The sequence below is a fragment of the Microtetraspora glauca genome, from assembly GCF_040656155.1.
GTDB classification, from domain to species: domain Bacteria; phylum Actinomycetota; class Actinomycetes; order Streptosporangiales; family Streptosporangiaceae; genus Microtetraspora; species Microtetraspora glauca.
In genome coordinates this window covers 1-56105 of record NZ_JBFALK010000027.1, presented here as the reverse complement: position 1 = coordinate 56105, position 56105 = coordinate 1, and the positions used below count along the sequence as shown (strand labels likewise).

53 protein-coding genes (1 of these 53 running past the window's edge) are annotated in these 56105 nt (G+C 71.2%); 20 read left to right on the top strand and 33 right to left on the bottom strand.

The genetic code is table 11. The features are described from left to right. The 4 genes from AB0I59_RS36550 to AB0I59_RS36535 all read right to left on the bottom strand — a co-directional run. Positions 1-1552 carry the 5' portion of an NAD+ synthase gene (locus tag AB0I59_RS36550; RefSeq protein ID WP_358140412.1) on the bottom strand. It extends 227 nt beyond the left edge of the window, so 1552 of the gene's 1779 nt are visible here — the first part of the coding sequence; it begins with the start codon at positions 1550-1552; the stop codon falls past the left edge of the window. Positions 1553-1600: 48 nt separating this feature from the next. Further along, entirely contained in the window at positions 1601-3154 is a 1554-nt protein-coding gene (locus AB0I59_RS36545) for a BTAD domain-containing putative transcriptional regulator (RefSeq protein ID WP_061256392.1), read from the bottom strand. 68 nt (positions 3155-3222) lie between these two features. Next, positions 3223-5280, bottom strand: a complete 2058-nt coding sequence (locus AB0I59_RS36540) for a sensor histidine kinase (protein WP_061256395.1) — start codon at positions 5278-5280, stop codon at positions 3223-3225. Between the two features lie 12 nt (positions 5281-5292). Continuing rightward, positions 5293-6513, bottom strand: coding sequence for an MDR family MFS transporter (locus AB0I59_RS36535; RefSeq protein WP_358140409.1), 1221 nt, complete (start codon positions 6511-6513; stop codon positions 5293-5295). 67 nt (positions 6514-6580) lie between these two features. Here AB0I59_RS36535 and AB0I59_RS36530 point away from each other — a divergent pair, with 67 nt between their 5' ends. Next, complete coding sequence (locus AB0I59_RS36530) at positions 6581-7597, top strand: ArsR/SmtB family transcription factor (RefSeq protein ID WP_358140406.1); 1017 nt, start codon at positions 6581-6583, stop codon at positions 7595-7597. Here the strand turns inward: AB0I59_RS36530 and AB0I59_RS36525 are convergent. Beyond that, positions 7552-9564, bottom strand: coding sequence for a sensor histidine kinase (locus tag AB0I59_RS36525; protein ID WP_358140403.1), 2013 nt, complete (start codon positions 9562-9564; stop codon positions 7552-7554). The genes AB0I59_RS36530 and AB0I59_RS36525 overlap by 46 nt on opposite strands. A 232-nt stretch (positions 9565-9796) precedes the next feature. On the opposite strand from AB0I59_RS36525, the gene AB0I59_RS36520 reads away from it, so the two are divergent. Next, positions 9797-11158: a glutamine synthetase family protein gene (locus AB0I59_RS36520; RefSeq protein ID WP_082776950.1), complete on the top strand. Its 1362-nt coding sequence runs from the start codon at positions 9797-9799 to the stop codon at positions 11156-11158. Positions 11159-11383: 225 nt separating this feature from the next. After that, a complete protein-coding gene (locus tag AB0I59_RS36515; RefSeq protein ID WP_061256403.1) occupies positions 11384-12145 on the top strand; it encodes a hypothetical protein in 762 nt (253 codons plus the stop codon). A 123-nt stretch (positions 12146-12268) separates the two neighbouring features. Here AB0I59_RS36515 and AB0I59_RS36510 read toward each other — a convergent pair whose 3' ends face one another. Then, positions 12269-13129 (bottom strand): alpha/beta hydrolase, encoded by an 861-nt coding sequence (locus AB0I59_RS36510; RefSeq protein WP_358140399.1) that lies wholly within the window; start codon positions 13127-13129, stop codon positions 12269-12271. Positions 13130-13248: 119 nt separating this feature from the next. Between AB0I59_RS36510 and AB0I59_RS36505 the strand changes: the two genes are divergently transcribed. The 3 genes from AB0I59_RS36505 to AB0I59_RS36495 all read left to right on the top strand — a co-directional run bounded on the left by AB0I59_RS36505 (position 13249) and on the right by AB0I59_RS36495 (position 18828). Further along, positions 13249-13971: a type 1 glutamine amidotransferase gene (locus AB0I59_RS36505; RefSeq protein WP_358140396.1), complete on the top strand. Its 723-nt coding sequence runs from the start codon at positions 13249-13251 to the stop codon at positions 13969-13971. A 196-nt stretch (positions 13972-14167) separates the two neighbouring features. Beyond that, on the top strand, positions 14168-17164 hold the full coding sequence (locus AB0I59_RS36500; protein ID WP_358140498.1) for a bifunctional [glutamine synthetase] adenylyltransferase/[glutamine synthetase]-adenylyl-L-tyrosine phosphorylase: 2997 nt from the start codon (positions 14168-14170) through the stop codon (positions 17162-17164). Between the two features lie 194 nt (positions 17165-17358). Continuing rightward, positions 17359-18828, top strand: coding sequence for a hypothetical protein (locus AB0I59_RS36495; RefSeq protein ID WP_358140393.1), 1470 nt, complete (start codon positions 17359-17361; stop codon positions 18826-18828). Positions 18829-19018: 190 nt separating this feature from the next. Here the strand turns inward: AB0I59_RS36495 and AB0I59_RS36490 are convergent, their stop codons facing one another. The 5 genes from AB0I59_RS36490 to AB0I59_RS36470 all read right to left on the bottom strand — a co-directional run bounded on the left by AB0I59_RS36490 (position 19019) and on the right by AB0I59_RS36470 (position 22311). Beyond that, positions 19019-19522 carry a DinB family protein gene (locus AB0I59_RS36490; RefSeq protein ID WP_061256406.1) on the bottom strand — a complete coding sequence of 168 codons (504 nt, stop codon included), beginning with the start codon at positions 19520-19522 and terminating at the stop codon, positions 19019-19021. Positions 19523-19627: 105 nt separating this feature from the next. After that, on the bottom strand, positions 19628-20290 hold the full coding sequence (locus AB0I59_RS36485) for a pyridoxamine 5'-phosphate oxidase family protein (protein WP_358140390.1): 663 nt from the start codon (positions 20288-20290) through the stop codon (positions 19628-19630). A 174-nt stretch (positions 20291-20464) separates the two neighbouring features. Next, a complete protein-coding gene (locus AB0I59_RS36480) occupies positions 20465-21034 on the bottom strand; it encodes an MFS transporter (RefSeq protein ID WP_358140387.1) in 570 nt (189 codons plus the stop codon). A gap of 128 nt (positions 21035-21162) precedes the next feature. Continuing rightward, entirely contained in the window at positions 21163-21645 is a 483-nt protein-coding gene (locus tag AB0I59_RS36475) for a DnaJ family domain-containing protein (RefSeq protein ID WP_061256411.1), read from the bottom strand. A 69-nt stretch (positions 21646-21714) separates the two neighbouring features. Continuing rightward, positions 21715-22311, bottom strand: a complete 597-nt coding sequence (locus tag AB0I59_RS36470) for a hypothetical protein (protein ID WP_358140384.1) — start codon at positions 22309-22311, stop codon at positions 21715-21717. 461 nt (positions 22312-22772) lie between these two features. Between AB0I59_RS36470 and AB0I59_RS36465 the strand changes: the two genes are divergently transcribed. From AB0I59_RS36465 to AB0I59_RS36450, 4 genes are all read left to right on the top strand, one after another. Next, positions 22773-23498 carry a LuxR C-terminal-related transcriptional regulator gene (locus tag AB0I59_RS36465; protein ID WP_358140381.1) on the top strand — a complete coding sequence of 242 codons (726 nt, stop codon included), beginning with the start codon at positions 22773-22775 and terminating at the stop codon, positions 23496-23498. 70 nt (positions 23499-23568) lie between these two features. Continuing rightward, the gene (locus AB0I59_RS36460; RefSeq protein ID WP_358140379.1) at positions 23569-24105 is read left to right on the top strand and encodes a hypothetical protein; all 537 of its coding nucleotides are present in this window, start codon (positions 23569-23571) and stop codon (positions 24103-24105) included. 352 nt (positions 24106-24457) lie between these two features. Further along, a complete protein-coding gene (locus AB0I59_RS36455; protein WP_061256416.1) occupies positions 24458-25006 on the top strand; it encodes a GNAT family N-acetyltransferase in 549 nt (182 codons plus the stop codon). Between the two features lie 187 nt (positions 25007-25193). Next, positions 25194-25523 (top strand): putative signal transducing protein, encoded by a 330-nt coding sequence (locus AB0I59_RS36450; protein WP_358140377.1) that lies wholly within the window; start codon positions 25194-25196, stop codon positions 25521-25523. A gap of 276 nt (positions 25524-25799) precedes the next feature. On the opposite strand, the gene glnA is transcribed toward AB0I59_RS36450, so the two are convergent. Beyond that, positions 25800-27224, bottom strand: a complete 1425-nt coding sequence (gene glnA / locus AB0I59_RS36445; RefSeq protein WP_061256420.1) for a type I glutamate--ammonia ligase — start codon at positions 27222-27224, stop codon at positions 25800-25802. 497 nt (positions 27225-27721) lie between these two features. Continuing rightward, on the bottom strand, positions 27722-28129 hold the full coding sequence (locus AB0I59_RS36440; RefSeq protein WP_061256423.1) for a hypothetical protein: 408 nt from the start codon (positions 28127-28129) through the stop codon (positions 27722-27724). 101 nt (positions 28130-28230) lie between these two features. Here AB0I59_RS36440 and AB0I59_RS36435 point away from each other — a divergent pair, with 101 nt between their 5' ends. From AB0I59_RS36435 to AB0I59_RS36425, 3 genes are all read left to right on the top strand, one after another. After that, complete coding sequence (locus AB0I59_RS36435; protein ID WP_061256425.1) at positions 28231-28692, top strand: RDD family protein; 462 nt, start codon at positions 28231-28233, stop codon at positions 28690-28692. 70 nt (positions 28693-28762) lie between these two features. Then, the gene (locus AB0I59_RS36430; protein ID WP_358140374.1) at positions 28763-29515 is read left to right on the top strand and encodes a TetR family transcriptional regulator; all 753 of its coding nucleotides are present in this window, start codon (positions 28763-28765) and stop codon (positions 29513-29515) included. Positions 29516-29636: 121 nt separating this feature from the next. Further along, a complete protein-coding gene (locus tag AB0I59_RS36425; RefSeq protein ID WP_358140372.1) occupies positions 29637-30581 on the top strand; it encodes a glycoside hydrolase family 113 protein in 945 nt (314 codons plus the stop codon). Here the strand turns inward: AB0I59_RS36425 and AB0I59_RS36420 are convergent. From AB0I59_RS36420 to AB0I59_RS36380, 9 genes are all read right to left on the bottom strand, one after another. Continuing rightward, the gene (locus AB0I59_RS36420; protein ID WP_358140369.1) at positions 30562-31350 is read right to left on the bottom strand and encodes a class I SAM-dependent methyltransferase; all 789 of its coding nucleotides are present in this window, start codon (positions 31348-31350) and stop codon (positions 30562-30564) included. The two genes, AB0I59_RS36425 and AB0I59_RS36420, sit on opposite strands and share 20 nt — an antisense overlap. Before the next feature lie 14 nt (positions 31351-31364). Further along, complete coding sequence (locus AB0I59_RS36415) at positions 31365-32036, bottom strand: DUF4191 domain-containing protein (RefSeq protein ID WP_061256431.1); 672 nt, start codon at positions 32034-32036, stop codon at positions 31365-31367. Between the two features lie 116 nt (positions 32037-32152). After that, positions 32153-33082: a lipoyl synthase gene (gene lipA / locus AB0I59_RS36410; protein WP_358140365.1), complete on the bottom strand. Its 930-nt coding sequence runs from the start codon at positions 33080-33082 to the stop codon at positions 32153-32155. Between the two features lie 35 nt (positions 33083-33117). Continuing rightward, the gene (lipB, locus tag AB0I59_RS36405) at positions 33118-33771 is read right to left on the bottom strand and encodes a lipoyl(octanoyl) transferase LipB (RefSeq protein ID WP_061256435.1); all 654 of its coding nucleotides are present in this window, start codon (positions 33769-33771) and stop codon (positions 33118-33120) included. 117 nt (positions 33772-33888) lie between these two features. After that, the gene (locus tag AB0I59_RS36400; RefSeq protein ID WP_061256437.1) at positions 33889-34638 is read right to left on the bottom strand and encodes a Type 1 glutamine amidotransferase-like domain-containing protein; all 750 of its coding nucleotides are present in this window, start codon (positions 34636-34638) and stop codon (positions 33889-33891) included. Between the two features lie 32 nt (positions 34639-34670). Then, a complete protein-coding gene (locus AB0I59_RS36395; RefSeq protein WP_358140361.1) occupies positions 34671-35564 on the bottom strand; it encodes a TIGR01777 family oxidoreductase in 894 nt (297 codons plus the stop codon). A gap of 171 nt (positions 35565-35735) precedes the next feature. Further along, positions 35736-37190, bottom strand: a complete 1455-nt coding sequence (gene sucB / locus AB0I59_RS36390) for a 2-oxoglutarate dehydrogenase, E2 component, dihydrolipoamide succinyltransferase (RefSeq protein WP_358140359.1) — start codon at positions 37188-37190, stop codon at positions 35736-35738. 32 nt (positions 37191-37222) lie between these two features. Beyond that, the gene (lpdA, locus tag AB0I59_RS36385) at positions 37223-38602 is read right to left on the bottom strand and encodes a dihydrolipoyl dehydrogenase (RefSeq protein ID WP_228645187.1); all 1380 of its coding nucleotides are present in this window, start codon (positions 38600-38602) and stop codon (positions 37223-37225) included. 78 nt (positions 38603-38680) lie between these two features. Then, positions 38681-40219, bottom strand: coding sequence for a leucyl aminopeptidase (locus AB0I59_RS36380; protein ID WP_061256444.1), 1539 nt, complete (start codon positions 40217-40219; stop codon positions 38681-38683). An 89-nt stretch (positions 40220-40308) separates the two neighbouring features. Between AB0I59_RS36380 and AB0I59_RS36375 the strand changes: the two genes are divergently transcribed. The 3 genes from AB0I59_RS36375 to AB0I59_RS36365 are packed head-to-tail and all read left to right on the top strand — an operon-like array spanning position 40309 to position 42591. Then, a complete protein-coding gene (locus AB0I59_RS36375; protein ID WP_228645185.1) occupies positions 40309-40656 on the top strand; it encodes a GntR family transcriptional regulator in 348 nt (115 codons plus the stop codon). After that, complete coding sequence (locus AB0I59_RS36370; protein ID WP_358140352.1) at positions 40653-41654, top strand: DUF1648 domain-containing protein; 1002 nt, start codon at positions 40653-40655, stop codon at positions 41652-41654. The genes AB0I59_RS36375 and AB0I59_RS36370 overlap by 4 nt, the downstream gene beginning before the upstream one ends. A 16-nt stretch (positions 41655-41670) precedes the next feature. Continuing rightward, the gene (locus AB0I59_RS36365; RefSeq protein ID WP_358140349.1) at positions 41671-42591 is read left to right on the top strand and encodes a CPBP family intramembrane glutamic endopeptidase; all 921 of its coding nucleotides are present in this window, start codon (positions 41671-41673) and stop codon (positions 42589-42591) included. Positions 42592-42597: 6 nt separating this feature from the next. Here the strand turns inward: AB0I59_RS36365 and AB0I59_RS36360 are convergent, their stop codons facing one another. Both AB0I59_RS36360 and AB0I59_RS36355 read right to left on the bottom strand, forming a co-directional pair. Then, complete coding sequence (locus AB0I59_RS36360; RefSeq protein WP_358140346.1) at positions 42598-43416, bottom strand: adenosylcobinamide-GDP ribazoletransferase; 819 nt, start codon at positions 43414-43416, stop codon at positions 42598-42600. A gap of 172 nt (positions 43417-43588) precedes the next feature. Beyond that, positions 43589-44818, bottom strand: a complete 1230-nt coding sequence (locus AB0I59_RS36355) for a bifunctional adenosylcobinamide kinase/adenosylcobinamide-phosphate guanylyltransferase (protein ID WP_358140343.1) — start codon at positions 44816-44818, stop codon at positions 43589-43591. A gap of 277 nt (positions 44819-45095) precedes the next feature. Between AB0I59_RS36355 and AB0I59_RS36350 the strand changes: the two genes are divergently transcribed. Next, positions 45096-45302, top strand: coding sequence for a hypothetical protein (locus AB0I59_RS36350; RefSeq protein ID WP_228645180.1), 207 nt, complete (start codon positions 45096-45098; stop codon positions 45300-45302). Positions 45303-45360: 58 nt separating this feature from the next. On the opposite strand, the gene AB0I59_RS36345 is transcribed toward AB0I59_RS36350, so the two are convergent. Further along, complete coding sequence (locus tag AB0I59_RS36345; protein WP_358140339.1) at positions 45361-45957, bottom strand: TetR/AcrR family transcriptional regulator; 597 nt, start codon at positions 45955-45957, stop codon at positions 45361-45363. A 76-nt stretch (positions 45958-46033) separates the two neighbouring features. On the opposite strand from AB0I59_RS36345, the gene AB0I59_RS36340 reads away from it, so the two are divergent. The 3 genes from AB0I59_RS36340 (at position 46034) to AB0I59_RS36330 (ending at position 48368) form a co-directional block, all read left to right on the top strand. Next, complete coding sequence (locus AB0I59_RS36340) at positions 46034-46867, top strand: NAD(P)H-binding protein (RefSeq protein WP_061256459.1); 834 nt, start codon at positions 46034-46036, stop codon at positions 46865-46867. Positions 46868-47005: 138 nt separating this feature from the next. After that, positions 47006-47134 (top strand): hypothetical protein, encoded by a 129-nt coding sequence (locus AB0I59_RS36335; protein WP_358140335.1) that lies wholly within the window; start codon positions 47006-47008, stop codon positions 47132-47134. 157 nt (positions 47135-47291) lie between these two features. Next, positions 47292-48368: a TauD/TfdA family dioxygenase gene (locus tag AB0I59_RS36330; RefSeq protein WP_061256461.1), complete on the top strand. Its 1077-nt coding sequence runs from the start codon at positions 47292-47294 to the stop codon at positions 48366-48368. Between the two features lie 148 nt (positions 48369-48516). On the opposite strand, the gene AB0I59_RS36325 is transcribed toward AB0I59_RS36330, so the two are convergent. The 8 genes from AB0I59_RS36325 to AB0I59_RS36290 all read right to left on the bottom strand — a co-directional run. Then, positions 48517-48945, bottom strand: coding sequence for a nuclear transport factor 2 family protein (locus AB0I59_RS36325; protein ID WP_358140330.1), 429 nt, complete (start codon positions 48943-48945; stop codon positions 48517-48519). Then, complete coding sequence (locus AB0I59_RS36320) at positions 48927-49379, bottom strand: VOC family protein (RefSeq protein ID WP_061256464.1); 453 nt, start codon at positions 49377-49379, stop codon at positions 48927-48929. Before AB0I59_RS36320 ends, AB0I59_RS36325 begins: the two co-directional genes overlap by 19 nt. 52 nt (positions 49380-49431) lie before the next feature. Then, the gene (locus AB0I59_RS36315; RefSeq protein WP_061256466.1) at positions 49432-50346 is read right to left on the bottom strand and encodes an ABC transporter permease; all 915 of its coding nucleotides are present in this window, start codon (positions 50344-50346) and stop codon (positions 49432-49434) included. Next, a complete protein-coding gene (locus AB0I59_RS36310; RefSeq protein ID WP_228645175.1) occupies positions 50343-51521 on the bottom strand; it encodes an ABC transporter permease in 1179 nt (392 codons plus the stop codon). Before AB0I59_RS36310 ends, AB0I59_RS36315 begins: the two co-directional genes overlap by 4 nt. Then, the gene (locus AB0I59_RS36305; RefSeq protein ID WP_358140326.1) at positions 51518-53113 is read right to left on the bottom strand and encodes an ABC transporter ATP-binding protein; all 1596 of its coding nucleotides are present in this window, start codon (positions 53111-53113) and stop codon (positions 51518-51520) included. The genes AB0I59_RS36310 and AB0I59_RS36305 overlap by 4 nt, the downstream gene beginning before the upstream one ends. Position 53114: 1 nt before the next feature. Continuing rightward, complete coding sequence (locus tag AB0I59_RS36300) at positions 53115-54212, bottom strand: BMP family ABC transporter substrate-binding protein (protein ID WP_358140323.1); 1098 nt, start codon at positions 54210-54212, stop codon at positions 53115-53117. A 97-nt stretch (positions 54213-54309) separates the two neighbouring features. Next, entirely contained in the window at positions 54310-55767 is a 1458-nt protein-coding gene (locus AB0I59_RS36295; protein WP_358140320.1) for an amidohydrolase family protein, read from the bottom strand. After that, positions 55764-56105, bottom strand: a 342-nt coding sequence (locus tag AB0I59_RS36290) for a zinc-binding dehydrogenase (protein WP_358140317.1), incomplete at its 5' end; no start/stop codon positions are given. The genes AB0I59_RS36295 and AB0I59_RS36290, both read right to left, overlap by 4 nt.

Below are 56105 nucleotides of genomic sequence, written 5' to 3'. Positions count from 1 at the left end.
CGTACGGCGGGAGCGAGTCGGTGTCGCGCTGGTCGGGCCGCAGCTCGGCGCTCGGCTCCTTGGTGATGGAGTTCTCCGGGATGGGCGGCTCGCCCGTGCGGAGCCGGAAGAACTCGTCGTGGCCGTGGGCGTTGCGCCACTCCGACAACTTCCAGACCAGGGTCTTCGGCACGTCCTTGATGGGCGCGTAGCCGCCCGCCGAGTCACCGTAGAGCGTGGAGTATCCGGTGGCCAGCTCGCTCTTGTTGCCGGTGGTCAGCACCAGGTGGCCGTGCTCGTTCGACAGGCTCATCAGCAGCATGCCGCGCACCCGGGCCTGGAGGTTCTCGGCCGCGAGACCGTGCAGGTCGATCTCCTTCTCGAACGCGGCGACGATGTCGGCGATCGGGACGGTCCGCGCGGTGACGCCCTGCCGCCGCACCAGCTCCTCCGCGTCGCCGACCGAGTGCTCCGAGGAGTAGCGCGACGGCATCAGCACCACGTTCACCCGCTCCGGCCCGATGGCGTCGGACGCGATCGTCGCGGCGAGGGCCGAGTCGATGCCCCCGGACAGGCCGAGGATGACGGAGCGGAAGCCGTTCTTGGTGACGTAGTCGCGCACGCCGAGGACGAGCGCGTGGTAGATCTCGGCGAGGTCGTCCAGCCGGGGCGCCACGGCGGGTTTCTCGGGCGCGTACGTCGCGACAGGCTCACCCGAGAGCTCCACCCGCTCGACCGTGATCGTCGTCCCGTCATGGGCGTCGACCGGGAACTCGCCGGGCTCGCCGGTGCCGAGCGGCAGTTCCAGGTCGGCGACGAGCAGCTCCTCCTTGAACTGCGGGGCGCGGGCGACCAGCTCGCCGGAGGAGTCCACGATGACCGAGTCGCCGTCGAAGACGAGCTCGTCCTGGCCGCCGACCTGGTTGACGTAGGCGAGGGCGCAGCCCGCCTCGCGGGCCCGCCTCCCGACGAGCTCCAACCGCACGTCGTCCTTCTCCACCTCGTACGGCGAGGCGTTGGGCACGACGAGCAGCCCCGCGCCGGCCCGCGCGACGACGGAGACGGGGCCGCCGTCCTGCCAGAGGTCCTCGCAGACGGCGACGGCGACGTCGACCCCGCGTACCCGCACGACGGGCAGCCGGTCACCGCGCACGAAATAGCGGTATTCATCGAAGACGCCGTAGTTGGGCAGGTGGTGCTTGGCACTCCGGGTCACGACGCGGCCGCCGTGCAACACGGCCGCCGCGTCGAGCGGGGCGCCCTTCGGCTGACCGACGCGGGGTTCGAGATTCGCCCGGTCGACGTAGCCGGTCACGACGGGGATGTCGCCGAGACCCTCGTCGGCGAGGCGCCGCGCCACCGTCTCCAGCGTCGCGATCGAGGCGTCCACGAACGAGGTCCGCAGCACCAGGTCCTCCACGGGATATCCGGTCAGGAACATCTCCGTGAAGACCACCAGGTGCGCGCCTCGCTCGGCGGCGCGGCGCGTCCATTCGACGAGCCGGTCGGAGTTGCCGCTGAGGTCGCCGACGATGGGGTTGGTCTGGGCCAGGGCGATACGCAGTTGTGCCACAGGCCCAGCGTAGAACCCTCCGTCATTTGTCGTCAAAGCGACGATAAGTCAGCTCTCGGGAGACCCGGGGCTGACCAGGCCGCTCTCGTAGGCGAGGACGACGAGCTGTGCCCGGTCCAGCAGCTCCAGCCGCCTGAGCAGCGCGGCCACCTCGTCGGCGATCTCGTGTTCCGGGACCGCCAGCGTGACGGCGATCTGCCGGTTGGTGAAGCCGCGTGCCACCAGCTTGATCAGGTCGAGATCGGAGTCCGAGAGGCCCGCCGGAGCCGCGGGGTCGCGCCGCCCGGCGAAGGCCGCGATCAGATGCGTCGTGACCGCGGGGTCGAGCAGGGCGTCCCCGGCGACCGCGGCCCTGATCGCCGCGACGAGCTGTTCGGGAGGCGAGGTCTTGAGTACGAAGCCGCTGACCCCCGCGCGCAGCGCGGCGTACAGGTTGTCGTCGGTCCCGAAGGTCGTCATCATGATCACCTTCGGTGGCCCCTCGGCCGCCAGGATCCGCCGCGCCGCGGCCAGCCCGTCGAGGCGGGGCATCTGGATGTCCATCAGGACCACGTCCGGCCGCGTCGCCTGGACGACGGCGATCGCCTGCTCGCCGTTCTCCGCCTCTCCCACGAGTTCGAGGCCGGGCTCGAACTCGAGGACCACCTTCAGGCCGGTGCGAACCAGCGCCTGGTCATCGGCGATCACGACCCGGAGCCGTTCCGTCGAGACGGAGTCCGACGCGGAGCCGGTTCCCGATCCGGTCGCCGTACCGGCCCCGGAGGCGGTGCCGAAACCCGGCCCGGACCCGGCGGCGGACCGGTGGCCCGCCGCGGCACCCGATGCGCCGGAGTCCCGGGGAGCGGGCGCGTCCAGGTGCGGCGCCTGCGAGAAGATGTCCTGCTCCAGCCGCTGCAGCGTGGGCCCCAGGTCGAGGCCCAGCTCCTCGCGGAGCACCTCGCGGGCCCGGCGCAGGGCGCCGAGCGCGTCACCCTGCCGTCCCGCCCGATAGAGCGCGAGCGCGAGCAGCCGCCAGGCCTCCTCCCTGAGCGGGTACGCCGAGGCGTGCGCCTCCAGGTCGGGGATCAGCGCGCCGGTCCTGCCGAGCCGTACGGCGGCGTCGCCGCGGCGTTCGACGGCGAGCAGGCGCAGCTCCTCGAGTCGCTGACCCTCGGTCACCGCCCAGGGCAGGTCGAGGAACTCGGCCAGCGCGGGGCCCCGCCACAGGGCGAGCGCGGCCTCCATCTGCTCCAGCGTGCGCGCCGGGTCGTCGCCGTGGTCGCTCTTGACGAGATGATCGAACCGCCAGGAGTCGACCTGCTCGACGGTGGCGCGCAGCGCGTATCCCGGAGGAGCCGAGACGAGGATCCCGGCCTGCTCGCGGGGCGCGCGGTCCGGTTCGAGCGCGCGTCGCAGCCGCGACACGTACCCCTGGATGGTCGAGAGCGCCTGCGCGGGCGGCTCGCCCGGCCACAGCTCGTCGATGAGCACGCCCACCGGTACGGCCCGGCCGCCCGCGACGAGCAGCCGGGCCAGCACGGCCTGCTGCCGTTGACCGCCCAGGTCGAGCACCTGACCATCGGATTCCGCCTGGAACGGCCCGAGAGCACGAAATTTCACCATCGCACCGGTAAGCGTAGGGCCATCCGGGAGAAGTGAGCAGTGCTCGATCCCTCCCAAAGGACGGACCGTTAACGGAGCCCGGCCCGGCCGGATCCCCGGTGGTGTCCGGCGAGCGACTCCGGCTGATCCCCGGAAGGCGGTTCGCCGAGGGCGGCCGTCAGGGGGAACCTGGCCTCGACGACGGTCCCACCCTCGGGGACGGCGACGATGAGGCAGCTTCCGCCCAGCTCCGCGGCGCGTTCCCGCATGGAGGACGTGCCGACTCCGGCCCGCCTGCCCTCGGGCAGGCCGATCCCGTCGTCGGTGACGCAGACCCGCAGGTCGGCGGCGTCCCGGCGCAGGGTCACCCGCACCCGGGTGGCCTCGGCGTGCCTGCGGACGTTGGTCAGCGCCTCCTGGACGACGCGGTACGCGGCCACCTCGACGGCGGCGGGCAGTCCGGTCGTCTCTCCCTCGATCACGACCTCCGCCGCGGGCGGCCCCTCCTCCGCCAGGGCGCGTACGGCTCCTGCCAGCCCGAGGTCGTCGAGCGCCGGGGGCCGCAGGCCGTACACGAGCTCGCGGATGTCGCTGGTGACGGCCTCCATGCCGGTGCGCAGGTCGCGCAGCAGGTCGTCGGCCGTCGCGGGGGAACGCTTGAGGCTGAGCCGTGCCATGTTGATGGTCATCGCCATGCCGGACAGGGTCTGCCCGAGCCCGTCGTGCAGGTCCCGGCGGAGGCGGCGGCGCTCCTCCTCGCGGGTGGCGAGGATCCGCTCCCGGGACCTCTGGAGGTCGGCGGCCATCCGTACGGCGTGGGCGACGTCGGCGACGTGGGGGAGCAACGTGGCGATCACCCGCTCGTCGTGGGCGGCGGCGAACCGCCGCGCTCCCGGCTCGCCGATGAGGAGGCGGCCCACCGGCTCGCCGTGCCACACGAGGGAGATCTCCCGGGGGGTGCCGCCCACGTCACCGCTCTCGACGTAGCCGGGCCGTCCGTCGGTCACCTCGACGGCGGCGCCGTCGACGGCCAGGCCATCCCTGACGACCGCGACGACGGCGGCCAGCGCGTCGGCGGGGTCGGCCCGGCGGACCTCCTGGGTGAGGCGGTCGGTGAGCACCCGGGGGTCGCCGACCCGACCGTAGAGCATCCGGTCGACCGCGCGTTGGAGGGCGCGGCGCAGCGGCTGGAAGAACGCGCCGGAGAACAGTGCCGCCGCCAGTCCGGCGACCTGGTGGAATCCCGACGCGAGCAGGCTGGACAGCCCGCTCACCCCGAAGTAGACACCGCTGACCACGGCCAGCACGCCCGCCGCGACGAAGGTCCTGCTGATCACGGTGTCGATGCCGTACAGGCGGTAGCGCAGCGCGGAGAAAAGGATCGCGAGGGGGATGATCGCGGTCCACGCCGAGGCGAGCACCACCGTGGACTCGCCGGCCAGGTAGAAGGCGACGTACCCGGCGAAGGCGACCAGCGGCCAGGCGATCTGGCGGCGGGTGACCGGGTCGGCGCGACGCAGCCGCACCACGAGGGACAGCAGCGCGGCCACCACGCACACCTGGATCGCGTAGAGCAGGACCTGCAGGACCAGGTCGTAGTAAGGCGCGAGCGCCTCGATCGCCAGGGCGTTCGGGATGACGACGGGCCACGCGTAGGTCGCGGGATCCGGCGTGGGCCGCACGACGATCAGCACGATCTCCGCGACGGTCGCCACGACGCCGGCCACGACCACCGGCCGCCAGCGGCGCGAGGGGAGCCGGCCGGTCGGCGAATAGAGGGGGAGCACGATCGCCAGCAGGAAGCCCGCGACGGCCCAGAACGCCACGTCGATCCAGCGGAGGACCCCGGCGACGGCGAACTCGCCCCACGCGGCGTAACGGAGCATCAGCGCCGCGAAGATCACATTGCCCGCGCCGAGGAGCCCACCGACACACATCAGCCAGGCGAGGCTCAATCGCGGACGCTGCCACACCAGGAAGGCGCCGACGAGTGGAAAGGCGAGGCCGACGCCGAGATCCGGGGACACCATCACCGGAGACCGCCACTCCGGAGGCAGCCGGAGTTGGACCAGCAGGCCGAACGACGTCAGGGCGAGTGCCGTAGCCGCCATGACGCTCGCGACCGTCCGGCCCCGTCGTTCGTCCATGCTGAATGAAAATTATGTCGGCATAAGTCGCTCATTGCCAGCGCGCCGACGGATCGCCGGGGCGAGGGCCATCATTCCGGCCGCGGCGAGGACGCCCAGCCCGCCGCAGGTGATCCACAGGATCGGCGCTCCGAGGGCGAGCAGCCGGGTGCCGACCAGCGGCGCGAGCATGGACGCGACCGACCACGCGAAGCCGTTCAGCCCGGCATAGCGGCCCCTCAGATGAGCGGGCGCCAGGGCGGCGACGATCGTGCCGGGAATGCCCGCGAGGACGATCTCGCCGAGGGTCCAGACGCCGACCGCCGTCCCGTGGCCGAGCGGCGACGACATCAGCGCGGTGAGCGCGAAACCGGCGCCTACGACCGCGAAGCCGACGGCCAGCACGAGGCTCGGGTCACGGCGGGCCAGCCATGCGGTCGTCAGCGGCTGCACGAACACGATGAGCACGCCGTTGACCGCCATCGCGCCGCCGTACGCGCTGGTGGGGAGGCCCTGACCGGTCATCGCGAGCGGCAGCGTGGTGAACGCCTGGAGGTAGACGAACGCGTACGCCAGGTTGATCAGCGTGAACCCGACCATCAGCCGGTCGCGCAGCACGTCGCCGAAGCCGCCGGGAGGGTTCTCCCCCTTGTCCGGCCGGGTCTCGGGGATCGCCCGCCACACCATGGCCCCGAAGACCGCGCAGGTGATCGCGTCGACCCAGAACAGGGTGGTGAACCCGCTCTTGGCCAGCCAGCCGCCCGCGACCATCGCGAAGGAGAAGCCCAGGTTGAGCGCCCAGTAGATCAGGCCGTACGCCCTGGGCCGGTCCTCGGGGGAGACCAGGTCGGCGACGAGGGCCTGTGAGGCGGGACGGTAGGCGTCGATCACCACGCCGAGCACGAACATCCCGGCCACGATCCCCGGGACGCTCGTCGTGTATCCGAGAGCGAGCATCGCGACCGCCGTCATCACCATGGCGCCGGTCAGCGTCACGCGCCGGCCGAAGCGGTCGGCCATCCAGCCCGCGACCGGCTGCGAGGCCAGCGACCCCGCGCCGAACACGGTCAGCACCAGGCCGGTCGTGGCCAGCGACATGCCCCGCGACTGCGTCAGGTAGACGCCGATGAACGGCTCCACCATCGTGCCGAGCCGGTTGACGAAGGTGCCGCCGAAGAGGACCCAGAACGGGCCGGGGAGGCCCCCGACCCGTGATCGGAGGAAACCTGCCTTGGCGATGGTCGTGCTTGTCACCGGGCAAGCGTCGGACATGTGTTCGGTACTATGCGAATGCTTTAGCCCTGGCTAAAACAATCCCCGCATGGGCGCCTCGGGGAGCCGCTGGGGTGGGCCGACGCCGGAAGGGGGAGCGGACGTGCCGGTCGAGTGGAGGTTCGCCGCGGGAGACGTGGCCCGGATGCGGTTCGCGTTCTCGCCCCTGTGGGAGCTGGTGTCGAGCCTGCGCGTGCTGCGCGATCCCGCCGCCCACTCGGTCCACCTGCCGTGGCTGCGCGCCGTACGGCCCCGCCTGGCCGGGCTGGACCTCACCGAGCTGTTCGCGCTCGTCCCCGTGCGGGGCTATCTGCCCGACTTCCTGACGCCGCCGCCGGACACGCCGCTCCCGGACTTCGCCGCTGAGCTGGACAGGGTACGGCGCACGCCGCCCGAGACGGCAGTGGAGGAGCTGGCCTGCGTGCGGTCCGCCGACCCGGAGGCGCTCCAGCGGTTCGGGACGGATCCGGAGGCCGGCATCCGGCGGGTGGCCGACACGCTGCGTGCCTACTGGAAACTGGTCTTCGAGGAGTTCTGGCCGAAGGTCTACGGCCTGCTGGAGGCGGACGTCATGTGGCGCTCGCGCATCCTCGCCACCGGGGGAGTGCGTGAGCTCTTCGCCGACCTGCACGAGTCCGTCACCTGGCACGGCGACCGGCTCGTCGCGATGAGGGACTGCGACTATTCGGGGCCGATCAACGGTGACGGCCTGCTGCTCGTGCCCAGCGCGTTCCACTGGCCCGACACCGCGATCATGTTCGAGCCCTACCAGCCGCTGCTCTGCTATCCCGCCCGGGGCGTCGGCACCCTGTGGACGTCGGGGCGGCCGTGCACCTCCGGAGGGCTCGGCGCGCTCATCGGCCGGACCCGGGCCGGCATCCTCACCGCGCTGGAGGAACCGGCCTCGACCTCCGCGCTGGCCCGCCGGATGGAGCTCACGCCGGGCGCGGTGAGCCAGCACCTCTCCGTGTTGTCCGGCGGCGGCCTCGTCACCCGGCGGCGGATGGGCAGGGAGGTGCTCTACCGGCGCACACCCATCGGAGACGCCCTGGTGAGCAGCGCCTGACGATCGACGGGAAGCCGGGCGGTCACGGTGGTGCCCCGCCCCGGCTCCGAGGTCACGGCGCAGGTTCCGCCCAGCTCGGCGGCGCGCTCCATCATCGACGACATGCCCACGCCCGACCGCCGGTCCCGGGGCAGTCCCACGCCGTCGTCCGCGACCACCACGCGCAGTTCGCCGTCGCGGCGCAGCGAAACCCGCACCCGTTCGGCGCTCGCGTGCTTGCGTACGTTCGTCAGCGCCTCCTGCACGATCCGGTAGGCCGCCACCTCCGCAGCGGCCGGCAGCCCCGTGAGATCCCCCTCGACCTCGACGTCCGCCGCCAGGCCGGGGCCCGCCGCCTCCGCCAGCGCCCGTACGGCTCCCGCCAGCCCGAGGTCGTCGAGCGCCGGGGGCCGCAGGCCGTACACCAGTTCCCGGATGTCGGCGGTGACCATGTCCATGCCGGCGCGCAGCTCGCACAGCAGGGAGTCGGCGCCCTCCGGCGAGGTCCGCAGGGTGAGCCTGGCCATGTTGATGGTCATCGCCATCGACGTGAGCGTCTGGCCGAGGCCGTCGTGCAGGTCCCGGCGCAGCCGCCGGCGCTCCTCCTCACGTGCGGTCAGGATGCGCTCCCGGGACCGGCGGAGCGCCGTGGTCAGGCGCATCGCGTGCGCGGCGTCGGCGACGTACGGCGTCAGCACCGCGATCACCCGCTCGTCGTGGGCGGCGGGGAAGCGGCGCCTGCCCGGCGGGCCGACCAGCATCAGGCCCACCGGCTCGCCGTGCCAGACCAGCGGGATCTCCCTGGCCACCCGGCCGGACTCGCCCGAGGTCGTGGTGGTCCCGTCGATCTCCACCGCGATCCCGGTGACCGACAGGCCCTCCCTGAGGACGTCCAGGCAGGCGAGCAGGCCGTGCGCGGGGTCGGCCTGCTGGAGCCGCCGCCGCAGCTCGGCGGCCAGCGTCATCGGGTCGCCGCGCGAGCCGTACAGCATGCGGTCGGCCAGGCGCTGGAGACCGTGCCTGAGCGGGTGGAAGAACGTCCCGGCGAACAGCGCGGCGGCCAGCCCGGCCAGCCGGTCCACCTCGGACAGGAACAGGCTGGAGGCGGCGCTCGCCAGCATGTACACGCCGGCCACGACGCCGACCAGTCCGGCGCCGACGAGGGCGCGGCTGATCAGGGTGTCGATGCCGTACAGGCGGTAGCGCAGGACGGCGACGGCGATGGCGGCGGGCACCAGCGGGATGGTGAACGAGGCCGTCCACCAGATCGGATCGCCGACCAGCCAGGGGACGATGAGGCCGGTGAAGGCCGCCAGCGGCCAGAGGATCTGGCGGCGCTCGGCCGGGCCGGCCCGCCGGAACCGCACGGCCAGTGACGCGAGGGCCATCCCCATCCCGGCCGTCACCGCGCCGTCCAGCACCCGGGCGACCACCTCGTGGTACGGCGCGAACGCGGCCACCGCCCACGGGTTGTGCCCGGTCAGCGGGGTCGCGGGGCCGATCAGGTCACACACCCATCCGAGGACGAGGGCGGCCGCGGCGAACCCTCCGGGGACGCACCAGCGCTTCGACAGGATGCGGCCGGTCGGGTAGAGCAGCGGCAGCAGGACCCCCAGCGCGTACGTCGTCAGGCACCAGACCGCGTGCGCGAAGAGCACGATCGCGGGGACCGACGGATGCCCGCCGTTCTGGACGATCAGGGCCGCGACGTTGAGGCTGAGGATGTTGACGGCGGCGCCGAGTCCTCCGAGGCAGAGCAGCCAGCCGAGCACGAGCCGCGGCCTGGCGATCACCAGCAACGCCCCGAACAGCGGGAACGCGGTGCCCGCCATGTCCTCGGGCGCGAACGGCAGCGGCGTGTAGGACGGCCGCGGGAGCCGCGCGGTCACCCAGATGTCGGTCAGTTCGAGGCAGACCGACACGACGGCGATCGTGACCGCCGTGGCCCTGGCCCACGATTCGGGCACCCGCATGTACCGGGACGCCACGTTCCCGTGGTCTCCGGTGTCAGGTTCGTCACTTACGGGCTCCCCTGCCCCTGGCTCGCGCACGGCCACCGCCCTTCAACCGGCACGTTGATCACCGGCACCGTAACGGCCGCGGATCGCCTCCGAATGAATGACCGATCAACGGCGGTGTCCCGTTCCCTCGTAATGCAGGCGAAACACGCAGGGGGCACACTGGTACGAGACCAGACGTGTAGTTTCCGAGGGGTACGCCGTGGACCGCCAGCAGGAATTTGTGCTCCGCACGCTCGAAGAGCGCGACATCCGGTTCATCCGGCTGTGGTTCACGGACGTGCTCGGCTTCCTCAAGTCGGTGGCGATAGCGCCCGCCGAGCTCGAAGGGGCCTTCGCCGAGGGCATCGGGTTCGACGGGTCGGCGATCGAGGGCTTCTCGCGCGTCTACGAGTCCGACATGCTGGCCAAGCCGGACCCGTCCACCTTCCAGATCCTGCCGTGGCGCAGCGAGTCGCCGGGGGCGGCCCGCATGTTCTGCGACATCCTCATGCCGGACGGGTCGCCGTCGCACGCCGACCCCCGCTGGGTGCTCAAGCGCACGCTGGCCAAGGCCGCGGACATGGGGTTCACCTTCTACACCCACCCCGAGGTGGAGTTCTTCCTGCTGCGCGACCGGCCCGAGCGCGGGGAGCGGCCCATGCCGGTGGACGAGGGCGGCTACTTCGACCACACGCCGCACAGCGCGGGCCACGACTTCCGCCGCAACGCGATCATGATGCTGGAGTCGATGGGCATCTCGGTGGAGTACAGCCACCACGAGGGGGCTCCCGGCCAGCAGGAGATCGACCTGCGGTACGCCGACGCGCTGACGACGGCCGACAACATCATGACCTTCCGCCTGGTGATGAAGGAGGTCGCCCTGGAGCAGGGCGTCTGGGCGTCCTTCATGCCCAAGCCCTTCACCGAGTACCCCGGCTCCGGCATGCACACCCACATGTCGCTGTTCGAGGGCGACAGGAACGCCTTCTACGAGCCGGGCGCCGACTACCAGCTCTCCAAGGTCGGCCGGTCCTTCATCGGCGGCCTGCTCAGGCACGCCGCCGAGATCACCGCGGTGTGCAACCAGTGGGTCAACTCGTACAAGCGGCTGTGGGGCGGCGCCGAGGCGATCGCCGGAGCGGGCGGCGAGGCGCCCTCCTACATCTGCTGGGGCCACAACAACCGGTCCGCGCTGGTCCGCGTCCCGATGTACAAGCCGCACAAGGGCGGATCGACCCGCATCGAGTTCCGGTCGCTGGACTCCTCGTGCAACCCCTACCTCGCCTTCGCGGTGATCCTCGCCGCCGGGCTCAAGGGCATCGAGCAGGGGTACGACATGCCGCCCGGCGCGGAGGACGACGTCTGGGCGCTGACCAGCGGGGAGCGCAGGGCGCTCGGCATCCAGCCGCTGCCGCAGTCGCTGGACGAGGCGATCTCGGTGATGGAGCACAGCGAGCTCGTGGCCGAGACGCTGGGAGAGCACGTCTTCGACTTCTTCCTCCGCAACAAGCGGAGCGAGTGGAGCGAGTACCGCCGCCAGGTCACCGAGTTCGAACTCGGACGGTACCTCCCGATCCTCTGACGGCCGTCCGGCGTCGTCACCTCGTCACCTCGTAACCTCGTTACCTCGCGTCACGATCCGGTCAGCGCGATGGGTCCGTCGCGTCATCGTTCCGTTACGCACGGCCAACATGGCCGACATCCGGGTCTGTTTAACTTCTCTTAATCGGAGAAGCGTAAAATCGGATAGTTGGTTACGACCGATGCGGATGGGCCGTAATTGGTACGTAACGTTGGAGGGTGTTGCATGACGACGGCTGCCGGGCTGCAGACCGTTCTGACCGTTCCGGAGCGATTCCGGGGCCCCGAGGGAACAGCCAACGGCGGCTGGATCTCGGGAACGCTGGCCGGTCTTCTGACCGGCGCGTGTCATGACTCGGCCGTCGAGGTCACCCTCCATAGACCGGTGCCGCTGGAGACGGAGCTCGGTGTCGCGCACGTGGGCAACACCCTCGCCCTCGGCGACGCCGAGCGGCATCTCGCCGAGGCCATTCCGGTCGCCGAGCACCTGACGCCGCCGCCGTTCGTGCCGTTCACCGACGCCGCGCGGGCCGAGGCGGGCTTCGCCGGTCTGCGCGGGCACGCCATCGCCGGATGCTTCGCCTGCGGGCTGCGCGAGCCGGGCGACGGCCTGCGCATCTTCCCCGGCCCGGTCCCGGAGACCGGCGCCGTCGCCGCCGGTTGGCGGGTCCCGGTCAACGTGACCGACGAGGACGGCGTCGTACCCGACTCGATCATCTGGTCCGCCCTCGACTGCGTGACCTTCTGGGCGCACTTCGGCGGGCCGGACGCGTCGCCGGACGACCACCCCCAGCCGGGCCAGTCCGCCCTCCTCGGCCGCCTGACCGCGCAGGTCTACCGCCGGGTCTACCCCCTCGGCAGGTACTCGGTGGTGGGCCGGGTCTCGGGCCGCGAGGGGCGCAAGCTCTTCGGCGAGAGCGCGGTCTACGAGGTCGACGGCACCCTGGTCGCCGCCGCCAAGGCCACCTGGATCGTTCCGCGCGCCTGAGCCGGTGACATCCGGCCCGACGAGCGTCCGGCGGCCCGTGGTCCCCGCGAGAGCGGGTGAGACCACGGGCCGCCGTCCGTTTCCCGGGCGGGCCTTCCCGAGGGTGGTCCGCCCGAACGGTGGTCAGCCGGTGGTCAGCCGGTCCACGACGGTACGGACGCAGCGGCCGTCGAAGACGATCGTGTAGTGGTTGCAGTCCTCGACGACCTCGTCCTTGAGATCGGGGAGCCGGCCGGTCCAGTGCGCGGCGAGATCGTCGGGGAGCATCCCGACCTCCTGGTTCAGCAGGCCGCGCGGCGCCCGCAGCAGGCTGAGCGGCACCGTGATGCTCTCCAGCGCCGCGCCGACCTCGTCCGCGCCGGTCAGCAGCCACCGGCCGTCCTGCCGTACGGCGTCCTCCTGGGCGCGGGACCTGATGGCGTCGGACGGGCCGGTCGCGTCGTACCGTACGTACTCCTCCACGAGGGGAGACCAGCCTCCGGCGAACGCCGGGTGGACCTTGAAGAAACCGATGTAGTCGTCCACGCTCGGATAGGTCTGGCTCAACCGCGCGATGGCGGGGCCGAGTGTGAGTTCCAGCACCGCGTCCGGGTCGGCCCCCGGCGGCATCGGCAGCGGAAGCCCGCCGTCGATCAGGACCACCCTGGAGTAGTCGCGCCTCGCGCCGTGCAGGGCGGCGACGTACGCGCCCATCGAGTGGCCGGTGAGCACCGCGGTGTCGTCCGCGCCGACGTGCTCGGCGACGAGGTCCAGGTCCTCCGCGTGCCGCGGCAGGCCGTACGGGCCGGGGACGTCCGCGCTGTGGCCGCGCCCGCGCAGGTCGACGGCGACCAGCGACCATCCGGCCGGGAGCGCCTCGCCCACCGCGCGCCAGGCCATGAGAGAGGCGGTGATGCCGTGCGCCGCGATGATCTGGCGCGGTCCCTCGCCGAACGTGGCGATCCGCAGCTTTCCACCCGGTACCGCGACCTCGTCGAACCGCATCGGCTCCTCCAGCAATGAAAGATCTTTCTGGCACTGTTTCCGGCACTGTACGGCAGCGACACCACAAAAGGTACGTCCAGTGACAGACGTGTAATTTCTCCCCCCTTATGCTCGTCGGCATGAGCGAACGTGTCGTCGTGATCGAGCATGAGGTCGGCGCGGGCCTGGGATTCTTCGCAGGCTGGCTGGAGGACGCGGGGATCGGATACGAGATCGTCCGGCCCCACAGGGGAGAGGCCGTCCCCACGGACCCTGGAGCCGGGCTGGTCGTGCTCGGCGGATCACCGTCGGCGTGGGACGACGAGGGGTGCGCCTGGCTGCCGGACGTCCGGCACCTGATCGCCGGAGCGGTGGAGAGCGGCGTCCCGACGCTGGGCATCTGCCTCGGCGCGCAGCTCATGACCATCGCGTGCGGCGGCACGGTCGAGCGCGGAGCGGACGGCCTGGAGATCGGGCTCTGCTCCATCGAGCTGCTCCCCGAGGCGGCGGGTGACCGGCTGTTCGGCCCGGTCGCGGAGGCGATGCCGGAGCCGGAGGCCGTGCAGTACCACTACGACGCGATGACCGAGCTTCCCCCCGGCGCGGTACGGCTCGCGACGGGATCGCCCTACCCCAACCAGGCGTACCGGCTCGGCGAATCCGCGTGGGCGGTGCAGTTCCACCCGGAGGCGACGGCGGAGATCTTCATGAGCTGGACCGCCGAGGGTGAGCTGGCCGATCAGGACGTCGCGGAGCTGGACCGCGGCGTGAAGGAGGGCGAGGCGAACCTCCAGGCGGCGTGGCGCCCACTGGCCGAGGGCTTCGCCGCGCTGGTGCGGGAGCGCCTGACGGGAACATCGTGAGGCGGGAGGCCCGCGCCCAAAGCGCGTGATGGCCTGATTACGCAGAGAAACCGCTAAGGACGGCGCACAAGCCCACGGGTTACCGTGTGCGCCGGGGGCGGCGCGCGGTCCGGCGCGCCAGAGCCGATCTTAGCGAGGAGGCTTCTCCCGCCATGTGTACCGTTGCTGGGAAGGCCCGTCCACGATGGCCGATGTGATGATCGACGTCGAGCTGGAAGAAGGCACGGTGAACGCCGACTCCCGGATGCAGACCACCGCGGGGCGCCTGGCCAGGCTCGGATTCGCCGACGGTGCCAGGGCCGAGCGGCTGCTGGACGAGCTCGGCCCGGAGGCGGTCGGCGACCTCGGCCTGCTCGACGACCTGATGGCGACCGCCGACCCCGATCTCGCGCTCACGTCGCTGAGCCGCCTGGTCGAGCGTGACCCGAGCGTCCTCGGCGCGTTCCGGGCCGATCCGGCGCTGCGCGCAAGGCTGCTCCGCGTCTTCGGCCTGAGCGCCGCCCTCGGTGACCACGTCGTCCGGCACCCGGAGCACCTGCGGCTCCTGGAGAACACCCCCGAGAGCCCGGACCGGCCCACCGACCGCGAACTGCGGGAGGAACTGTCGGCCGCGGTCTCCCCGTTCCCGCACGACCACCGGGCCGCGATCGAGGCGCTCCGCGTGGCGTACCGGGGCAGGCTGCTGCACCTCGCGGCACGCGACGTGATGAGGGAGTCCTCGTTCGCGGAGACCGCCGCCGAGCTGTCCGACCTGGCCGGCGCGGCGCTCGACGCCGCCCTGACCATCGCGCGCGCCGAGGTCGCCGACGCGGGTGACGTGCGGCTCGCCGTCATCGGGATGGGCAAGTGCGGCGCGAGGGAGCTCAACTACATCTCCGACGTCGATGTGATCTTCGTGGCCGAGCCGGGGGACGGTGCCGACGAGACGAAGGCGCTCCAGATCGCGACCAGGCTGGCCCAGACCATGATGCGGGCCTGCTCGGAGAGCACCCCCGAGGGCTCCCTCTGGGAGGTCGACGCGGGCTTGCGTCCCGAGGGCAGGATGGGCCCGCTGGTCCGTACGCTCGACAGCCACCTGACGTACTACCGCCGATGGGCCAAGACCTGGGAGTTCCAGGCGCTGCTCAAGGCCAGGCCGGTCGCCGGAGACCTGGAGCTCGGCCAGGAGTACGTCGCGGCGGTCAACGAGCTGGTCTGGCAGGCCGCGGCCAGGGACAACTTCGTCGAGGACGTGCAGGCGATGCGCCGCCGGGTGGAGGCCCAGGTCAGAGCCGGTGACGCCGAACGCCAGATCAAGCTCGGGCCCGGCGGCCTGCGCGACATCGAGTTCGCGGTCCAGCTCCTCCAACTCGTGCACGGGCGATCCGACCCGCTGCTGCGTCGCCGGGCCACGCTGTCCGCGCTCGCCGCCCTGTCCAGAGGCGGATATGTCGGACGGGAGGACGCCAAGGCGCTCGCGGAGGCGTACACCTTCCTGCGCCAGGTCGAGCACCTGATCCAGCTCCACCGGCTGCGCCGTACGCACGTCGTGCCGTCGGAGATCGCCGACCTGCGCAGGATCGGGCGCGGTCTCGGGATGACGAGCGATCCCGTCGGAGAGTTCACCACGACGTGGAAGCGGCACGCGCTGGAGGCGCGGCGGCTGCACGAGAAGCTGTTCTACCGGCCCCTCCTCCAGGCCGTCGCGCGCTTGCCCGAGACCGAGACGCGGCTGTCCACCGCGGCGGCCACGGCCCGGCTCGAAGCGCTCGGATACACCGACGCCGAAGGCGCGCTGCGCCACATCGCCGCCCTCACCAGCGGAGTGTCCCGCCGGGCCGCGATCCAGCGCACCCTGCTGCCGGTCATGCTCGGCTGGTTCGCCGACGCCCCGGATCCGGACGCGGGCCTCCTCGGGTTCCGGCAGATCAGTGACAAGCTCGGGGCCACCCCGTGGTACCTGCGGTTGCTGCGCGACGAGACCGCCGTCGCCGAGCGGCTCGCCCGGCTGCTCGGGACCAGCCGCTATGTGACCGGGCTGCTGTTGCACGCGCCCGACGCCGTCGCGATCCTCGGCTCCGACGCCGAGCTCGCCGTACGGCCCGCCGCGGCCCTGGCGGGCGAGGCCGCCGCGGCGGTGGACAGGCACGGCGAGGAGGCGGAGACCGCCGTCGCCGCGGTCCGCGCGCTGCGCCGCAGGGAACTGCTCCGTACGGCGTGCGCGGATCTGTCCGGACTGCTCGACATCGAGCAGGTGGGGCAGGCGCTCTCCGCGCTGAACGACGTGACCATCCAGGCCGCGCTCGACGCCGCGATCAACAAGGTGAGCGTCGAGCGGCGGGAGGCGCCCCCGACCAGGATCGCCGTGATCGCGATGGGCCGGCTGGGCGGCATGGAGAGCTCGTACGCGAGCGACGCCGACGTGATGTTCGTCCACGCGCCGCTGCCGGGAGCCGCCGACCGGGAGGCGACGGACGCGGCCCACGCCGTCGCCGAGGAGCTGCGCAGGCTGCTCGCCCTGCAGGCCCCCGATCCGCCGCTGCTGGTGGACGCCGGGCTGCGTCCCGAGGGAAGGCAGGGGCCGCTGGTCAGGACGATCGCGTCCTACAAGGCGTACTACGACCGCTGGTCGTCCCACTGGGAGGCCCAGGCGCTGCTGCGGGCCCGGTTCTGTGCCGGGGACGCCGCGCTCGGCGCCGAGTTCATCGACATGATCGACCCGGTACGGTACCCCGCCGAGAGCATCCCGGCCGACGCGGTACGGGAGATCCGCAAGCTGAAGGCCCGGATGGAGGCCGAACGGCTGCCGCGCGGCGCCGATCCCGCCCTGCACACCAAGCTGGGCAGGGGCGGGCTCTCCGACGTGGAGTGGGTGGCCCAGCTCATCCAGCTCCGCCACGCGGGAGCCGTACCCGCGCTGCGCACGACGCGGACGCTCGACGCGCTGCGGGCCGCCGTGGCGGAGGGGCTGCTGTCGAGCGAGGACGAGGCCGCCCTCGACCGGGCCTGGCGGTTCGTCTCCCGGATCAGGGACGCCATCATGCTCGTCAGGGGCCGCGCCGGGGACATGATCCCCACGGCCGTCAAGGAGCGGGCGCTGATCGCCCGGGCGCTCGGCTACCCGCCGGACGGTTCCGAGGACTTCATCGAGGACTACCGCCGAGTCACCCGCCGGGCGAGGGCGGTCGCGGAGCGCGTGTTCTACGAGGACTGATCGTCAGGACCGGACCGCGTGATCTTTCTGGTGCGGCAGTGACGCGTGCCGTGATGTGCCGAGTCCGTTGCGCCCCGACGACACGCGGGTGTATCAACAGTCCGGTTGACGTCCTCCCCTTCGTGAAGAGATCGACGTGCACGACCGTTCCGCGTTTCCCCCCGGCCTGAAGGCCTCCGCGCTGTAGATTCCCGGTGATCTCTTTGATCTCGTATTACACCGACCTCGCCCTCGGCCTGGTGCTCGCCTTCCTGTTGCTGTCACTGCTGGTCAGCGGCCTCAACGAGGGCATCGTCCGGCTGCTCGGCATCCGCAGCAAGTTCCTGTGGGCGTACCTGCGCGACACGCTCGACGGCGCGGAGGTCGCGGGCAGGGCCCCGGCGGTGCTCCGGTTCCTGATGCGCGCGCTCGACCGGTTCAAGGGCGTCGGGCGCTGGCTGCGGAACCGCCTGGCCGACCTGCTCCCGCCGTCCGGCACGGGGCGGTCCAGGCTGCCCGCGACCGTGCTCGGGGTGTTCGCCATGCTGCCGTTCGGCCGGGATCCTCGACCGGCCTTCAGCGCCCAGCCCGCGCCGGTGGAGAGCCCGCCGCTCGCGCCCGCTCCCGGCACGGTCGCCGCCGAGGCCGTCGCCGCCGACATGACGGCCGGCATGACGGCGGATCTTACGGCGGACATGACGGCGGCACCGGCCCACGGCCTGTCGGGCCTCGCCGTCGGATCGACGCAGGGGATCGCGACACCGGACATCGCCGGCGTCGGGCTCGCCGATCCGGCGCACGGGCCGGGGCAGGCGGACCCGGAGGAGACCGGACCATCCCCCTCCCCGTCCGCCGACCCGGCTCAGGCGGGGGCACAGGCGGGAGTTCCGGGAGGGACTGAGTCAGGGGCTCAGCCGGTGGTTCCGGCGGGGGAGGGCAAGTCCCTGGCCGAGCTCCTCCACGAGCGGCTGCAGGAGATCGACCATTCGACGCGGGGCAGGACGAACATCGCCCAGATCCCTCCCTCCCGCTTCGCCGTGGCGATGATGGAGATCGCCACCGACATGGGCGGCGTCGAGCGGATGATGCGGGACCTCGACATGCTCAAGAGTCCGCTCTACCGGCCGCTCAAGGCCGTATGGGACCGGGCGTCCCACGACGTCGACGCGTTCCGCAAGGGTGTCGAGGACTGGTTCGACGGCGAGATGGAGCGGCTGACGATCCTCTACCGGAGGTACGTCCGCTGGGTGATCGCCGTGCTCAGCCTCACCGTCACGGTCCTGTTCGGCATGGACGCCCTGGAGTACGGCAAGTCGTTGCTGAACGACAGCGCCTACCGCAGCTCGGTGGCGGCGTTCGCCCAGTCGGGCCCCGACGCGCTGGCACCGTTGAAGGAGCGGTGCGCGGCCGGCCAGGACACGTACTCCTGCGTGACCGAGGTGCTCAGCACGCCGGCGTTCGTGCAGATCTTCACGCACGCGCCGGTCGCGGTCGACATGAGCGCCGACGCCGGACCGGCCTGGACGTGGCGCGGCGGCGACTGGTGGAGCCGGGTGTCGTCCCCCGCCCACTGGCCCGGCTATCTCATCACCCTGATCGCGCTGCTGTTCGGCGCGCCCTTCTGGTGGGACATCCTGCGCCGCGTCACCGGCATCCGCTCCCGCGTCTCCACCCCGGAGAAGTGACCGTCAGCGCGTGAGCAGGCCGGGGAGGGCGGGCAGGTCGGCCACGCCGGGCAGCAGGTGCGTGTGCCGCTCCGCGCCCAGGCCGACGGCGTCGAGCTTCCCCGTCAGAACACCGATGACGAAGCGCGCGCCCGCGTTCGTGCTCGTTCAGCACCGCATGGGGCGCAGGGATACGCGCACGGGGACGGGGTCAGTCGCCGGTGACGCCGTCGGCCATCTCCCTGAGGATGTCGATGTGCCCGTTGTGCCGGGCGGTCTCCTCGATCAGATGCATGATGATCCAGCGCAGTTCGACGTGCTTGCCGTCCCGGACCGGGCGCTTCGCCAGGGTGTCCAACTCCATGGACGCCACCAGTTCGCGGTAACGGGCGCTCTGGGCCTCATACTCCGCCAGCAGCTGGGCGATCGGGAAGTCCGGGCCGATCCGCATCTCGCGGTCGGGGTCCTCGCGCGTCCACGGGCCCTCGTCCTCCTCGCCGAGGAGGACGACCTGTATCCAGGAGTACTCCACCCAGCGCAGATGGCTGACCAACCCGGAGATCGTCATGAGCGGCGAGCCCGGGAGGGGAGCACTGGCGGCGTTCTCGTCCGAGAGCCCCTCACACTTGGCGTGAACGGTGGCACGGGCGTAGTCGAGGAAGGTCGTCAGCATGGTGCGCTCATCGAAGGACGAGGGCATGTCGGTGCGTGTCATGCGTCGCATCCTTCATGGGCGCGTTCAGGCTGTCCAGCCAATAAGCCCGAGGCCGGACGACCTTCGTGCGCCGACGGCTCCTCCGTACGGCCCGGTCTCCCGCGGTCAACGAGTGTGGCGGGTACCCGGCTCGTAGAGGCGGGTGGCGTATCCGGGCCCGTAGTACTGCTCCAGCTCCTCCAGCGTCTCCTCCGTCTGCTGGACGCTCTTGACGATCCGCGCGTGCGACGGCAGCACGTCCGGATTCCACGTCTCCGGCTTCCACAACGACGAGCGGAGGAACGCCTTCGCGCAGTGGAAGAAGATCTGCTCGATCTCGACGATGAGGGCCAGCTGCGGCCGGTGCTCCTTGACGATCATCTGGTCGAAGAACGGCGCCTCGCGTACCAGCCGGGCCCTGCCGTTGATCCGCAGCGTCTCGGTACGGCCCGGCACCAGGTAGATGAGGCCGACGTGCGGGTTGGCCAGCACGTTGAGGAAGCCGTCCGCCCTGCGGTTTCCCGGCCGTTCCGGGATCGCGATCGTGGTGTCGTCCAGGACGAGGGTGAACCCCGCCGGGTCGCCCTTCGGGGAGACGTCGCAGGTCCCGTCCGCGCCGGCGGTGGCGATCAGGCAGAACGGCGAGGCGGCCAGCCACTCCCGGTCCCGTTCGTGCAGCGACACACGCTCCTTGGTGACCGCCCTCGGCATCGGATCGCCCAGCAGCTCGCGGAGCTCGGCCTCCGAAGTGATCTCCACCAACTCTGTGAACCCGGCGCTTTCCGGCATGCCCTCTCCCATCGTTGTGTGCGATCAGCCGTTGCCGAGCATACTTCGTGGCTCTTCGTCCGATTGGGTGTCTCCGTCGTCCACGGCGTCGGGCGCGTTCGATCTCGCACTCCGAGCGCCTCCTTCTTCGCCGGACGAAGCCGGCGCGTGTCCCGCCAGTCGGCGCGATGCGAGTCAGGGGGTGGGCGTATCAGTCGTGGGGGTGCGGCGGGTGGGGAGGAGGGTTCCGGCGAGCAGCGTTCCGGCCAGGACGACCGCGGAGTTGATCAGGATGGCGAAGCCGACGCCGGACAGGACCACGCCGGGACCGGAGGCGCCCAGACCGGCCATCCTGGCCGTGGCGAGCGTACTCATGATCGGAATACCCATGGTGATGCCGACCTGCTGGGTCATCGTGGCCAGGCCGGTGGCCAGGCCCTGCTCCTCGTCCGGCACCCCGGACGTCGCGGTGACCATGAAGCCGACGATGGCGAGCATGTTGCCGAAGCGGCCGACGGCTCTGCCGCCGAACATGCCGCCGACCACGGTGCCGATGCCGAGGACGCCGAAGGCGAGGCCGGTGGCCGTCGGGGAGTATCCGAGGACCTTCTGCAGGTAGAGGGTGAGCAGGAAGACCAGCGAGGTCTCGGTCGCGAAGGCGACCAGCCCTGTGACGTTGCCCCGGATCACGGTGCGCCGCTTCATGATGCGTACGGGCACGAGCGGCGCGGCGGTGTTCCTCTCGACGAACCAGAATCCGGCCAAGCAGTTACGGCACCGGCGGCCAGCGCCACGAGGGGAGTGGCCGCCATCTGTGACGAGCGTGCGGCCGAGGCCGCCGTCGCCCGCGCCGGTGCGTACGTCAGTTGATCACGATGGCACCGGGCCCGGCGTCACCTGTTGCCGCGTAGCCATCCGAACAGGGAGCGTTCCTTGGGCCGTCGCTCCGGGGGAGCGGCGGCGGGCGGCGTCCGGGCCGGCTGCCGCTCCCTCCAGTCGCGTACGACCTCGTCGACGTCGAAGGGCGCCAGATTCAGCGGCGGACCCGACATCGCCTTCCGGGTCCCCTCGACGATCTTCTCGTTGATGTCCGCGATGATCTTCCGTACCTCGGCCTCCGACCTCGCTCCCGCCGCTGCGGCGCGGGCCTCCTCGGCCTCCTTGCGCAGGGCGAGCGTGCCGGGCAGAGGAAGCGTCAGGTTCTCCTCGCGCAGCTTCTGCTTGATCCACCACATCTCGTCGTACGGCTTGCCCTGGTCGGGGAGGGGCTTCCCCGCGCCGGGCAGGTTGTCGAACAGGCCGCGCTCGGTGCCCTCGCGTATCTGCCGGTCGATCCAGCTCTCGAAGCTGACCCCGGGTGGTTTGCGCTCCGTCACAGAATCGCCTCCCGTCGCCCGTCGATATACGCAGCCTAACCGCGCGCCGGTACGCGCGCCCGGGGCCGGTCAGGCGGCGCCGGGGATGGTGACGTTCTGCTCCTTGAACGGGTAGCCGGTGTTCGTGGCGTCACGCTGCAGGCCGTCCATCGACGTCTTGCCGGCCTCGACGTCGGCATTCGTGGCGGTGCCGCCCTTCAGCTTGTCGGTGAGGCTGGTGAACCGGTCGCTGGCGGCCTCGACGGCTTTGCACAGCGTCGGATTACCCACGGCGAAGCCCTTGGCGACCTTCAACTGGTGCAGGGCGAAGGCACCCGCCACCGCCGCCTTCACGAAAGCGCGCTTCCGCTTCTCCGCCCCGGCCTCGAAGCCGCCGCTGCGCAGGGGCTTGTAGACATAGCGATGGAAGGCGCCCAGCGCGAGACCCGCGTGCAGCGCGAAGCGGGTCTTGGCGAACCGCCTGGTGTTGCCCGCCGTCGGGCATGGGGCGTTGTACTCAGGCCCGGTGGTCGGGGACGGCGCGGCGATCACCTGCGCGACTGTGGCGGCCGCTCCTTGGGGCGCCGGGATGGTGGTCCTGTCGCCGCCGCAGCCGACGAGCAGCGTCCCCGCCAGCAGAGCCGGCGCCGCGTGTGCGGTAATGCGTCGAATGCTCCGTTCACCCACTTCGTCCCCCTATGGATCCGTGGTGGATTTCGTCACGCATAGGTCCGCGCTCCCAGGGGTGTCCCGGATGCCGGACCATCGCGGGGCGGTGTGCCCATCACCCTTCGTTCGCCGAGTTCATCCGCTCCCGGAAGTCGTGTGACGCCGCCCCTGGACTGGTCGTCGGGTGTCGCGGGCGGGGCTGAGCGGCCGTCGTATCACGAGCTTGCCGCCCTGGTCGCGGATAAGCGCGCCTTTGCCACCTCCGGGTCGTCTCAACGCCATGGCCGGTTGGACACTTTGGAATCGGCTGACCGTTGCCGCCCGTGGACGGAAGCCCTGCCGACGGTGGTGGGCGGCGCCGTGGGACAGCGGACGTCCTGTGCCGTCGAAGCCGGCCCTGACCCAGTGGCCCGGCGGCGCGTAACCTATCCGATGGTCTTTCCCGGGGAGGAAACCGGCGCGGTCGGCGAGGGAGGCGTGTGGACGAGAGCGTGTCGCTGGCCCAGCTGGCTCATCGGCTGGAGGAGGTGGTGGGCGAACTGCGCGGCATCCCCGTCGACGTCGAGCGGCTGGACGACAGCGAACTCGTTCGGCAGCAGATCGCGCAGGCCGCCCGCTCGGCCGGTGAGCTGCGCGCCATGCACCCGGTGGGCTCGCCGGAGAAGGATCGCCACGAGCAGAAGAGCAGGCGCGACGTGCTTGACGCTCTGCGGCGCGGCGTGGCGATGCGCACGATCGTCCACGCGAGCGTGCTGGATGACCCCCGCAAGGCCGCGAGGATCAGGGAACTGCACGCCGCCGGCGACCTGCACCGTGTCGTCGACGAGCCGATTCAGCAGTTGCTCGTCTTCGATCGTGCGGTGGCGTTCGTCCGGATCACCCCCGTCGCCTACGCTCCGGGTGCCTTGGTGATCAGGCAGCAGAGCCTGATCGCCACCCTCGTCGACCTGTTCGAGCAGACCTGGACCAGGGCCAGGGAGGTCACCGAGCCCGCTCAGCGCCTGACGCCGCGCGAGCGCGAGGTGCTCGCGCTGATCGCCGAAGGACGTTCCAACAGCGCCGTCGCCCGCGCCCTGTCGATCACCGAGGCGGCCGTCGGCAAGCACGTGGCCAGCGTGTTCGCCAAGCTGGAGCTACCCGCCACGGAGGACGACAACCGGCGGGTGCTGGCGGTGCTCGCCCATCTGCGCGGCGCGGCGAGGTAGTGCCAGGCCTACCTCGTCCTCGCCCTGGCCCCCATGCGGAGGCGATCCCGCGCCGATTTCAATGAACGCCATGCAGCGAATAACCGGATTGCTGGTCGGCGCCGTCTTCGGCGCGGTTTTCGTCCTCGTCAACGCACAGAGCCCGCTGAGCGCCGTGGTGGTGAATCTTCTACGGGTGTCCGCCTGCCTGGGGGCCGCGAGCGTTCTCACCATGTGGTTTCTCACCGCCCGGAGGGAGCGGTCCGCCGAGGGGCGGCGGCGGAACATGTTCGGGCGGGGTTACCTGATCGTCGTCGCCGCGGAGGCGATCCTGATCTTCGGGGGGATCCGCGTGCTGGCCGCCTGGGGACGTCCTGAGCAGGCGAACGTGGCCTGGGTGGCGTTCGTGGTCGGTGTGCACTTCATCGCGCTGGCGCCGATCTGGAAGGACTGGGGCATCGCCGTACCCGGTGTGGCGCTCACCCTGCTCGGCGCCACAGGACTCGTCCTGGCATCGACGGTCGCCGTCGCCTGGGTGCCGTTCGTCGGCGGCGTGCTGCCGGGGGTGGTGCTCCTGATTGGCAGCATCACCTTCGGCCGGCGCACGATGGCAGCGCGGCCGGCCTAGGCGGTACTGCCCTCGTTGCCGCTGCCGTGGCGATCACAGGGAAAGATCCCCCGAGCCGTGATCGGCCCGAGCAATCGTGTTCCGTCTCCGTTCAGCCCTCAGCCCAGGGAAGCTTGAGCGTGCAACGCGGAAAGCCCGCAGCAAGGGAAGGGCAGGCCCTCGCAGAGCTCGCCGCCCTGTTCGGTCGGTAGACGCGGGCCGGTGGGGTGCGCTCGTGTAAGACGGCGCTGCTGCATGGGCTGCTGTACAGCCATGCCGGGTCTCGCGCTGCGCCTCGTCGTCGACGCCAGCCGCGGGGCAGGCGGGTGAAAAACAGATGTCGGCGGCGGGACAGACCGCTTAGCCTGCGGGGGTGGAGCTTCGAGAAGAGCGGCCGGGCGATGCGGGCGCGGTGCGTCATGTCCATCTGCGAGCGTTCGGCGATCACGGAAGAATCGTGGCCGATCTGGTCGACAGCCTGCGCGACGGGATCCGCTCCGGCGGGGGGTTCGCTCTCGTGGCCGAGGACGCCGGGCAGGTCGTCGGGCACGTCATGTTCACCCGCAGCCTGCTCGATGCTCCGCGGCGGCTGGTCGATGTGCGGGTGCTCAGCCCGCTGGGTGTGCTGCCCGAGCGTCAGCGGCAGGGCATCGGCTCGGCCCTGGTCCGCGCTGGGCTCGAGACTCTGACCGAAGGGGAGAGCCCCCTCGTCTTCCTGGAAGGCGGCCCCGGCTACTACTCCCGCTTCGGGTTCACCCCGGGGGCCGAGTTGGGCTTCCGCAAGCCGTCCCTGCGCATCCCCGACCCCGCCTTTCAGGTGATCAGGCTTCCGGCGTACGAGCCGTGGATGACGGGGACGCTGGTCTACTCCGAGCCGTTCTGGCGTCACGACGCCGTCGGGCTCCGCGACCTCGACGCCTGATGGCGCCGGCGACGTAGGGTCAGGCCTGACCTCGAGCCGCCCTGTAGGCCGGCGATGAGCCGGTGGGCCGTGACCAGAAGATCCCGGTCCGTCCTGGCGCTCCCGTCCTGGACTTCATCCACCAACCCCTGTACCCGTGGATGCTTCCAATCGAGAATGGGTGTGGCCGCCGGGCTGCCCTCGACCGTTGCCCGACGGGAAACAGCAGCACGACGGCACCATGACGCCGAAAAAACCGACTTCGTATTCTGAACGTATCGGCCTCTATTGCCATGTCAACAGGGGAGGGAACGTGCGCGAGGTGGTCCGTGCCAACGATCCGGCGCTGATCTCGGCTGTCGAAGCGTTGCTGCTGGAAGCCGAGATCCCCTATCAGATCGCGGATCAGAACATGAGCATTCTTGAAGGCGGCATCGGTGCCTTCCCCCGAAGGGTGCTCGTCGACGATTCCCGGGAAGAGGAAGCGCGCCGGCTTCTGGTGGACGCCGGAATTCCGCCGAAGGGCATGCGGCTCTAAGCGATCGGGCCGACCGGGCCGGACGCCCGTCCGGCCCGGTCGCGTCCTGGGGTTGCTGTCCGGAGTCGTGCCGAGTTCCTCGGGCACCATGACCCCGAGCTCCACGCTTCGGACGTACACACACCTCATGCCGTCGGGTGAGCAGCGCATGCGGAAGGCCATCGATCGTGCCCTCGGTGGAGTGCCGGCCGATGGCCTTCCATTGAACGCGAGTGCCCTGGATGTGCCCTGAGCGGGTGGCACGAGGCCATCTGCTCAGGGCAACGTCTTACGGGATCACACGTCGTAGTAGAGCTCGAACTCGTGCGGGTGCGGGCGGAGACGGATCGGGTCGATCTCGTTCTCCCGCTTGTACGCGATCCAGGTCTGGATCAGGTCGGGCGTGAAGACGCCGCCTTCGAGCAGGTAGTCGTGGTCGGCCTCGAGGGCGTCGAGCACCTCCTCCAGGGAGCCCGGCACCTGCGGGACCTGGCGGGCCTCCTCGGGCGGAAGCTCGTAGAGGTCCTTGTCGATCGGCTCCGGCGGCTCGATCTTGTTACGGATGCCGTCGATGCCGGCCATGAGCTGCGCCGCGAAGGCGAAGTACGGGTTGCAGGACGGGTCCGGCACGCGGAACTCCAGGCGCTTGGCTTTGGGGTTGGAGCCGGTGATCGGGATGCGGACGCACGCGGAACGGTTGCGCTGGGAGTACACCAGGTTGACCGGAGCCTCGTAGCCCGGCACCAGACGGTGGTAGGAGTTCACCGTCGGGTTAGTGAAGGCCAGCAGCGACGGGGCGTGCTTGAGCAGGCCGCCGATGTAGTAGCGGGCGATGTCGGACAGGCCCGCGTAGCCGACCTCGTCGTAGAAGAGCGGCTCGCCGTCCTTCCAGAGCGACTGGTGGCAGTGCATGCCGGAGCCGTTGTCACCGAAGAGCGGCTTGGGCATGAACGTGACGGTGTGACCGTGCTGGAGCGCCGTGCTCTTGATGATGTACTTGTACAGCATCAGGTTGTCGGCGGTCTTGAGCAGCGTGCCGAACTTGAAGTCGATCTCGGCCTGGCCCGCGGTGCCCACCTCGTGGTGCTGCATCTCGGTCTCGATGCCGGCCTCGATGAGGTTGCGGACCATCTGCGAGCGCAGGTCGGTGAAGTGGTCCATCGGGGGAACGGGGAAGTAGCCGCCCTTGTAGCGCGGCTTGTAGCCCAGGTTGCCGCCCTCGGCCGCCTTGCCGGTGTTCCAGGCGCCCTCGATCGAGTCGATGTAGTAGTAACCGGCGTTCGACTTCGTCTCGAACCGGACGTCGTCGAAGATGTAGAACTCGGCCTCGGGGCCGAAGTAGGCCGTGTCGGCGATGCCGGTGCCCTTGAGGTACTCCTCGGCCTTGCGGGCGACGTTACGCGGGTCCCGGCTGTAGGCCTCACCCGTCAGCGGGTCGTGCACGAAGAAGTTGATGTTGAGCGTCTTGTGCAGGCGGAACGGGTCGAGCACGGCGGTCGACGGGTCGGGCAGCAGCAGCATGTCCGACTCGTGGATGGCCTGGAAACCGCGGATCGACGAGCCGTCGAACATGAGCCCGTCAGTGAAAACATTGGGGCCGAAGTTCTCGACGGGGAAAGTGAAGTGGTGCGTCGTCCCCGGCAGGTCCGTGAACCTGACGTCAACGAACTGCACACCCTCGTCCCGGATGAACTTCAGGACGTCGTCGGCAGAGTTAAACACTCTTGAACCTCCCAGGGGCATGGGCTAGCAAACCCGAAAATAGGCCCGAGCCGTTTCCGCCCCATGTCTCGTTTGTTTCGCGCGTGTTAATGGAAGCGCCCTCCGACAGTAACCGCGCCCGGACGACTAACGCCGTATCGGCGCAGGTGAAACGATGTTCTCGTGTCCCGCAGGTCGGCGTTTCAACCCCGCATGGCCAAGGGTTTCGCGGTCGGCGCGCCGGCACGATCATCGGGACCCCGCCGGGTCGCGCGGGCTCGCCGTCCGTCCTGACGGCCCGTACGCGACGGCCGCGCGGGACCGGATCGAATCCATCATGGAAGTGCCGCCATACTGCCGCCGCATTTCCTGTGGAAATATTGCCCACTCTGTGAATATCTTTGCGAATCGGGCGTCGTCGCGGCGAGGTGATGATACGGAAGGGGGCGATGGGAGAATCGCGCCCCGGCAGATGAAATCGATGTCGAGGTTCTCGATCCCGGGCGGCCGGGACCGGGTCAGCGCCCTGACGAAGTGATGGCGGACGGCACGGGAGACAGGGCGGGCGACGGCGACGAGGCGGTGTCCCGCGATTCCGCGCCGGACGACGGATCGGTCGCCGGGGGAGGGCCGGTCACCGACGGATCGGTCGCCTCACCCGCCGGGCGCATGATGGCGGGCGTCAAGGGACGCGGTGTCGCCGTCGGAGTCGTGTCGCCGCCGAGCAGATCCGGCCGGAGGCTGATGATCGCCCCGGCGACGGCCACCACCCCGAGCATGGCCAGCATCACCACCGGCGTACGGCGCCGCCCCGAGCGGGGGAGTCGCGCCGCCATCGCCTCCATCCGGAGGATTTCCTCCTCGCCGAACTGCGCGACCAGCGCTTCGAAGCGCGCGTCGATGTCGTCAGGGTCCGCCGAGCGCACAGATCACTCCAAGGGCTGAAAAGTCAGGAGACAGGGTCAATCATGGTCGTCGCGGCCTCCAAGCGGAAGACCGGTGACGAGCGCGGATACGCTGTGGAGTCATGAGCAACCAGCAGCCCCGATGGACGCAGACCTGGCTGGGAGGAGTCCGGTCGGCCGGCATCGACCTCGGCTATCCGGGTGAGCGGCTCGGCCTGCCCGCCGATGGGCGCGGTTCCGTCACCGGCTGGGGCCGGCGCTTCGGCGCGATCCTGGTCGACTGGTTGTTGTGCACCTGGGCCATCGCCGGGGGTGTGTTCGGCGCCCACGGGCCGGACGGCGGCTGGGTCGGCCTCGCGGTCTTCGCGGTGGAGAACGTCCTGCTCGTCGGCACCATCGGCATGACGCTCGGCATGCGGCTGTTCGGCCTCCGGGTCGCCACGCTCGACGGTGGACGTCCGCCCTTCGTCTCCGTGCTGGTCCGCACGTTCCTGCTGTGCCTCGCCGTACCCGCGCTGATCTGGGACCGCGACCGCAGGGGTCTGCACGATCGGGCGTCCAACACCGTGGTGGTCCGCCTCTGACGCCCGCGCGCTGAGCGCGGAAAAGATGAACCGGGTTTGCATATGAACCCGGTTCATTTATTGTGCCGGTATGGCCGGACTCAGGGAAGACAAGAAGCGGCGGACGCGGCAGGCGATCGCCGACGTGGCGATGCGCCTCTTCGCGGAGCGCGGGTTCGAGGCGGTCACCGTCAACGAGATCGCCGAGGCGGCCGGCGTCGCGAAGGTCACCCTGTTCAAGTACTTCCCGGCGAAGGAGTCCCTCGTCCTGCACGCGATCGAGGAGGAGGACCTGGCGGGGATCGTGGCGGGCCGACGTCCCGGCCAGTCGCCCCTGGAGGCGCTGCGCGCGCACTTCCTCGCGTTCGCCGCAGAACCGGGCATCGCCGACACGGACGGGCTGGTCGCCCAGATGAAGGTGATCGTGGACAGCCCCGCGCTCACCGCCGCCGCCAACCGGCTCCAGTACGGCCAGCGGCGCGCCCTCGCCCGCGCCCTGTCCGGAGACCACGGGCCGTCTGCCCCGTGCGAGCCGACTGAGCGGGCAGGCGCCCAGGCGGCCCAGCGGTCCGCCGAACTCCCGGCGGGGCCGGCCACCACGCACCCCACCGGACAGGCCGCCGAGCGAGACGGCGCCGAGCCGCCGGCGGAGCACAGCGCCGGGTTGGCGGCGGAGTTGGCGGCCGCCCAGATCAGCGCGGCCGTCCTGACGATCCAGGAGACGTTCTTCCACCGCATCGCCTCCGGGATGCCGCTCCACGAGGCCGGACGCCGTCTGGCCGGCGACGTCGACCTCGCCTTCGACCTCCTCGAGAACGGGCTGGCCCGCCGTCTCGGCCCCTAGCCGTGCCGCCCGGCACGAGCCGCGACCTCCCCGACCCGTGATCCCCGACCCGTGATCGGCGACCTCGCGATCTATCGACCTGTGGCCTTCCCGCCCCGTCCCCCGACATGGGAGTTGTGACATGAGAGCTGTGGGCATCAACTACGACACCGGGTTCCTCCCCGGCAGCGCCTCCCGGCCCCACTTCGACCCCGAGGTGGTACGCCGCGAGATGCGCGTCATCGCCGACGACCTGCACTGCACCGCCGTACGCGTGTCGGGCGGCGACCCGGAGCGGCTCAGCGTGGCCGCCGAGCACGCCGCCGCCGCGGGCCTCGAAGTGTGGTTCGCACCCTTCCCCTGCGAGCTCACCACCGAGGAGATGCTGCCCTTCTTCGCCGACTGCGCCGCCAGGGCGGAACGGGTGCGTACGGCGGGTGCCGAGGTGGTCTACGTCATGGGGTGCGAGATCAGCGGCTTCGCGCCCGGCTTCCTGCCGGGGGAGACACTCTACGACCGGCTGGGCGCCCTGGCGTCGTTCACCGTTGAGGACTGGGCGTCGATCGGGCCGATGCTCGGGCGGCTGAACGCCTTCCTGGCCGAGGCGGCGGGCGTCGCCCGCGAGCGGTTCGGCGGGCGGCTGACCTACGCCTCCGCGCCCTGGGAGTTCGTCGACTGGACGCCGTTCGACGTCGTCGGCGTCGACGCGTACCGCGGCGCCTACAACGCCGCGAACTTCCGCGAGGAGATCCGTGGCCACTTCCGGCACGACAAGCCGGTCGCGGTCACCGAGTTCGGCACCTGCCCCTACCGGGGCGCGGGCGAGCGAGGCGGCATGGCGTGGGCGATCGAGCAGGTGGAGGACCTGGTGCCGGACGAGTCCGAGCAGGTGCGCTACTTCGAGGAACTGCTCGCCGCCTTCGAGGCGGAGGGAGTGGACAGCGCGTTCTGGTTCACCTTCGCCGGATACGAGCGGCGCGGTGACCGCGACCCCGGTTCGTACGGCGTCGTCAGCATGATCGACGAGGTGCGCTGGAAGCCGAGGGAGATCTTCCACGCCATGGCGGCTAGGTATTCAGACAACTGAAGATCGCGGTGCCGGGGAGGTGCCGGCCGCGCAGGGGGCTCCAGCCGCCCCACACACCCTCGTGGCCCTCCGGCCATTCCGGCTCGACCAGACCCGTCAGGGCGAACCCTGACGCGGCGATGAGGCCCACCCAGTCGCCCAGCGTCCGGTGGTGCTCCACGTAGGCCGGCACCCCGCCGTCGGACAACTCCACGTACGGCGCGCGGTCGAAGTAGGACCGGTCCGCGGTCAGCCCGTGCGGGCCGGGATCGTCGGGAAACGCCCACCGGACCGGGTGGCTGACCGAGAACACGAACCGCCCGCCCGGACGCAGCACGCGGCGCACCTCGGCGAGCACGGCCCCGGCGTCCGCGACGAACGGCAACGCCCCGAACGCCGAGCAGGCCAGGTCGAAGGAGTCGTCGAGGAACGGCAGGACCTCCGCGTCGGCCTGCACGACCGGCAGGGACGCCCCCGTCTGCTCGTCGATGCGGCGCGAGTGCTGGAGCTGCCGACAGGACAGGTCGAAGGCCGCGACAGAGGCGCCCTGGGAGAGCAGCCACCGGCCGCACTGTCCGGCGCCACAGCCGACCTCCAGCACCCGGTGACCGGCCACATCGCCCAGCAGCCGGGCGTCGGCCTCGTCCAGTCCCTCCGGGCACCAGATGAACCCGTCGTCGCGAAGGAACTCGCCGTGCTCCGCCTGGTATTCGTCCGCCGCGCCGTCCCACCAGCCACGATTGGCCTGTGCGGTCTCGGCGCGGGTGACGGACCTCCTGGTGACACCCACGTCGGATCCGGGGCTCAGCGGGCCTTGGGGCCACGCGGCATGCGTACGCCCTTGGGCATGGGGCCCTTCGGCATCGGCATCGCCGGCGTCAGCGCCCGCATGCGGTTGTTGATCTCGGACACGACGGGCTTCTTGAGGTTGCGCGGCAGCTTCATCAGGTGACGCTGGAGCTTGGCCAGGGGCACCTGCCCGTCGCCGTCGCCGCACTGGACGTCGTACACCGGGACGTCGAGCGCGACCCGCTGCACCCGCTTCTTCTCCGCGACCAGCATCCGCTGCACGCGGTTGCCCGGCCCCTCGGAGACGAGGATCACACCGGGGTAGCCGACCACCCGGAACACGAGGTCCTGGTCGCGGTTGACCGCCACCGGCTTCTCCTCGACGTACCAGTTGCCGCGCATGCCCTGGAGAATCGCGTACGTCGCGCCGGGCTGGCCGTCGAGCATGGTGTACTGCGCGCGCTGGGCCAGCCGGCTGAACACGATCAGGCCGACCAGGACGGCGGCGAGCACGCCGAAGACGTACCACGTCCAGCCGAAGAAGACGCCGAGGACGACGAAGACGGCGAGGGTGCCCAGCGCCGACCCGTAGACGATCGGCATGCCCTTGGGGTTGGCCTGTTTAACGAACTGGGCGACCATCCGGATCTGCTTGAGCCGTCCCGGAGTCGCAGGGTCTTTCGCCATGCTCTGCAGGATACAAATCCCAGGGTGAATTAATGAAAACGAGACCCGCCCACACGGCTCACGCGTGAGCCGTGTGGGCGGGTCCGGGTGGTTTCGAAGCGGATTTCCGGCAGGGGCTAGAGGGTCTGCCGCGCCGTGATCGCCTGCTGGTACAGGCGGCCGGCCCGGTAGGACGAGCGGACCAGGGGGCCCGACATGACACCGGCGAAGCCGATCTCCTCGGCCTCCCGCTGCAACTCGACGAACTCCTCGGGCTTGACCCAGCGGTCGACCGGGTGGTGGCGCGGGCTCGGCCGGAGGTACTGCGTGATCGTGATCAGGTCGCAGCCCGCCTCGTGCAGGTCACGCAGCGCCTGGACGATCTCCTCGCGCTCCTCGCCCATGCCGAGGATGAGGTTGGACTTGGTGACCATCCCGGCCGCGCGGGCCTTGGTGATCACTTCGAGGGAGCGCTCGTAACGGAACGCGGGCCGGATCCGCTTGAAGATCCGCGGCACGGTCTCGATGTTGTGCGCGAACACCTCGGGCCTGGCCGAGAAGACCTCCTCCAGCTGCTCGTCGATGCCGTTGAAGTCGGGCACCAGCAGCTCGACGCCGCAGCCGGGAAGCAGCGCGTGGATCTGGCGGGCGGTCTCGGCGTACAGCCAGGCGCCGCCGTCGGGCAGGTCGTCACGGGCGACACCGGTGACGGTGGCGTAGCGGAGGCCCATCTGCTTGACCGACTCGGCCACACGGCGCGGCTCGTCCCGGTCGTACTCGGCGGGCTTGCCGGTGTCGATCTGGCAGAAGTCGCAGCGCCGGGTGCACTGGTCACCGCCGATGAGGAACGTGGCCTCCCGGTCCTCCCAGCACTCGGAGATGTTGGGACATCCCGCTTCCTGGCAGACCGTATGCAGGCCCTGATCCTTCACCAGGGATCTGATCTCGTTGAAGTTGGGGCCGTTGTGGAGCCGCGTCTTGATCCACGGCGGCTTCTTCTCGATCGGGGTCTGGCTGTTGCGCACCTCCAGGCGGAGGAGCTTACGGCCATCTGGGGCAACGGACACGCTGTCCAGCTTATTACCCGCCCCAGGATGAGCCGTCAGGCGAGGTCCTCCTCGTACATGTCGTACGGCTCGGTGCCGAGGGCCTCCGCGAGGCGCTTCTCGGCGAACGGGATGACCTCGTCGACCGTGATCCGGCGGCCCGTCTCCGCGGACAGGGAGGTGACGCCCGCGTCGCCCTCCACGATCCGGTTGTACCAGCTCAGGTCGTTGACGCAGTTGAGGGCGAAGCCGTGCATGGTCACGCCGCCGGTGATCCGGATGCCGATGGTGCCGATTCTGCGGTCCGGCAGGCCGCTCGCGGCGTCTCCGGGCATCCACACGCCGCCCTGGCCCGCGATCCGCCGCGCGGCCAGCCCGAAGTCGGCGCAGATCTGGATCAGCACCTCTTCGAGGAGCCGGACGTACCCCGCGACGTCGGAGACCCGGATGATCGGATAGCACACAAGCTGCCCTGGACCGTGCCAGGTGATCTTCCCGCCGCGGTCCACGTCGATGACGGGCGTGCCGTCGGCGGGCCGTTCGTGCGCAAGGGTGCGGCTGCCCGCCGTGTAGACGGGCGCGTGCTCGAGCATGAGGCACAGATCGGAGATCTCGTCCGCCGCCCGGCGCCGGTGCGCCCGGCGCTGGAGACTCCACGCCTGCTCGTACGGAACGTCGACACCCAGCCGCACCACGGCGAGCCCGCTCATGACTCCTCCTCGCCCAGAGGCTCGGAGTCGCGTTCGCGAAGGGCACTGTGCCTGTCGATTCGCTCGCTCCGCTCGCTCATGACGTCTCCTCGCCCAGCGGCTCGGGGTCGCTCTCGTTCACCCGTCCAGGTTAGACGTGAGGAGTCTCGGCTCGATACGGAACTCCTTGACACCGCCTGCACCGTCCTTCTCGATCCGGTACGCGTAGCCGCCGGGGTCGACCGTCACGGCCTGGATGAAGTCCGTCCCCACGTAGTGCAGACCGACGCCCTCGTCCGCGGCGAACCCGTCGGGCAGCTCACCCGAGGCCACCGAGGCGTGCAGCAGTTCCCTGCGCTGCGGGTCGGAGTTGTAGTGCACGCCGCAGGAGTAGGGCAGGAAACCCAGCCCCTCGGCCCACGGCCGGAGTTTCGGCCCGAACGAATCCGTGTTGCCCCCGACGTGCCAGCAGAGGGCTCCGGCGCTCTGGCCGGACAGGACGACACCCGACCGCCAGGCCTCGGCGAACGCCTCGTCCAGCCCGTGCAGGCGCCACAGCGCCGCGAGGTTGGCCACGCTGCCGCCGCTCACGTAGATGGCGTCCTGCTCCAGGATCCACTCGCCCGGCTCCGCGACGTTCGGCATCGGGAACACCGTCAGGTGGCTGACCTCGACGTCCCACTCGCGGAACGCTCCGTACATCTTCAGCAGCCAGTCGGCGTCGTCTCCGGTGGCGGTGGCGAGGAGCCCCAGCTTGGGCCGATCCTGGCCGGTGAGGTCGAGGACGTAGCGCAGCAGTCCGGTCGGCTCGATGAACCCGTGCCGCTCGGTCTGCCGGAACGACCCGCCACCGATGGCGACGATGTGAGACTGCCCGATCCGGCTCATCGGTCACTCCAATATCGGGAAACAGGGAGTCATCAGAGTACGGCGGCGAGCGCCTCTGTGAGGGTGGGATGCGAGAACCGGTGACCGGCCCGCAGCAGGCGGCGGGGGATGACACGCTGGCCGGTCAGGACCCCTTCGTCCGCGAAATCGCCGAGGGCCATGCGCAGCGCGAACGCGGGCGTCGGGATGGGCATGGTCGGCCGCCGCAGGGCCTTCCCGATGGCCTTGGTGTACTCGGCGTTGGTCACCGGCTCGGGCGCGGTGAGATTGACCGGCCCGGAAATATCCGCATTTGATATGAGAAATCTCACGGCGTCCACCCAGTCGGGCAGGGAGATCCACGAGACGTACTGCCGCCCGCTCCCCAGGGGGGCGCCCGCGCCGATCTTGAAGATGGGCAGGACCTTGGCCAGCGCCCCTCCGCGGCTGCTCAGCACGACGCCGGTGCGCAGCCGTACGAGCCGGATGCCCTCCTGCTCGACGGGCTCGGCCGCCTCCTCCCAGTCGCGGACCAGCGTGGCCAGGAAGCCGGTCCCCGCGGGGGCGGACTCGTCCACCTCTCGGTCACCGGTGTCGCCGTAGTAGCCGATCGCCGACGCGGACAGCAGCACCCGGGGCCTGCTCCTGAGCAGGCCCAACGCTTCGACGAGCGTGTGCGTGCCCACGATGCGGCTGTCGACCAGCTCCCGCCTGTACGACTCCGTCCACCGGCGGTCGGCGATCCCGGCGCCGGCCAGATGGACCACGGCCTCCGCGCCCTCCAGGACGGACGGGTCGAGAAGGTCGCGCTCCGGATCCCAGAACTCCTCGTCCGACGCCTCGGGCTCCCGCCGTACGAGCCGCAGGACCCGGGCGCCGTCGGCGCGGAGAGCGCTGACAAGGGCCGAACCGAGGAACCCCGACGAGCCGGTCACAACGATGGTCATGCCGTCCACGGTAGGTCGCGAGCCGGGAAACGGCGGAGGCCGCCCCGCTGACACGCGGAACGGCCCCCGGGAACCATGCGGCTCCGGTACAGCTCAGTGCACGTCCGTCACCGGCCGGAGCGGATCACAGCGGATCCACGCCGATCGGTACGGCTCCGCGCCGGGAACCGCTCAGGCGAGGCCGAGCTGGTTCTCGAAGCGGCCCTCCTCCAGGCGGCGCTTGACCGTCGTGAGGAAGCGGGCGGCGTCGGCGCCGTCGACCAGGCGGTGGTCGTAGGTCAGCGCGAGGTAGACCATCGAGCGGACCGCGATGACCTCGCCCTCCGGCGTGTCGAGCACGACCGGACGCTTGACGACCGAGCCGGTGCCCAGCATGCCGACCTGCGGCTGGTTGAGGATCGGCGTGTCGAACAGGGCGCCGCGGCTGCCGGTGTTCGTCAGCGTGAACGTGGCCCCGGTGATCTCGTCCGGCGTGACCTTGTTCGCGCGGGTCCGCTCGGCGAGGTCGGCCGTCTTGCGGGCGAGACCGGCGAGGTTGAGGTCACCGGCGTTCTTGATCGTCGCCGCGATCAGGCCGCGCTCGGTGTCGACTGCGATGCCGAGGTGCTCGACGTCGAAGTACGTGACCTCCATGGTCTCGTTGTTGATCGTCGCGTTGAGCTTCGGGTGCTGCTTGAGCGCCTCGATCGCCGCCATCTCGAAGAACGGCATGAACGACAGCTTGACGCCCTCGCGGCGGAAGAACTCGTCCTTCGCCCGCGCGCGCAGCCGCGCGATCTTCGTGACGTCGACCTCGACCACCGTGGTGAGCTGGGCCGCGGTCTGCAGCGACTCGACCAGTCGCTTGGACATGGTCTGCCGCAGGCGGGACATCTTCTCGGTGGTGCCGCGCAGGGTGGTGTCCACCTGGACCTGCTCGGGGGCCGCGGCGGGAGCGGGCGCGGCCACGGGGGCGACGACCGCCGGAGCCGCCGGAGCCGCCGGAGCGGCGGCAGGGGCGGCGGCAGCGGCCTGCTCGCGCTGGACGCGAGCCGCCTCGACGACGTCCTGCTTGCGGATGCGGCCGCCCACGCCGGTGCCGGTCAGGGCGTCGAGGTCGACACCGTGCTCGGCGGCCAGCTTGCGGACCAGCGGCGTGACGTACGGGCTCTCGCCGGCCGGGGCGACCTCGGCGGCCGGGGCCACCGGAGCGGGCGCGGCGACCGGAGCGGGAGCCGGAGCCGGAGCCGGAGCGGGGGCGGGGGCGGGCTGCGGGATCGAGGAGATCGGCGGAGCCGGAGCCGGAGCGGGCGCCGGGGCGGGAGCCGGCTCAGGCGCGGGAGCGGGCTCGGGCTCGGGAGCCGGGGCGGGCGCCTCGGCGGCGGGAGCGGCCGGAGCGGCGGCGCCGCCCTCGGCGTCGATGACGGCGAGCTCGGCGCCGACCTCGACGGTCTCGTCCTCAGCGACGACGATCTTGGTGAGGTAGCCGGCGGACGGCGAAGGGATCTCGGTGTCGACCTTGTCCGTCGACACCTCGAGCAGCGGCTCGTCGGCCTCGACGCGCTCGCCTTCCTTCTTCAGCCAACGGGTTACGGTGCCCTCGGTAACGCTCTCTCCGAGCTGGGGCATGGTTACGGAGACCGGCATGGTTCTCTTCTCTCGCGTTTCCTGTGAGGGCCTTAGTTGTGGACGTGAAGCGGCTTGCCGGCCAGGGCCAGCATCGCCTCACCGAGGGCCTCGGACTGGGTCGGGTGCGGGTGGATCAGCTGGGCGACGTCACCGGGCGTGGCCTCCCAGTTGTAGATCAGCTGGGCCTCGGCGACGAGTTCGCCGACGCGGCTGCCCACCATGTGCACGCCCAGGACCCGGCCGTCGCGCTCGGCGACGACCTTGACCTCGCCCTGGGTCTGCAGGATCTTGCTCTTGCCGTTTCCGGCGAGGTTGTAGCTGAGCTCGACCACGTCGTGGCCGCGCTCGCGGGCCACGGCGGTGCTGACGCCCACGGACGCCACCTCGGGCTCGGAGTAGGTGATGCGCGGCACGCCGTCGTAGTCGATCGGGACCGGGTTCAGACCGGCGATGTGCTCGGCGACGAGGATGCCCTCGGCGAAGCCGACGTGGGCGAGCTGGAGGGTCGGGATCAGGTCGCCCACGGCGTACACGCCGGGAACGCCGGTCTGGCAGTACTCGTCGACCTTGACGTAGCCGCGGTCGACGGTGACGCCCGCCTCCTCGAAGCCCAGCCCGGCGGAGACCGGGCCGCGGCCCACGGCGACGAGCATGAGCTCGGCGTCGAGGGTCTTGCCGTTCTCCAGGGTGACGACGACACCGGTGTCGGTGGTCTTGACGCTCTCGAACCGGACGCCGAGCTCGTACTTGATGCCCCGGCGGCGGAAGGCGCGCTCCAGGAGCTTGGAGTTGGACTCGTCCTCGAGCGGCAGCAGGTGGGGGAGCGCCTCGACGATCGTGACCTCGGCGCCGAAGGACCGCCACACGCTGGCGAACTCGACGCCGATCACGCCGCCGCCCAGGATGATCACCGAGCTGGGGACGCGGTCCAGGACCAGCGCGTGGTCGCTGGAGACGACCTTGTCGCCGTCGATCTCCAGGCCGGGGAGCGACTTGGGCACCGAGCCGGTGGCGAGGACGACGTTGCGCCCCTCGAAGACCTGGTCGCCCACCACGACGCGGTTCGGGCCGGCCAGCCGGCCCTCGCCCTCGACGACGGTGATCTTCTTGCTCTTGATGAGCCCCGCGAGGCCCTTGTAGAGCCCGCTGATCACCTTGTCCTTGTACGAGTGGACCGCGGGGACGTCGATGCCGTCGAACCGCGCGCGGACGCCGAACGCCTCGCTCTCGCGGGTCTGGTCCGCCAGCTCGGCTGCGTGAAGAAGGGCCTTGGTGGGAATACAGCCACGGTGCAGGCAGGTGCCGCCGACCTTGTCCTTCTCGATGAGGACGACGTTCATGCCGAGCTCGGCCGCCCGCAGTGCACAGGCGTAACCGCCGCTGCCGCCGCCTAGGACGACGATGTCATAGGGGCCGCTGCCATCAGCCACAGGAATGCTCCTCGTTGGATTGCCACACCGCCGGTTGGACCCGACAGCATCTTTTCACTTGTCTATGAAGATCGTGGTTCAGTCGGCGGCGCGTCCGCCGTCGGCGGCGTAGCGTTCCGCCAGGGCCACCAGCGTGCGGGTGATCGCCCCGGTTCCGCCCTTGGGTGTGTAGCCGTACGGCTCCGCCTTGTTGAAGGCGGGGCCCGCCATGTCGATGTGCGCCCAGCGAACGCCGTCCGGGACGAACTCGCGCAGGAAGATGCCCGCCGCGAGCATCGCGCCCCACCGGTCGGGATTGAGGTTGGCGATGTCGGCCACCGGCGAGTCCAGGCCCTTGCGCAGTTCGTCGGGGAGCGGCATGCCCCAGGCGGCCTCACCCTGGGAGACGGCGACCTCGACGACCTCCTCGCGGATCGCGTCGTCGTTGGCCATGACGCCGCTGGTCCGCCAGCCGAGCGCGACGATCTGCGCGCCGGTGAGGGTGGCGACGTCGACGATCAGGTCAGGGCTGTCCTGCGCGGCGCGCGCGATGCCGTCGACCAGCACCAGCCGGCCCTCGGCGTCGGTGTTGAGCACCTCGACGGTCTTGCCGCTGAAGGTGTGCAGCACGTCGGAGGGGCGCATCGCCGTACCCGACGGCATGTTCTCGGCGAGGCACAGATAGCCGACGGCGTTGACCGGAAGGCCGAGCCTGGCGATGGTGATCAGCGCGCCCAGGACGGCGCCCGCGCCGCCCATGTCCGACTTCATCCAGTCCATCGAGTTGGCCGGCTTGAGCGAGAGGCCGCCGGAGTCGAAGGTGATGCCCTTGCCCACGAAGGCGAGGGTCCGCGAGGCGTCCGGGTGGCCGTACGCGAGACGGACCAGGCGGGGCGGGTTGACCGAGCCCTGGCCGACGCCGGAGATGCCGCCGTAGCCGGCCTCCTTGAGCGCGGTCTCGTCGAGCACCTCGACGGTCAGGCCCGCCTTGGTCCCGGCGTCCTCGGCGATGTCCGCGAACTTCGCGGGCCACAGGTCCGACGGGGGCATGTTGACGAGGTCGCGCACCAGGCTCACCGCCTCGGCGACGGTCGACGCGCGCTCCACGGCGGCGTCCGCGCCGTCGGCGGCGGAGAGCACGGTCAGCTCGCCGACCGGCTCCTTGCGCTCGCCGGTGCGGTATCTGCTGAATTCGTAGGCGCCGAGCAGCGCGCCCAGCGCGACCGCCTCGGCCTCGTCGGCCGTCGAGGCGGGCAGGGCCAGGGCGGCGGAGGCCGTACCGGCGAGGGCGCGGGCCGCGGCGCCGGAGGCGCGTCGCAGCGTCTCCGGGTCGTATCCGTCGTCGGGCCGCTCACCGAGGCCGACGGCGAGCACGAGCGGCGCGGGCAGGGCGCCGAGAGTAGGGATCTTGGCGATCTCCTCGGGTTTCCCGGTGAATCCGACCGCGCCGAGCGCTGCGGCGAGGGTGCCGCCCAGAGCCTGGTCGAGGTCGTCGGCGCCCGGGGCGACCTGTGGGCCGTCCGATGAGGCGTGGATGCCGACTACGAGAGCACCGGTCTCGATGGAGACCGTGTCAGATGCGAGAACGCGCACTGTGGTCACGGGTGCCGATGCTAGTCGCGCTTTCAGCGTACGCATAAACGAGGGTTCGTCCTACCAATGGGTGGGGGAGATGGTGCTGATGGAATTAGCACCATCTGGATGATGATGCTAATGTCGCTAGCATCATGTTGCTGAAGCTCGATCTCAACGATCCGCGGCCCCTCCATGAACAGGTCGCCGACGCCATCCGGCAGGCGATCGTTCAGGGGGACGTGGCTCCGGGGGACCGGTTGCCCCCGGCCCGCGACCTCGCTGACGCGCTGGGCGTCAACGCCAACACGGTCCTGCGGTCACTGCGCGACCTGCGAGACGAAGGCCTGCTCGAGTTCCGCCGCGGCCGCGGCGTCTCGGTCCTGAGCCGGCCCGACCCCCGCGAGGCGCTCAGAGCCATGGTGAGGGACCTGCTCCATGAGGCCGTCCGGTACGGCTATCGCCCCCACGACGTCATTGAACTGATCAAGGAAATCTCATGAACGACTTGTCCGTACGGGACGCCGCCTTCCGCGGGCGCTTCCTCCTGGCGGCCGGAGCGTGGACGGTCCTCGTCACCGCCGTGCTGGTCGCCGTGCCGCTCTGGTTCAGGGACCGGCTGCCCGACCCGCTGGCCGCGCACTGGGGGCCCTCCGGAGAACCGGACGGCACGATGCCGTTCACCGTGTTCGTCTGCGTCGCCCTGCTGTGGGTGGTCCTCGCGGGAGCCTGCCTGGGGGCGGCGGCCGGCGGCCGCGCGGTGAACCGGCGCGCGGCACGCCGCTGGATCACGGCCGGGCTGGGCTGGGGCGCCGCCTTCATACTCGGCCTGCAGATCCTCACGATCGGCGCCAACATGGACCGGCGGCGCTGGGAGGACGCGGCGTCCCTCGGCTGGCAGGCGGCGATCGTGATCGCCGTCGCGTTCCTGGCCGGCTGGCTCGGTTGGCTCGCCGGACGGCCGGGGCCCGACGAGCGGCCGGCTGCCGCCGAGGCCACGCCGCCGGCTCTCGTGCTCAGCCCGGGGGAGCGGCCCGTGTGGGTTTCCAGCGTGTCCTCGCCGGTCGCCGTGGGACTCGCCCTCGCCGCACTCGCCGCCGCCGTGTCGCTCGCCGCCTGCGCCCTCTTCGGCCTCCCCGCCGAGTTGTGGATCGGGGCGGGGGTGTTCGCCGTCGTCGGCCTGGCCGGTCTATGGCTCTCCTCGGTAAGGGTGAAGGTGAGCCCGGAAGGCCTCACGGTGTCCTACGGCCCGCTGCGGTGGCCCTCCAGGTCGGTGCCGCTCGCCAAGCTCGACCGGGCCTGGACCGAGCGGCGTGCCCCCGCCGACGTGGGCGGCTGGGGTTATCGCGGGCTTCCCGGCCAGAGCACGATCATGATCCGTGGCGGCGAGTGCCTGGTCGTCCGCTACACCTCGGGCGGCGAGCTCGGCATCAGCGTGGACGACGCGGCTCAGGGAGCCGCCCTGCTCAACGCTCTTGTGGCTTCCGGTGTGGCTTCCTGAGACTGATGGAGTGTCGATGCGCCGATCTGGTGATCTTCTGCTGTTTCTCGTCGTCTCCTTCGGCTGCGCGTGGCTGCTGGCACTCCCGCTGTGGCTGAACGGCTCGGGGCTGCGGTCGCCGCTCGTGACGCCCGTCGCGGCGGCGATGATGTTCACTCCGTCCCTCGGCGTGCTCGCCGCCTGGCTGGTCCGCCGTCGCGGGACCCCATTCCGTGAATGGGCCCGCCTCACCGGCCTCACATGGGGGCCGGTGCGCAGGAGGACGCTCGGCCTCGTCGCCGCCACCTGGCTGGGCGTGCCGCTGCTCGTGCTGGTCGCGCTGGCCGTGAGCGCGCTCACGGGCGCGGTCGACCTCGACGTCGGGGGGCTCAGCCTCTTCCGGCGACAGCTGGAGGCGGCCGGCGGGGCTCCGCTGGAGCCGGAGACGCTGGCTGTGACCCAGCTCGTCTCTGCGGTCGTCGTCGCGCCGCTGCTGAACGCGATCCCGTCCCTCGGCGAGGAGTGGGGGTGGCGGGGGTACCTTCTGCCGCGGCTCCTCGGCGGCCCCGCCCTCGACGCCTCGCCCCGGCCGGCCCGGCTGGTGTGGCGCGCCATGCTCGTGTCCGGTGTGATCTGGGGGCTCTGGCACGCGCCGCTGACCTTGCTCGGTTACAACTATCCGGACCTCGGCCCGTGGGCGGCGCCGATGTTCGTCGGGGTCTGCGTCCTGCTCGGCGCGATCCTCGGCTGGCTGCGCCTGCGCACCGGCAGCGTGTGGCCGGCCGTGGTGGGACACGGGGCGTTCAACGCCTCGGCCGGTCTGATCCTGCTCGCCGGTGACGCGGCCCACCCGCCCAACCTCGCGCTCGCGGGCGTCACGGGTGTCGTCGGCTGGGCCGTACTCGCCGTCGTCGTGGTCGCCCTGCGCTCCCCGTACCGCGCCGGTGAGGGCGCGTAGACCGCCTCAGCGGAGGAGGAAGGCGCAGAGCAGCAGGGTCGTGGTCGTCGCGCACTCCGCCAGCGCGCCGAGCACGTCCCCCGTGATCCCGCCGAGCCTGCGGACCGCCCGCCGCCGCAGCAGCGCCGCGGCCATGAGGCCGGCCAGCACGGCCAGCGGGTACGCGACCGGCGCCCACCGGAACACCGACCGGAGCGGCGAGGGCTCGAGTGCGGGCAGGAGGACGGCCGCGCACAGAAGGGCCGCCGCGGTCACGGCGATGGCGGGGCCACGCCGTACGGTGCCCGCGACGAAGGCGCCCAGCCCTCCGGGGCGGGCGGCGGGGACGCTGACGCGACAGGCCCAGGTGATCGCGAGCCGTCCGGTGACGCAGGCGGCGATCAGCGCGGGCGGTCCCCAGCCGTCCATCCGGGTCAGCGCGGCCACCTGCGCGAGCAGCGTGAACACGAGCGTGACCACGCCGAACGGCCCGATGTCGGAGCGCTTCATGATGTCGAGCGCCTGATCGGCGGGCTTGCCGCTGCCCAGGCCGTCGGCCAGGTCGGCGAGCCCGTCCAGGTGCAGGCAGCGGGTCAGCCAGGCGAGCGCCCCGACCGCGAGCACGGAGGCCAGCAGCGCGGAACCGCTCGCCCAGCGCGCACCGATCGACACGGCGGCGGCGGCGACCCCGAGCACCAGCCCGGCGAGCGGGGCCAGGAGCATCCCGCGTCCGGCGATCCGGCGATTCACCTCGATCGCGCGTACCGGGAACACGCTCAGGGTTCCCAGCGCGAACCGCCATGCCGCCGCCGTGGAGGCGGGGTCCTGCTCTGGTGTTCCGGACACAACGGGTGATGGTAGTGGCGTGCCGAGGCTGGAACGTGTGCGCTCCCCGCCGCCCGTCGCTCGGCCCCACGCGGACCGGTCCGAGGCGGAGGAGGCGTCCGTCGGTTCGCCCGCCGGGTCCTCACGCTGTCGCTCTCCACCGGGAGTTCCCCCGAGAGCCACGGAAGACGGCTCAGATCGGGAGCGGCAGCACGCGGCCCGCCACGACGAGCGCCACCTCCTCGGACTCGCGGGCGAGGCGCTGGTTGAGGCGCCCCAGAGCGTCGCGGAAGAGCCGGCCGCTCGCGGTCGCCGGGATCACGCCGAACCCGACCTCGTCGCTCACGGCGACGACCCGTGCCGATGTCCGCCGCCACGCCTCGACCAACTCGTCGCACCGCAGAGCCACCCGGTCGAGCGGGGACGGCTCCATTTCGGTCGTACGGGAGGCGTCGTTCTCGCGGTGACCCTCATCCTCGTGGGGGTCGTCACCCCGGCGGGGAGCGGCGCCTTCGCGGGGGCCGCCGTTCTCGTGTGGGGAGTCCTGATCGTCGAGGGTGTTCCGCCCTTGTGCGGCCGCGCTCTCCTGGCCCGGCCAGGCGCCGCACTCGTCGAAGACGGCGGCGATCCAGGTGCCGAGCCCGTCGATGAGGAGCGTTCCGGACGACGCGCGGAGCAGCCCGGCGAGGTCGGTGGTCTCCACCGTCCCCCAGTGCGCGGGACGACGGTCGCGGTGCGCCCGCACCCTGGCGAGCCAGGAGGGATCGTCACCACCCGAGGGGCCCGTCGCCACATAGGTGACCTCCGCCTCGGCCGCGAGCCGAAGTTCCGCCTCCTCCGATTTGCCGGAGCGGGCGCCGCCGAGCAGGAGTGTGCGCCGTGGCGCGGACCGGGCGGGTGAGGGCAGCTCCCGCGTTTCCAGCGCGGTGCCGTCGGGCACGGCCTCCACCCCCCAGAACGCGAGCCGGCGGGCCAGCTCCGCCTCGGATGGGACACGATGGTCGAGGCCGACGGCGACGACGCGGGTGCGCGGCGTCACCCGGCCCCTCCGGCGCAGGTCGCCGAGCCGCTCGGGCCGGTCGAGCGGGTCGAGGAGCACCACGTCGTACGGCGCGGGCGCCTGTTCGTCCGGAGGCCCCTCCCGCCCTACGCGCCGGATGCCCGTGTGGAGCAGCCGCCCTCCGTCCGGGCCGGTCACCGCGAGACCGTCCGGAGTGTGCTCCATGGCGTGGCCGTCCGGTCCCGGCCGCGGACTCGTGCGGGAGGGGGTGGGGGACGGATCGGGGGAGAGCCGTACCACGTCGTCGACGACGACCGACAGGGGGCGGCGGGGCAGGGCGCTCGTCCGTCCGCAGGAGGCGCAGCGGCAGCCGGGGGAGGGCCATCCTTCGGGGCCGGCCGTTCCCTCCAGGAAGATCCTCATTTCGTCCCCTCCGTGCCGCAGGGCCCGCCCGATGCCGGGTCCTGCTGAGGCCGTCGCTCGCTCCTCCCGGTCCTGTACGCCGGGTCCGCGCGACGCCATCTTCCCGTGCCGCCCGCCCGCGGCGGATGGCGGGGCGTCGGAAGGCCGTTCCCGGTACGTACTGGAAGGATCGCCGTCCTGAGCGGTTGTATGGTCGGCGGGACCTGCTCGGAGATCGCGAACCACCGGATCGCGGCCGGGGCGGGTGTCGGCCGGACCCGGAAAAGGAGCGTAAGTCATGACGTGGCGATGGCGTTACGAGGACGCGAACGGTGGCGAGGTGACCAACCGGGACCTGCCGAGGGAGATCTTCACGAGCCAGGCCGACGCCGAGTCCTGGCTCGGGGAGAACTGGCGGGAGCTGCTGGATTCCGGCGTCGAGCAGGTGTCGCTGCTTGAAGAGGACCGCGTCGAGTACGCGGCGATGTCGCTGCGCTCGGAGTGATGAGCCGCGCGACGCCGTGATGGCCGCCCCCGGCTCCGCGTCTGTGGCCGGGGCGGCTTCAGGCGGCATCAAGGGAGTCGAGCCAGGCCAGCAGGCGGGCGCCCTCGCGGTCCATGACCCCCGGGTCCCGCAGGGCGTTGGCCAGCAGGGACATGCCCTGATAGGCGCCCACCAGCGTCAGGGCCAGGCCGTCTGGTTCCGGCTGGCCCAGTTCGCGGAACTGACGCTCCACCCAGGCGAGCAGTAGCCGGATGACCTTGCCCGCCTCGACGTCGAGGCCGCCCTCGTCGCGCTTGTCCAGTTCGACGGCGAGGGTGCCGGTAGGGCAGCCGTAGCGGGCGGCGAGGTCGCGCTGGCCCATCCAGGTCTCGATGAGGCCTCTGAGGCGCAGGCGGGGATCGGTGAGCCGGTCCAGGTGGCCGGTGAGCAGTTCCAGTCGCCGCGCGTGCTCGGAGAGCGCGGCGGCGACCAGATCGTCCTTGGTCTTGAAGTAGTAGTACACGTTGCCGGCGGGGACGTCGGCCACCCGCGCGATGTCGGCGATGGTGGTGCGCTCGGCACCCTGCCGGTGCAGGACTTCCGCCGCGGCCCTCATGAGTCGTCGCCGCTTGGCGTCAGCCGCCCGGACTCGGCCGGACTCTTTCAAGTCAGTCACCTCACTAACTATATGTCTCTCATGTGTTAGGGTCCTTCTCAGTCAGTCAACTAACTAACAACTCGAAGGGCCTCTCATGATCGTTGTCACCGGTGCCACCGGGAACGTCGGCCGCACGCTGGTCCGCATCCTCGCCGAGCAGGGTCGCGAGGTGACCGCGGTCTCCCGCCGGATGGCACAGGCCGACGCGCCGTCCGGCGTCCGCGCGGTCGCCGCCGACCTCTCGCAGCCGCACGCTGACGTGTTCGCGGGGGCGGACGCGGTCTTCCTGCTGGTCGGCGGAGAGCTGATGATGGTCGGCGACCCGGTCCGGGTCGTCGCCCCGTTGGCGGCCGCAGGCAGGATCGTCCTGCTCTCCTCTCAGGGGGTGGCCACCCGCCCGGACTCCTTGTCGCACGGCCGGGCGTTCGCCGCCTACGAGCAGGCCGTCATGGACTCCGGCGCCGAGTGGGCCATCCTGCGGCCCGGAGGCTTCGCCTCCAACGCCTACGCCTGGGCGCCGTCCATCAAAACGTCCCGTACGGCCGCCGCCCCCTTCGGCGAGGTCGGCCTCCCGGTCATCGATCCCGACGACATCGCCGCCGTGGCCGCCGTCACCCTGACTCGGCCGGGCCACGCGGAGGCGATCTACGAACTGACCGGCCCCGCGCCGATCACCCCGCGCGGGCGCGCGGCCGCCATCGGTGACGCCATCGGCGAGCCCGTCACCTTCGTCGACCAGACCCGAGAGGAGGCCCGCGCCCAGATGCTCACCTTCATGCCCGCCCCGGTGGCGGACACCACCCTTGACATCCTCGGCACCCCGACCGTCCGGGAGCAGACCGTCAGCCCCGACGTCGAGAAGATCCTCGGTCGCGCCCCCGGCACCTTCGCCGACTGGGCCAGGCGCAATGCCGCGGCCTTTCGCTGATGCCTTTCGCTGATGCCGCGGCCGGTCGGGGCGCTCAACCCCCACCCATGTAGCGGAATGCGAGACGTCATCTCTATTGACGGAACCTTTGGCGCAGGTCTAGCGTGGCGGAAAGACGACCACCCGCAGGAGAGCGCCATGATCCACGTTGCCGTACCCGGCTTCGGGGCGATCGTGTCCGGCTGGGAGGAACCGATGCGAGTCCGCCCGCCGCGGAAGGGCATGCGCCCGGGCACCGCCGCGGGAGATCCGCAGACCCCTTTCTGATCTCCGCATCAGAGGCGAGCGGCGCCGCACGAGCGGTCCCGCGGCGTCGTCCGCCGTCCTCGCCTGTCCGGACTCCCGCATCCCGGCTGTGACGGCCTTTTCGAGCTGTCACCGCCCTTCTGAGACGCGACCCCCAAAGTACTCGGAGTGCATCATCATGACCACAGAGGTCTCCCTGTCCCCGATCACCGGCCCGTCCGCATGGCGTGGCGACGAGCTGGCCGGATCCACCGAATGGATCTACCTCCTCAGCGACGCGGAGCGCGAGGAGCTCGAGGAGGTCGGCCGTAAGTTCGTCGCGGACGACCCCGACCTGCGCACCGTGGTCGCGGCCGACTATCCGCTGTCCGCCGCGACCGGTCTGATGGAGGAGTGCGCGCGGCAGATGGACGCCGGGCGCGGGTTCGTCCTGGTCCGCGGTCTGCGCACCGAGGAGTACGGCGACGCGCTGGCAGGTGCGATCTTCTTCCTGATGGGCCTGCACCTCGGCACGCCGATGGAGCAGAACCAGCTCGGCAACGTGCTCGACCACGTCATCGCGACGTCCAACAAGACGCTGGACGACCCGGGCGCGCTGCCGTCGCGGGTGCGCGACCGGCTGCCGTTCCACTCCGACAGCTCCGACGTCGTCGCGCTGATGTGCCTGCGCGCCTCGAAGGAGGGCGGCGCCAGCAGCCTGGTGAGCGGTACGACGATCTACAACGAGATCCTGCGCCGCCGGCCCGACCTCGCCCCCCTGCTGTTCGAGCCCTGGCACTGGGACTGGCGGGGCCAGGACCCGGACGCGCTGTCCGAGACCTACGTGTCCCCGATCTGCAGCTACGTCGACGGCATCTTCAGCACGTACGCGGGCAGCACGATGATCTTCTCCGCGCAGAAGTACGACGGCGTGCCCCGGCTGACCGAGGACCAGATCGAGCTGCTGCACCTCTACGACGAGATCACCCAGGAGCCCGGACTCGCGCTCGACATGGACTTCCAGCCGGGTGACGTCCAGTGGCTGCTGAACTACGCCGCCCTGCACTCGCGCACCGAGTACATCGACTGGCCGGAGCCGGAGCGCCGCCGCCACCTGCTCCGCCTCTGGCTCAAGCGCGACGTGGGCCGCCCGCTCGTGGACGGCTTCGGCAAGAACGTCGTGAAGGCGCGCGGCGCCGAGGAGAAGAAGATAGTGGAGGGCGGCGCCTTCCACATCGCCGAGGCGGTCGTGCCCAACCAGGACTGGGGCAACTGACCGCTGGTCCGGCCCGCGACGGAACGGCCGACAGGGATCGCCCCCCTGTCGGCCGTTCCCGTCTGTCCGCCCGGCCGGTCCCGGCCGCTTCTCCCCAAAACGGAGATGCCCTGGGGAACGGTCCCCAGGGCATCTCGTGTACGTGTTCCTAGGCCGACGGCGCCGACGGCTCGGTGAGCTGCCGGTGCACCTCGCCGCTGTCCCAGTAGTCCGTACGGTGCGTGATCAGGCCGTGCGCGCCCACCCGGAAGCGGAAGACGCCGCGTATCCGGACCGGCTTGCGCCCGGCGGAGACCAGCGTGAACGACATCCGGTAGGCGAGCGCCGCCCGGCCGTCCTCCACGATCAGGTCCTCGACGGCGTAGTGCAGGTCCGCGAAGTCGGCCAGGAACCCCGCGAGGTTCGCGCGGTAGCGATCGCGGCCGGTGACGTCACGGCCGAGCGTGGACGTGTGCTCGTTGACGAAGTCCGGACTCACGCAGGCCGCGATCGCGTCGGCGTCGTGCGCGTTCAGCGCGGCGACGTACCGCGCGACCGCGGCCCGGGTGAGTTCGGAGCTCAGGAGGGGTTCGCCCACAGCTTGCGCACCGTGTCGAACACCTGCTGGTTGTGCGAGATCTCGATGACGTTGCCGTCGGGGTCCTTCAGGGCGCAGATGTAGCCGACCGGGTCGGGCATGTCCCGGGGCTCCCAGTGCAGGCAGCCCAGGTCGCGCGCCCGCTCGGCGATCGCGTCCACGTCGCCGCGCTCCGGCACCTCGATGCCGATGTGCGCGAACGGCGTCAGCAGCCCGAGCTGCCCGCCCTTGTCCTTGTTGAAGGACACGAGCACCAGCACCATCGGCGTCTCGACCTGCTTGTCGTTGGACAACCAGGCGCTCTCACCGTCGGCGTCCCGGAACCGCTCCACGACGACCAGCGGCGTCAGCGCCGTGTAGAAGTCGATCGCCTTGTCGAGGTCGCCGGTCGGCAGGGCCACGTGCGTCCAGCGTGCCTGGGACAGACCGCTCATTTCTTCCTCCGATTTGTCTGATCCATCAAGGGGTGGGTCATGGTGCCGTCCGTCAGGTGGAACCCCGTACGAACGGTTGCCCGAGCGCCTTCGGTTCGCGGTTCCTGGTCGCGAAGACCAGCATCGCGAGCAGCGCGAGCAGGTACGGCGCGACGACCAGGAGCTGCGAGTTCAGCGTCAGGCCGAGGGCGGGAAGCGCGAGGCGCATGGCGTCGGCCAGGCCGAAGAGCACGCAGCCGAGCAGCGTGCGGCCCAGCCGCCAGGCGCCGAAGATCACCGCCGCGATGACGATGTACCCGCGCCCCGCCGTCATGTTCTGGTTGAACGAGCCGACCTCGCCCACCGCCAGGTAGGCGCCGCCGAGGCCGGCCAGCGCGCCGCACCACAGCAGAGCCTGGCGGCGGCGCAGGTTGACGTGGATGCCGGTGACGTCGGCGGCCTGCGGCTGCTCGCCGACGGCCCGCAACTCCAGCCCCCACCTGCTGCGCTCCACGAGCCACCAGGTCAGCGGGATGACGAGGATCAGCAGGTACACCGGCCACCGCTCGACGAACAGCGGATGGCCGATCAGGGGGATGTCCCGCAGCCACGGGACGCTCACCTGCGACACCTGGTGGGAGTCGAACGAGCTGATCGTGATCAGGAAGCTGGTCAGCCCCAGCACGAGGGCGTTCAGCACCAGGCCGACCACGAACGTGTTGACCTCCAGGCGGTGCGCGAGGTTCCCGTGCACGAAGCCGATCAGCAGCCCGATCAGCACGCCCGCCACCAGTCCGGTGGTGGCGCTGCCGGTCGCCGACGCCGTGGCCACCGAGCCGAACGCGGCGCCCAGCATCATGGCCTCGAGCGAGATGTTCATCGTCCCGGCCCGCTCGGCGAGGTACTCGCCGCAGGCGGCGAAGGCCAGCGGCACCGTGAGCCGGATCCCGCTGGACAGGATCGTGGAGATGTCGTCGGCGGCGCTCACGCGATCGCCTCCTCTGCGACGGGAGTGGCCTCACGGCGGGATCCCGCCGTTCGGTCGCTGGAACGGCGCCGCCTGACGAGGGCGACGACCACGGGCGGCGCGACGAAGGCGAGCACCAGCAGCGCCTTGACCACGTCCACCAGGAACGAGGGCACCCCGGTCGCCGCCAGGAAGCCGCCTCCCGAGCGCAGCACGCCGAAGAGCAGGGCGACGGGCATGGCGGCCAGCGGCCGGTTGCGCGCGACCAGGGCGACCAGCAGGCCGTCCCAGCCGATGTTCATCGCTATGCCCGGCTGGAGCCGGTTGACTCCCACCGGGCTGGCCAGCAGGACCGCCCCGGCCAGGCCGGCCAGCGCTCCGGAGATCGCCAGCGCGGCACCGCCCAGCGCGTTGACGCGTACGCCCGCGTGCTTGGCGGCGAGGGGGTTGCGGCCGAGCATGGTGAGGCGGAATCCCCAGGGAGTGCGCGTGATCGCCACCGCGACGAGCACGGCCGCGACCACCGCGAGGATCAGGCCGCCGTTGATCTGCAGGTCGGGGTACTCGCCGAACGAGCCCAGCAGGCCCGAGGGAGGCAGCGGGTTGGACTGCGGCGAGACCGGCGCGTTGCCGACCCGGGACTCCTGCAGCAGCCACGGCATGTTCACCGCGTACGCGACGACCTGCTGGGCGACGAAGGTCATCAGCATCGTGCTGACGACGACGTTGACCCCGCGCAGCCGGTACATGAGCGAGCTGAGGCCCGCCCACGCGCCCGCGGCCAGCGCGGCGGCCGCCAGCATGACCACCAGCAGCACCGGGCCGGTGATCGCCAGGCGCAGGCCGACCCAGGCCGCGGCGAGCGCGCCGATGAGCACCTGGCCTTCCTGTCCGATGTTGAACAGGCCGGAGCGCGCGCTGACGCAGGCGCCGACCGCGACCAGCAGCAGCGGAGCCATGTAGAGCAGCGTGGACGTCCACGCCGTCCAGTCGGCCATGCTGCCCTGGAACAGGGCCTGGACCGACGCGGCGGGCGAGCCCCCGGTGATCGCGATGAGCGCGGACGAGAGGGCGAGCGCCACGAGCAGGGCGAGCACGGTCGCCGCCGTGGTCTGCCAGCCGTACGGGCCGGGGTTGAGGTGGCGGAGCAGGCGGCGGCCGGTCCCCGAGGGGACGGCGGGCGAGGAGGCGGTCACGCGGCCACCCCGCCCACCAGCATGCCGAGCCGCTCCGCCGTGGCCTCCCCTGTGGAGAGTACGCCGGTGATCCGTCCCGAGGAGATCACCGCGATCCGGGACGCCAGAGCCATGACCTCCTCCAGCTCGGTGGATATCAGCAACACCGCCACACCTCCTGACGCCGCGTCCCGCAACCGCTGGTACATGTCCTCGATGGCCCCCACATCCAGCCCGTGGGTGGGCTGCGCGGCGATGAGGACGCCGGGCCCGGCCGACAGCTCGCGGGCGAGGACGACCCGTTGCTGGTTGCCTCCGGACAGGCTCCGGACCGGCGTGTCCATGGACGGGGTGACGATGTTGAACTCCGCCGCCAGGCGGCGCGCGATGGCGTGCATCCTGCGCCGGCTGATGAAACCGCGGCCGCTGACGTCGCCGATCGACTTCATCACCAGGTTCTCGGCGACGCTCATGTCCAGCACGACGCCGGAGCTGTGCCGGTCCTCCGGGATGATGCCGAGACCGGCCCGGTGCAGCGCCCCGGGACGGTCCAGCTCGACCGGACGCCCCGCGAGTTCGACCGTCCCCGAGGTGGGGAGGACGAGCCCGGAGAGCAGGTCGCCGAGGGTGGACTGGCCGTTGCCCTCGACGCCGTACAGACCGACGATCTCGCCGGGGGCGACGTCCAGGCTCAGGTCGGACAGGACGGCCACGCCGTCGATCGTCACCGTCAGATCGCGCAGCCGCAGCGCCGGTGCCGTCCCGGGCGCCGCCGCGTCGGTGCCGGTGCCGGGGTCCGCGGGGGCCGGGGCGCCGTCCACCGGCAGCATGCCGAGCGCGGCTCCCTCGGCCCGCAGCGAGACGTCCCGCCCCACCATCTGGCGGGCCAGCTCCGGCGGCGTGGTCGCGGAGGTCTCGCTGTGGAAGACGACCTTCCCCTTGCGCAGCACCGTCACCCGGTCCGTGGCCGCGGTGATCTCCGCCAGCTTGTGGCTGATCAGGATCACCGCGCGGTTCTCGGCGCGTACGACGTGGCGCAGGACGGTGAACAGCTCCGCCGACTCGGCCTGCGTCAGCACCGAGGTCGGCTCGTCGAGGATGAGCACCGACGGGTCCCGGCGCAGGCACTTGATCAGCTCGACCCGTTGCCGTTCTCCGGCGGAGAGCCGGTCGACGCGGGCGGTGGGGTCGATCGGCAGGCCGTACCGCCGGGACACCTCCTCCACCTGGCGGCACGCGGCGGCGCGGTCGATCTTCCCGGTGTCGCCGAGGATGACGTTCTCCCAGACGGTCAGCGCGTCGATCAGGCTGAAGTGCTGGTGCACCATGCCGATGCCCAGCGCCACGGCCGCCTGAGGGTTGTGGACGTCCACCGGCGTCTCGCCGCGCATGATCGTCCCGGAGTCCCGCTGGACCAGCCCCAGGAGGATCTTCATGAGCGTCGACTTGCCCGCGCCGTTCTCTCCGAGCAGACCGTGGATCTCGCCGTGGTGCACGTCGAGATCCACGTTGTCGGAGGCGACGACCGGGCCGTAGCGCTTGCTGATGCCCCGCAGCCGCAGAGCGGGGGCCGATGGCGGGGTCAGCTCCCTCGCCCGCTCGTCATCTGTCATCTCAGGAACCGAGCCTCTTGACTTCCGCGGCGGGGTCGAACTTGTTGGCGCCGACGTCGGCGATGAACGCGTCGAGCTTCTCCTTGACCTCCGGCTTGTCACCGCACAGCTTCACCGTCGGGTACGGGTCGACGCCGAGCTGCCAGACCTTCTTGACGCCCATCTGCAGCTTGCCCGCGGCGAAGCTCTCCAGCGCGGAGGCGAAGTAGTCGCCCGGGCTGAACAGCACGGAGACGTCGAACTTGGGCTTGGTGGAGGCGCACTGGTCGGTGCCCGGGGTGAGGGTGTAGACGTCGTTGGCGTTGGCCAGTTCCGTGGCGGCGTTCGTGGCGCCCCCGAGGTACGGGTACACCACCTTGACGCCCTGGCTGATCTGCGCCTGCATCGCCTCCTTGGCCTTGGCCGAGTCGTTGAGGTCGCCGGTGAAGGTCGTCACCACCTTCGCGTCGGGGATCACGAGGCGGATGCCCGCGCGGTACGCCCGCACCGCCGAGGTGGTGAAGTCGACCTCGGGACCGGTGATGAAACCGGCCTTGGTGTCGCCGCGCTCCTGCAGCAGCAGGCCGGCGGCGTACCCGGCGGCCAGCAGGCTCTGGTTGGCGTCGTCGACGGACAGCATGATCTTCGGCGTCTGCGGGATGTTGTCGGCGGACGGCACGTACCACGCCGTGTTGGCGCAGACCGGCTCCTCGGAGGCGGGGATCGCGTCCCTCAGCTCCGAGGCGCCCAGCGCCACCATGTCGACCTTCTGCTGGCAGAGCGCCCGCGCGGCGCTGAGCGCCTCGCTGGTGTTCACGCTGCCCCGCTTGATGAGCGTCCAGCCTTGTGACGTGGCGTACTTCTCGGCGGTGTCGACGAAGCTCTGGTAATAGCCGCCGTCGTTGATGTCGCCGGGGCTGAGCACCCCGATGACGACCTTGCCGTCGCCGTTGACGTCCGGCTGGCCGGCCTGGGTGCCGCCGCCCGAGGTGCTTCCGGCGGTCGCGGCCGGAGCCTTCGCCGCGGTCGCGTCGTTGCTGGCACATCCGGCCAGGGCGATCGTGCCGAGGCAGGCGATCATCGCACCGGCGGCCTTGCCCGCTCGGTAGTTTCCGGCCATAACGATCCTCTCGATCTTCTGGGGGCTCGATCTGCTGGGAGTTCGTAGGGGAGTTGTCGGGGTCGTGATTCCGGGCAGTGATCTTCAGGGGGTGTGGTCAGGATGATCTTCGGGAGTACGCCGCCGCCGGGATCGACGGCCAGCGGTGGGGTACGTCCAGGCCGGCCCGGCGCAGCAGCGCCGCGGACCGCTCGGCGGCCTCGCGGCGCAGCGCGCCGGTGTCGACGGTGGTGAGCCCGCGGTCGCGGACGACGACCTTGCCGTCGACCAGCACGTCGCGGACCGTGTGCGTCGGCGCGCCCCACACCAGGTGCGTGGCGAGGTCGCCCCTGGGGGTCCAGGACAAGTCCCGGGTGTCGAGTACGACCAGGTCGGCGGCCTTGCCGACCTCGATCGAGCCGACGAGGTGGCCGAGTCCGACCGCCTCGGCGCCGTCGATCGTCGCCAGGGCGAAGACCTGGTCGGCGCGCAGGACGGGCGCCTCGTCCCGGTCGCGCTCCAGCGCGGCGAGCAACCGCGCCGCGCCGAGCAGGTCGGGCACGTCACCGGCGTTGTGGGAGTCGCAGCCGAGGGCGACCCTGCCGCCCCGGCGGACCAGTTCCCCGTGCCGTCCTGCCCGGCCGTATCCCTGGCCGAGCCGCAGGTACGCCCCGGGACAGGAGGCGACGGCCGTACCCGTCTCGACGACGGCGTCGAGTTCGGCGTCGTCCAGCCAGACGGCGTGGCCGAGCAGCAGCCGGGGACCCAGCACGCCGAGCCGCCGGAAGTGCAGCACGGGCCGGGTGCCCGCCCGCTCCGCGTAGGCCCGCGCGTCGGCGGCGCTGGGGGAGACGTGCCAGGTCAGCCCCACGTCCAGCCGCTCGGCCAGCTCCGCGGCGCCGACGAACAGCTCGTCGCCGGCCAGGTCGTGCCCGACCAGGGTGACCCAGCCGGTGACGGTCCCGCCCGACGCGAGAGCGCGTACGGTCTCCTCCTGGAGGGCCAGGCTCTCCGCGGCGGGCAGCGCGTGGGCGACACCCGGCACGTCCCAGCCCCAGCGGCCGACGCGGGCGCGGATCCCGGCCGAGGCGAGGCCCGCCGCCACCCTCAGCGGGTGGGCGACCGTACCGGGCTCCAGGATCGTGGTGACGCCGCGGAGGAGGGACTCGGCGGCCGTCAGGGTCGCCGACAGCTCGTCGTCATCGCCGGTGACCTGGTCGTGCAGCGGAACGATCCATCCGAAGATCGCCTCCTCGGAGGCGATGTCGTCCGGGATCATGCTGCGTACCAGGGGATCGGCGGTCGTGTGCTGGTGCGCGTTGACCAGTCCGGGGATCACCACGCACTCCCGCGCGTCCAGCTCCGGAGCGCCGGGGAATCGGGCCCGCAGCTCGTCCGCCGGGCCGATCGCGGCGACGCGCCCGGCGGCCACGGCGATCGTGGCTCCGGTGACCACCTCGCGTCCGGGGGCCATCGTCACCACGTCGCCGCCCACGACGAGCAGGTCCGCGCGGCCGTCTCCGGGCGCGGGCGCCGTGTCGGGTGCTGTGTCGGGCGCCGTGTCGGGTGCCGTCATGGCCGCACCAGAACCCGGCCGACGAGGGACCGGGAGTCGCCCCGGCCGAAGGTCGGGTGCAGGTCCTCGAACCCGCACTCGGCGGCCACGAGGGTGCGCAGGCCACCCGAGAAGTACGTGTCCAGCATGAGGGAGAAATCGTCGGCGGTGTAGGCGCCGGATCCGAGCAGCCGTAGGCCGCGGTGGTAGACGTTCGCCAGCGAGAGGGAGACCTCGTCGCCCGTCGTGTTGCCGAACATGACCAGCCGGCCGCCGATCCGCAGGCAGTCGAGCGAGCGCTGCCAGGTGGCGGCGCCGACGTGGTCGAGGACCACGTGAGCCGGCCAGGGCCTCCTGGA

What these genes read in the sequence shown, in the direction of transcription:
- AB0I59_RS36545 (WP_061256392.1), bottom strand. Translation starts at nt 3,154, where the DNA reads ATGGTGAAATTTCGTGCTCTCGGGCCGTTCCAGGCGGAATCCGATGGT.
- AB0I59_RS36540 (WP_061256395.1), bottom strand. Translation starts at nt 5,280, where the DNA reads ATGGACGAACGACGGGGCCGGACGGTCGCGAGCGTCATGGCGGCTACG.
- AB0I59_RS36530 (WP_358140406.1), top strand. Translation starts at nt 6,581, where the DNA reads ATGGGCGCCTCGGGGAGCCGCTGGGGTGGGCCGACGCCGGAAGGGGGA.
- AB0I59_RS36515 (WP_061256403.1), top strand. Translation starts at nt 11,384, where the DNA reads ATGACGACGGCTGCCGGGCTGCAGACCGTTCTGACCGTTCCGGAGCGA.
- AB0I59_RS36510 (WP_358140399.1), bottom strand. Translation starts at nt 13,129, where the DNA reads ATGCGGTTCGACGAGGTCGCGGTACCGGGTGGAAAGCTGCGGATCGCC.
- AB0I59_RS36505 (WP_358140396.1), top strand. Translation starts at nt 13,249, where the DNA reads ATGAGCGAACGTGTCGTCGTGATCGAGCATGAGGTCGGCGCGGGCCTG.
- AB0I59_RS36500 (WP_358140498.1), top strand. Translation starts at nt 14,168, where the DNA reads ATGATCGACGTCGAGCTGGAAGAAGGCACGGTGAACGCCGACTCCCGG.
- AB0I59_RS36490 (WP_061256406.1), bottom strand. Translation starts at nt 19,522, where the DNA reads ATGACACGCACCGACATGCCCTCGTCCTTCGATGAGCGCACCATGCTG.
- AB0I59_RS36485 (WP_358140390.1), bottom strand. Translation starts at nt 20,290, where the DNA reads ATGCCGGAAAGCGCCGGGTTCACAGAGTTGGTGGAGATCACTTCGGAG.
- AB0I59_RS36460 (WP_358140379.1), top strand. Translation starts at nt 23,569, where the DNA reads ATGCAGCGAATAACCGGATTGCTGGTCGGCGCCGTCTTCGGCGCGGTT.
- AB0I59_RS36435 (WP_061256425.1), top strand. Translation starts at nt 28,231, where the DNA reads ATGAGCAACCAGCAGCCCCGATGGACGCAGACCTGGCTGGGAGGAGTC.
- AB0I59_RS36430 (WP_358140374.1), top strand. Translation starts at nt 28,763, where the DNA reads ATGGCCGGACTCAGGGAAGACAAGAAGCGGCGGACGCGGCAGGCGATC.
- AB0I59_RS36425 (WP_358140372.1), top strand. Translation starts at nt 29,637, where the DNA reads ATGAGAGCTGTGGGCATCAACTACGACACCGGGTTCCTCCCCGGCAGC.
- AB0I59_RS36415 (WP_061256431.1), bottom strand. Translation starts at nt 32,036, where the DNA reads ATGGCGAAAGACCCTGCGACTCCGGGACGGCTCAAGCAGATCCGGATG.
- lipB (WP_061256435.1), bottom strand. Translation starts at nt 33,771, where the DNA reads ATGAGCGGGCTCGCCGTGGTGCGGCTGGGTGTCGACGTTCCGTACGAG.
- AB0I59_RS36400 (WP_061256437.1), bottom strand. Translation starts at nt 34,638, where the DNA reads ATGAGCCGGATCGGGCAGTCTCACATCGTCGCCATCGGTGGCGGGTCG.
- AB0I59_RS36395 (WP_358140361.1), bottom strand. Translation starts at nt 35,564, where the DNA reads ATGACCATCGTTGTGACCGGCTCGTCGGGGTTCCTCGGTTCGGCCCTT.
- sucB (WP_358140359.1), bottom strand. Translation starts at nt 37,190, where the DNA reads ATGCCGGTCTCCGTAACCATGCCCCAGCTCGGAGAGAGCGTTACCGAG.
- AB0I59_RS36380 (WP_061256444.1), bottom strand. Translation starts at nt 40,219, where the DNA reads ATGCGTACGCTGAAAGCGCGACTAGCATCGGCACCCGTGACCACAGTG.
- AB0I59_RS36375 (WP_228645185.1), top strand. Translation starts at nt 40,309, where the DNA reads ATGTTGCTGAAGCTCGATCTCAACGATCCGCGGCCCCTCCATGAACAG.
- AB0I59_RS36370 (WP_358140352.1), top strand. Translation starts at nt 40,653, where the DNA reads ATGAACGACTTGTCCGTACGGGACGCCGCCTTCCGCGGGCGCTTCCTC.
- AB0I59_RS36365 (WP_358140349.1), top strand. Translation starts at nt 41,671, where the DNA reads ATGCGCCGATCTGGTGATCTTCTGCTGTTTCTCGTCGTCTCCTTCGGC.
- AB0I59_RS36355 (WP_358140343.1), bottom strand. Translation starts at nt 44,818, where the DNA reads ATGAGGATCTTCCTGGAGGGAACGGCCGGCCCCGAAGGATGGCCCTCC.
- AB0I59_RS36350 (WP_228645180.1), top strand. Translation starts at nt 45,096, where the DNA reads ATGACGTGGCGATGGCGTTACGAGGACGCGAACGGTGGCGAGGTGACC.
- AB0I59_RS36340 (WP_061256459.1), top strand. Translation starts at nt 46,034, where the DNA reads ATGATCGTTGTCACCGGTGCCACCGGGAACGTCGGCCGCACGCTGGTC.
- AB0I59_RS36335 (WP_358140335.1), top strand. Translation starts at nt 47,006, where the DNA reads ATGATCCACGTTGCCGTACCCGGCTTCGGGGCGATCGTGTCCGGCTGG.
- AB0I59_RS36330 (WP_061256461.1), top strand. Translation starts at nt 47,292, where the DNA reads ATGACCACAGAGGTCTCCCTGTCCCCGATCACCGGCCCGTCCGCATGG.
- AB0I59_RS36320 (WP_061256464.1), bottom strand. Translation starts at nt 49,379, where the DNA reads ATGAGCGGTCTGTCCCAGGCACGCTGGACGCACGTGGCCCTGCCGACC.
- AB0I59_RS36305 (WP_358140326.1), bottom strand. Translation starts at nt 53,113, where the DNA reads ATGACAGATGACGAGCGGGCGAGGGAGCTGACCCCGCCATCGGCCCCC.
- AB0I59_RS36300 (WP_358140323.1), bottom strand. Translation starts at nt 54,212, where the DNA reads ATGGCCGGAAACTACCGAGCGGGCAAGGCCGCCGGTGCGATGATCGCC.
- AB0I59_RS36295 (WP_358140320.1), bottom strand. Translation starts at nt 55,767, where the DNA reads ATGACGGCACCCGACACGGCGCCCGACACAGCACCCGACACGGCGCCC.